At 66.3% G+C, this 55,576-nt stretch carries 55 protein-coding genes; 25 read left to right on the plus strand and 30 right to left on the minus strand.

What is annotated here, in order from left to right:
• A partial coding sequence (locus U4Y88_RS11205) for an FAD-binding protein (RefSeq protein ID WP_321783909.1) occupies positions 1-988 on the plus strand: 988 nt, incomplete at its 5' end.
• 30 nt (positions 989-1,018) lie between these two features.
• Positions 1,019-1,720, plus strand: a complete 702-nt coding sequence (locus U4Y88_RS11210) for a succinate dehydrogenase iron-sulfur subunit (RefSeq protein ID WP_205997583.1) — start codon at positions 1,019-1,021, stop codon at positions 1,718-1,720.
• 72 nt (positions 1,721-1,792) lie between these two features.
• On the opposite strand, the gene U4Y88_RS11215 is transcribed toward U4Y88_RS11210, so the two are convergent.
• Entirely contained in the window at positions 1,793-2,359 is a 567-nt protein-coding gene (locus U4Y88_RS11215) for a hypothetical protein (RefSeq protein ID WP_321783911.1), read from the minus strand.
• 247 nt (positions 2,360-2,606) lie between these two features.
• On the opposite strand from U4Y88_RS11215, the gene U4Y88_RS11220 reads away from it, so the two are divergent.
• From U4Y88_RS11220 to U4Y88_RS11245, 6 genes are all read left to right on the plus strand, one after another.
• Complete coding sequence (locus U4Y88_RS11220; RefSeq protein WP_321783913.1) at positions 2,607-2,807, plus strand: lactate utilisation protein LutB domain-containing protein; 201 nt, start codon at positions 2,607-2,609, stop codon at positions 2,805-2,807.
• Positions 2,808-2,889: 82 nt separating this feature from the next.
• Positions 2,890-5,079 carry an FUSC family protein gene (locus U4Y88_RS11225; RefSeq protein WP_321783915.1) on the plus strand — a complete coding sequence of 730 codons (2,190 nt, stop codon included), beginning with the start codon at positions 2,890-2,892 and terminating at the stop codon, positions 5,077-5,079.
• Between the two features lie 388 nt (positions 5,080-5,467).
• Complete coding sequence (locus U4Y88_RS11230; protein ID WP_321783917.1) at positions 5,468-6,568, plus strand: sugar ABC transporter substrate-binding protein; 1,101 nt, start codon at positions 5,468-5,470, stop codon at positions 6,566-6,568.
• Positions 6,565-8,247, plus strand: coding sequence for a sugar ABC transporter ATP-binding protein (locus U4Y88_RS11235; protein WP_321783919.1), 1,683 nt, complete (start codon positions 6,565-6,567; stop codon positions 8,245-8,247). Before U4Y88_RS11230 ends, U4Y88_RS11235 begins: the two co-directional genes overlap by 4 nt.
• Positions 8,244-9,317, plus strand: a complete 1,074-nt coding sequence (locus tag U4Y88_RS11240) for an ABC transporter permease (protein ID WP_321783921.1) — start codon at positions 8,244-8,246, stop codon at positions 9,315-9,317. The genes U4Y88_RS11235 and U4Y88_RS11240 overlap by 4 nt, the downstream gene beginning before the upstream one ends.
• On the plus strand, positions 9,310-10,269 hold the full coding sequence (locus U4Y88_RS11245) for an ABC transporter permease (protein ID WP_321783923.1): 960 nt from the start codon (positions 9,310-9,312) through the stop codon (positions 10,267-10,269). The genes U4Y88_RS11240 and U4Y88_RS11245 overlap by 8 nt, the downstream gene beginning before the upstream one ends.
• Positions 10,270-10,278: 9 nt before the next feature.
• Here the strand turns inward: U4Y88_RS11245 and U4Y88_RS11250 are convergent, their stop codons facing one another.
• The 3 genes from U4Y88_RS11250 to U4Y88_RS11260 form a co-directional block, all read right to left on the minus strand.
• Positions 10,279-10,866, minus strand: coding sequence for an isochorismatase family cysteine hydrolase (locus U4Y88_RS11250; RefSeq protein ID WP_321783925.1), 588 nt, complete (start codon positions 10,864-10,866; stop codon positions 10,279-10,281).
• A gap of 90 nt (positions 10,867-10,956) precedes the next feature.
• Positions 10,957-12,039: a tartrate dehydrogenase gene (locus U4Y88_RS11255; RefSeq protein ID WP_224013273.1), complete on the minus strand. Its 1,083-nt coding sequence runs from the start codon at positions 12,037-12,039 to the stop codon at positions 10,957-10,959.
• An 8-nt stretch (positions 12,040-12,047) separates the two neighbouring features.
• Positions 12,048-12,323 carry a hypothetical protein gene (locus tag U4Y88_RS11260; RefSeq protein ID WP_321783927.1) on the minus strand — a complete coding sequence of 92 codons (276 nt, stop codon included), beginning with the start codon at positions 12,321-12,323 and terminating at the stop codon, positions 12,048-12,050.
• Positions 12,324-12,342: 19 nt separating this feature from the next.
• Between U4Y88_RS11260 and U4Y88_RS11265 the strand changes: the two genes are divergently transcribed.
• Positions 12,343-13,722, plus strand: a complete 1,380-nt coding sequence (locus U4Y88_RS11265; RefSeq protein ID WP_321783929.1) for an aspartate aminotransferase family protein — start codon at positions 12,343-12,345, stop codon at positions 13,720-13,722.
• Between the two features lie 100 nt (positions 13,723-13,822).
• Positions 13,823-14,326 carry an Lrp/AsnC family transcriptional regulator gene (locus U4Y88_RS11270; protein WP_224013275.1) on the plus strand — a complete coding sequence of 168 codons (504 nt, stop codon included), beginning with the start codon at positions 13,823-13,825 and terminating at the stop codon, positions 14,324-14,326.
• Between the two features lie 12 nt (positions 14,327-14,338).
• On the opposite strand, the gene U4Y88_RS11275 is transcribed toward U4Y88_RS11270, so the two are convergent.
• From U4Y88_RS11275 to U4Y88_RS11325, 11 genes are all read right to left on the minus strand, one after another.
• The gene (locus U4Y88_RS11275; protein WP_321783931.1) at positions 14,339-14,770 is read right to left on the minus strand and encodes an AraC family transcriptional regulator; all 432 of its coding nucleotides are present in this window, start codon (positions 14,768-14,770) and stop codon (positions 14,339-14,341) included.
• 23 nt (positions 14,771-14,793) lie between these two features.
• Positions 14,794-15,975, minus strand: coding sequence for an FAD-binding oxidoreductase (locus U4Y88_RS11280; protein WP_310633219.1), 1,182 nt, complete (start codon positions 15,973-15,975; stop codon positions 14,794-14,796).
• Positions 15,972-17,348, minus strand: a complete 1,377-nt coding sequence (locus U4Y88_RS11285) for an FAD/NAD(P)-binding oxidoreductase (protein ID WP_321783933.1) — start codon at positions 17,346-17,348, stop codon at positions 15,972-15,974. The genes U4Y88_RS11280 and U4Y88_RS11285 overlap by 4 nt, the downstream gene beginning before the upstream one ends.
• On the minus strand, positions 17,327-17,638 hold the full coding sequence (locus U4Y88_RS11290) for a (2Fe-2S)-binding protein (RefSeq protein WP_321783935.1): 312 nt from the start codon (positions 17,636-17,638) through the stop codon (positions 17,327-17,329). The genes U4Y88_RS11285 and U4Y88_RS11290 overlap by 22 nt, the downstream gene beginning before the upstream one ends.
• Positions 17,635-18,411 (minus strand): amino acid ABC transporter ATP-binding protein, encoded by a 777-nt coding sequence (locus U4Y88_RS11295; protein ID WP_224013280.1) that lies wholly within the window; start codon positions 18,409-18,411, stop codon positions 17,635-17,637. The genes U4Y88_RS11290 and U4Y88_RS11295 overlap by 4 nt, the downstream gene beginning before the upstream one ends.
• A 7-nt stretch (positions 18,412-18,418) precedes the next feature.
• Entirely contained in the window at positions 18,419-19,078 is a 660-nt protein-coding gene (locus U4Y88_RS11300; protein WP_224013281.1) for an amino acid ABC transporter permease, read from the minus strand.
• 136 nt (positions 19,079-19,214) lie between these two features.
• The gene (locus U4Y88_RS11305; RefSeq protein WP_224013282.1) at positions 19,215-19,976 is read right to left on the minus strand and encodes a transporter substrate-binding domain-containing protein; all 762 of its coding nucleotides are present in this window, start codon (positions 19,974-19,976) and stop codon (positions 19,215-19,217) included.
• Positions 19,977-20,047: 71 nt separating this feature from the next.
• Complete coding sequence (locus U4Y88_RS11310) at positions 20,048-21,325, minus strand: FAD-binding oxidoreductase (RefSeq protein WP_321783937.1); 1,278 nt, start codon at positions 21,323-21,325, stop codon at positions 20,048-20,050.
• Positions 21,326-21,387: 62 nt separating this feature from the next.
• Positions 21,388-22,056, minus strand: a complete 669-nt coding sequence (locus U4Y88_RS11315; RefSeq protein WP_224013575.1) for a haloacid dehalogenase type II — start codon at positions 22,054-22,056, stop codon at positions 21,388-21,390.
• 224 nt (positions 22,057-22,280) lie between these two features.
• Positions 22,281-23,774, minus strand: coding sequence for an aldehyde dehydrogenase family protein (locus U4Y88_RS11320; RefSeq protein ID WP_310633213.1), 1,494 nt, complete (start codon positions 23,772-23,774; stop codon positions 22,281-22,283).
• 494 nt (positions 23,775-24,268) lie between these two features.
• Positions 24,269-24,880 carry a helix-turn-helix domain-containing protein gene (locus U4Y88_RS11325; RefSeq protein ID WP_310633212.1) on the minus strand — a complete coding sequence of 204 codons (612 nt, stop codon included), beginning with the start codon at positions 24,878-24,880 and terminating at the stop codon, positions 24,269-24,271.
• Positions 24,881-25,172: 292 nt separating this feature from the next.
• Between U4Y88_RS11325 and U4Y88_RS11330 the strand changes: the two genes are divergently transcribed.
• The 5 genes from U4Y88_RS11330 to U4Y88_RS11350 are packed head-to-tail and all read left to right on the plus strand — an operon-like array spanning position 25,173 to position 29,839.
• Complete coding sequence (locus U4Y88_RS11330; protein ID WP_321783940.1) at positions 25,173-26,060, plus strand: GNAT family N-acetyltransferase; 888 nt, start codon at positions 25,173-25,175, stop codon at positions 26,058-26,060.
• A 6-nt stretch (positions 26,061-26,066) separates the two neighbouring features.
• The gene (locus U4Y88_RS11335) at positions 26,067-26,990 is read left to right on the plus strand and encodes a glyoxylate/hydroxypyruvate reductase A (RefSeq protein WP_321783942.1); all 924 of its coding nucleotides are present in this window, start codon (positions 26,067-26,069) and stop codon (positions 26,988-26,990) included.
• A gap of 34 nt (positions 26,991-27,024) precedes the next feature.
• Entirely contained in the window at positions 27,025-28,503 is a 1,479-nt protein-coding gene (locus U4Y88_RS11340) for an NAD-dependent succinate-semialdehyde dehydrogenase (protein WP_321783944.1), read from the plus strand.
• A gap of 2 nt (positions 28,504-28,505) precedes the next feature.
• Positions 28,506-29,498 (plus strand): M14 family metallopeptidase, encoded by a 993-nt coding sequence (locus U4Y88_RS11345; RefSeq protein WP_321784508.1) that lies wholly within the window; start codon positions 28,506-28,508, stop codon positions 29,496-29,498.
• Entirely contained in the window at positions 29,495-29,839 is a 345-nt protein-coding gene (locus tag U4Y88_RS11350; protein WP_224013288.1) for a cupin domain-containing protein, read from the plus strand. Before U4Y88_RS11345 ends, U4Y88_RS11350 begins: the two co-directional genes overlap by 4 nt.
• Before the next feature lie 48 nt (positions 29,840-29,887).
• Here the strand turns inward: U4Y88_RS11350 and U4Y88_RS11355 are convergent, their stop codons facing one another.
• Genes U4Y88_RS11355 through U4Y88_RS11370 form a run of 4 tightly spaced genes read right to left on the minus strand, consistent with a single transcriptional unit; the run spans position 29,888 to position 33,126 of the window.
• A complete protein-coding gene (locus U4Y88_RS11355) occupies positions 29,888-31,105 on the minus strand; it encodes a pyridoxal phosphate-dependent aminotransferase (protein ID WP_321783946.1) in 1,218 nt (405 codons plus the stop codon).
• Complete coding sequence (locus U4Y88_RS11360; RefSeq protein WP_321783947.1) at positions 31,105-31,752, minus strand: dimethylmenaquinone methyltransferase; 648 nt, start codon at positions 31,750-31,752, stop codon at positions 31,105-31,107. The genes U4Y88_RS11355 and U4Y88_RS11360 overlap by 1 nt, the downstream gene beginning before the upstream one ends.
• Positions 31,749-32,429, minus strand: coding sequence for an RraA family protein (locus U4Y88_RS11365; RefSeq protein ID WP_321783949.1), 681 nt, complete (start codon positions 32,427-32,429; stop codon positions 31,749-31,751). The genes U4Y88_RS11360 and U4Y88_RS11365 overlap by 4 nt, the downstream gene beginning before the upstream one ends.
• A 25-nt stretch (positions 32,430-32,454) precedes the next feature.
• Entirely contained in the window at positions 32,455-33,126 is a 672-nt protein-coding gene (locus U4Y88_RS11370; RefSeq protein ID WP_321783951.1) for an RraA family protein, read from the minus strand.
• A 166-nt stretch (positions 33,127-33,292) separates the two neighbouring features.
• Between U4Y88_RS11370 and U4Y88_RS11375 the strand changes: the two genes are divergently transcribed.
• Positions 33,293-34,213, plus strand: coding sequence for a LysR substrate-binding domain-containing protein (locus U4Y88_RS11375; RefSeq protein WP_224013293.1), 921 nt, complete (start codon positions 33,293-33,295; stop codon positions 34,211-34,213).
• Between the two features lie 18 nt (positions 34,214-34,231).
• On the opposite strand, the gene U4Y88_RS11380 is transcribed toward U4Y88_RS11375, so the two are convergent.
• A complete protein-coding gene (locus tag U4Y88_RS11380; RefSeq protein ID WP_321783953.1) occupies positions 34,232-35,044 on the minus strand; it encodes an alpha/beta hydrolase in 813 nt (270 codons plus the stop codon).
• 199 nt (positions 35,045-35,243) lie between these two features.
• Here U4Y88_RS11380 and U4Y88_RS11385 point away from each other — a divergent pair, with 199 nt between their 5' ends.
• Complete coding sequence (locus tag U4Y88_RS11385) at positions 35,244-36,314, plus strand: catalase family peroxidase (protein ID WP_321783955.1); 1,071 nt, start codon at positions 35,244-35,246, stop codon at positions 36,312-36,314.
• A complete protein-coding gene (locus U4Y88_RS11390; RefSeq protein WP_310633201.1) occupies positions 36,311-36,844 on the plus strand; it encodes a cytochrome b in 534 nt (177 codons plus the stop codon). Before U4Y88_RS11385 ends, U4Y88_RS11390 begins: the two co-directional genes overlap by 4 nt.
• A gap of 24 nt (positions 36,845-36,868) precedes the next feature.
• Here the strand turns inward: U4Y88_RS11390 and U4Y88_RS11395 are convergent, their stop codons facing one another.
• Positions 36,869-38,008, minus strand: coding sequence for a peptidyl-alpha-hydroxyglycine alpha-amidating lyase family protein (locus U4Y88_RS11395; RefSeq protein WP_415774423.1), 1,140 nt, complete (start codon positions 38,006-38,008; stop codon positions 36,869-36,871).
• A gap of 208 nt (positions 38,009-38,216) precedes the next feature.
• Between U4Y88_RS11395 and U4Y88_RS11400 the strand changes: the two genes are divergently transcribed.
• Together U4Y88_RS11400 and U4Y88_RS11405 are read left to right on the plus strand one after the other, a co-directional pair.
• The gene (locus U4Y88_RS11400) at positions 38,217-39,170 is read left to right on the plus strand and encodes a 3-hydroxyacyl-CoA dehydrogenase family protein (protein WP_321783957.1); all 954 of its coding nucleotides are present in this window, start codon (positions 38,217-38,219) and stop codon (positions 39,168-39,170) included.
• Between the two features lie 271 nt (positions 39,171-39,441).
• Positions 39,442-40,728 (plus strand): ATP-binding protein, encoded by a 1,287-nt coding sequence (locus tag U4Y88_RS11405; RefSeq protein WP_321783958.1) that lies wholly within the window; start codon positions 39,442-39,444, stop codon positions 40,726-40,728.
• Between the two features lie 105 nt (positions 40,729-40,833).
• On the opposite strand, the gene U4Y88_RS11410 is transcribed toward U4Y88_RS11405, so the two are convergent.
• Together U4Y88_RS11410 and U4Y88_RS11415 are read right to left on the minus strand one after the other, a co-directional pair.
• A complete protein-coding gene (locus U4Y88_RS11410; protein ID WP_321783959.1) occupies positions 40,834-41,778 on the minus strand; it encodes a glyoxylate/hydroxypyruvate reductase A in 945 nt (314 codons plus the stop codon).
• Entirely contained in the window at positions 41,775-42,188 is a 414-nt protein-coding gene (locus tag U4Y88_RS11415) for a VOC family protein (RefSeq protein ID WP_224013301.1), read from the minus strand. Before U4Y88_RS11415 ends, U4Y88_RS11410 begins: the two co-directional genes overlap by 4 nt.
• Positions 42,189-42,304: 116 nt before the next feature.
• Here U4Y88_RS11415 and U4Y88_RS11420 point away from each other — a divergent pair, with 116 nt between their 5' ends.
• From U4Y88_RS11420 to U4Y88_RS11435, 4 genes are all read left to right on the plus strand, one after another.
• Positions 42,305-43,162, plus strand: a complete 858-nt coding sequence (locus U4Y88_RS11420) for a LysR family transcriptional regulator (RefSeq protein WP_321783960.1) — start codon at positions 42,305-42,307, stop codon at positions 43,160-43,162.
• Positions 43,163-43,390: 228 nt separating this feature from the next.
• Positions 43,391-44,284: an ABC transporter substrate-binding protein gene (locus tag U4Y88_RS11425; protein ID WP_321783962.1), complete on the plus strand. Its 894-nt coding sequence runs from the start codon at positions 43,391-43,393 to the stop codon at positions 44,282-44,284.
• Between the two features lie 205 nt (positions 44,285-44,489).
• Positions 44,490-45,653 carry a porin gene (locus U4Y88_RS11430; RefSeq protein ID WP_415774424.1) on the plus strand — a complete coding sequence of 388 codons (1,164 nt, stop codon included), beginning with the start codon at positions 44,490-44,492 and terminating at the stop codon, positions 45,651-45,653.
• 71 nt (positions 45,654-45,724) lie between these two features.
• Positions 45,725-46,717 (plus strand): threonine/serine dehydratase, encoded by a 993-nt coding sequence (locus U4Y88_RS11435; protein WP_310633194.1) that lies wholly within the window; start codon positions 45,725-45,727, stop codon positions 46,715-46,717.
• Positions 46,718-46,796: 79 nt separating this feature from the next.
• Here U4Y88_RS11435 and U4Y88_RS11440 read toward each other — a convergent pair whose 3' ends face one another.
• The 7 genes from U4Y88_RS11440 to U4Y88_RS11470 are packed head-to-tail and all read right to left on the minus strand — an operon-like array spanning position 46,797 to position 54,380.
• Positions 46,797-48,062 carry a glutamine amidotransferase-related protein gene (locus tag U4Y88_RS11440; RefSeq protein ID WP_321783966.1) on the minus strand — a complete coding sequence of 422 codons (1,266 nt, stop codon included), beginning with the start codon at positions 48,060-48,062 and terminating at the stop codon, positions 46,797-46,799.
• 37 nt (positions 48,063-48,099) lie between these two features.
• Positions 48,100-49,329 carry a pyridoxal phosphate-dependent aminotransferase gene (locus tag U4Y88_RS11445; protein WP_224013307.1) on the minus strand — a complete coding sequence of 410 codons (1,230 nt, stop codon included), beginning with the start codon at positions 49,327-49,329 and terminating at the stop codon, positions 48,100-48,102.
• A 46-nt stretch (positions 49,330-49,375) separates the two neighbouring features.
• Positions 49,376-50,551: a Xaa-Pro peptidase family protein gene (locus tag U4Y88_RS11450; RefSeq protein WP_321783968.1), complete on the minus strand. Its 1,176-nt coding sequence runs from the start codon at positions 50,549-50,551 to the stop codon at positions 49,376-49,378.
• A 20-nt stretch (positions 50,552-50,571) separates the two neighbouring features.
• On the minus strand, positions 50,572-51,687 hold the full coding sequence (locus U4Y88_RS11455; protein WP_321783970.1) for a mandelate racemase/muconate lactonizing enzyme family protein: 1,116 nt from the start codon (positions 51,685-51,687) through the stop codon (positions 50,572-50,574).
• Positions 51,684-52,883, minus strand: a complete 1,200-nt coding sequence (locus U4Y88_RS11460; protein ID WP_224013310.1) for a M20 family metallopeptidase — start codon at positions 52,881-52,883, stop codon at positions 51,684-51,686. Before U4Y88_RS11460 ends, U4Y88_RS11455 begins: the two co-directional genes overlap by 4 nt.
• A gap of 14 nt (positions 52,884-52,897) precedes the next feature.
• Positions 52,898-53,647, minus strand: a complete 750-nt coding sequence (locus U4Y88_RS11465; RefSeq protein WP_310633188.1) for an amino acid ABC transporter ATP-binding protein — start codon at positions 53,645-53,647, stop codon at positions 52,898-52,900.
• A gap of 10 nt (positions 53,648-53,657) precedes the next feature.
• Positions 53,658-54,380: an amino acid ABC transporter permease gene (locus tag U4Y88_RS11470; RefSeq protein ID WP_321783972.1), complete on the minus strand. Its 723-nt coding sequence runs from the start codon at positions 54,378-54,380 to the stop codon at positions 53,658-53,660.
• 195 nt (positions 54,381-54,575) lie between these two features.
• Between U4Y88_RS11470 and U4Y88_RS11475 the strand changes: the two genes are divergently transcribed.
• Entirely contained in the window at positions 54,576-55,541 is a 966-nt protein-coding gene (locus U4Y88_RS11475) for a GntR family transcriptional regulator (RefSeq protein ID WP_224013313.1), read from the plus strand.
• Positions 55,542-55,576: the final 35 nt, after the last annotated feature.

Consider the following 55,576-nt stretch of genomic DNA (forward strand, 5'->3'; position numbering starts at 1 on the left):
CGGTGAAGGCGGCATTCTGCGGAACTCGAACGGCGAGCGTTTCATGGAACGTTACGCGCCGACGCTGAAGGATCTCGCGCCGCGTGACTTTGTTTCGCGTTCGATGGGACAAGAAATTATCGAAGGCCGCGGCGTGGGTCCGAAGCAGGATCACATTCTGCTCGACCTCTCGCATATTGGCGCGGATACGATCATGAAGCGTCTGCCTTCGATTCGCGAGATCGCCATTCGTTTTGCGAACGTCGATCCGATCAGGGAGCCGATTCCGGTCGTGCCCACCATCCATTATCAAATGGGTGGCATTCCCACCAACGTTCATGGCCAGGTCGTGGGCACGTCGAAGGGCTTCAAGGACCCGATCAACGGTTTCTACGCCGTGGGCGAATGTTCGTGCGTCTCGGTGCACGGCGCGAATCGTCTGGGCACGAATTCACTGCTCGATCTCGTGGTGTTCGGCCGTGCAGCGGGCAATCACATCATCAATCATGTGAAGGAAATTCGCAGCCACAAGCCGCTGCCCGCCGATGCGGCCGACTTCGCGCTCTCGCGTTTGAACAAGCTGGAAAAATCGACGTCGGGCGAACCGACTCAAAACGTGGCGCGTGACATCCGCTCGACCATGCAGAACCATGCGGGCGTGTTCCGCACCGAAAGACTCATGGCTGAAGGCGTGAAAATGATCGGCGACGTGGCGCAACGCGTCGGCGACCTGCATCTGAAAGACAAGTCGAAGGTGTTCAACACGGCGCGCGTGGAAGCGCTCGAAGTGGCGAACATGATCGAAGTGGCGCGCGCGACGATGGTCTCGGCGGAAGCGCGCAAGGAAAGCCGCGGCGCGCACGCGCCGAGCGAGCACAAGGAACGCGACGATCAAAACTGGCTGCGCCATACGCTGTGGTACAGCGAGGGCGACCGCCTCGACTACAAGCCGGTGCAGATGCAGCCGATGAGCGTCGCGTCCGTGCCGCCGAAGCCGCGTACGTTCTGATCGCGCACGCCTGTCACAAGGAACTGGAAAATGGCTAAACGCATTTTTGAAGTCTATCGCTACGATCCCGACAAGGACGCCGCGCCGCGCATGCAAACCTACGAGCTGGACCTCACGCACGAGCGCATGCTGCTCGACGCGCTGGTCAAGCTCAAGGAAGTGGACGAGACGCTGTCGTTCCGCCGCTCGTGCCGCGAAGGCGTCTGCGGTTCGGACGCCATGAACATCAATGGCAAGAACGGTCTCGCGTGTCTGACGAACCTGAACGATCTGCCGCAGAAAATCGTGCTGCGCCCGTTGCCGGGACTGCCGGTCGTGCGCGACATGATCGTCGACATGACGCACTTCTTTAATCAGTATCACTCGATCAAACCGTATCTGATCAACGATACGCCGCCGCCCGAAAAAGAGCGTCTGCAAACGCCCGATCAACGCGACGAACTCGACGGCGTGTACGAGTGCATTCTGTGCGCGAGCTGCTCGACGTCATGCCCGAGCTTCTGGTGGAACCCGGATAAATTCGTCGGCCCGGCGGGCTTGTTGCAGGCGTATCGTTTTATCGCGGACAGCCGCGACGAAGCGACTGGCGAACGTCTCGACAATCTCGAAGATCCGTATCGCCTGTTCCGCTGCCACACGATCATGAATTGCGTCGACGTGTGTCCGAAGGGTTTGAATCCGACCAAGGCGATCGGCAAAATCAAGGAATTGATGGTGCGCCGCGCGGTTTAACGAAGCGGTCCATCAAGCCAAACGCCCCGGCAAGTTGAAACTGCCGGGGCGTTTTTTATAGAGAAAGAAAACTCAATCAGCGATTTCGAAAACGGGAATTACCGATCGGTCGCCGTCCATCAAAAAGTTCAGCAAATGCGCGCACGACGATTCGTAACGATGCGCGGGCAGCGTCTGAAGCTGCCAGTCATGCAGGCTCAACACCGTTTTTAGCGCCTCGATTTCCGCGTCGTTCAAATGCCATGCGCCCTGATCTTCCGCGCGGCCGCTGCATCGGGTCAATGCGGCCTCGGCTTCCTGAAACACGTCGATCTCGCTGCTCTGCTCGCTGATGTCGCTCATCAAATACGTCAGGTAGACCGCGCGAAACAGAAACGTCACGTGCAGGCTCGCGCCGTGACGGCTGCGCAGCGCTTCGAGCGCGAGATGGTTTTGCAGCGACGTGGCCTGCACCATCGCAGCGGAAAGCGGCAACAGCTTGCTGCGGGTGACGCCCGGGCGACCGGCTTGGTTGAATTTGGCGTGACCCATGCGTTGACTCCGTAACTCTAAACTGATCTTTAACTGAGCCTGTATTGTAGAGAAACGGCCTTTTATCAATGCCATCGGGTTTTGAAAGGTGAATCTCAAATCGCTCAACGATCTTCGCGCGGATTGCGTACGCCACCAATTCATGAAATGACATCACATGCCGCGTTACGAATGTAATCCGCGTGCGGCCAGTCGATGGGCAATAGCGGTTGCGAAAAGCAGGCCGCCGCCACCGAAACTCTAGTCGAGTTCATTCACGACGTGCTTCAGGTGCACGAGTTTCCGTGGGCGTCGTTTCCCCGCAAGATCGGCGTGCACCATAGCTCCGGCACGCTGCGCACCGCCAGCATAGACGATGAAAGCCGCCGGTCAGGTGCTCGCGCATCCGAAGCGCTATCGCGCGGCCATCAAGGGCGCGGGCAAAGCGGTTGCGACATGGCCGCGCGCGGTGCTCTACAATCCGCTCAACGCCTGGGGCAAGCAGCGCGAGCTACCCGAAGCGCCGAAGCAGACCTTCCGCGACGGGTATCGGAAACACAACAAGAGGAACAAGTGATGAGTAGCCGCGACGCCATTCTTTCCCGTCTGCGCGAAGTCGGCCGCGCCGCGCGCCGCCAGCTAGTTCGACGAGGACGCGCATGATCTTTTCGATGGCCGGGCGCGCCGCGCTCCTGCGTTCCCTCTCGCATGGCCGCCACCGGCTGCCGTTTTCCGAATCGGTGCGCGGCGGTCTGATCTGCGCCGCGCCCGCCGTGCTCGCGGCGGCGTGGCACGCACCACTGCTGTGCTGGTCGGCGATCGCGGCCTTCTGGACCTGCCTCTGCGACGACTCCGGCACGCGGCCACGCGAGCGCATCGAACAAGGCTTGTTGTTCGCCGTGCTCGGCGCGCTCGCGGCGGGCTGCGCGATTGCGGCGGGCGCGGTGCCCGGCCTCGCCATCGTGCTCGCGGGCGTGAGCGCATGGCTCGGCGCGCTGGTGCGCTGCCGGGGCGCGCTGCCCGGCCTGCGCGGCCTGCTCGTGGCGACGGCCTTCGCGGTCTGCGCGGCCTTCCCGGTGCATGGCCTGCAAGACGCGCGCGATTACACGCTCTACTTCGTCGCAGGCGGCGTCTGGGCCACCGCCTGCAATCTCGCACTCTGGCAATACAGCGCCGATACGCGCGTGCGTTCCGCGACCTTCGCGTGGCTCTACGCGCTCGGCTCCTACGTCGGCAAACTCGCGCAAGCGCCCGACAGCCGCCACGGCGCCGCCGCGAGCCGCGCCGAACTGCGCACCACGCTCGACACGATGAGCGCCGCGATCTCCGCTGCGTCCGGCGCGGTCGCGCCCGCCTGCCGCCGCTGGCTCGCCGATGCCGAACAGGCAATGGCGCTGCTCGCGGGCATCGAAAGCCTGTTGCACAGCCGCCGCCGCGCGCCGCAAGCCGACGCCGAAGCGGCCACGCTCGAACTGATCCGCGCGGTGCTCGAACGCCTCGCGGAAGCCATCGACGCCTGCGCGGCCGACCTGCGCCGCGCCGCCAAACCGGACGCCGCCCTGACCGCCGAGCGTCTGCGCCCGTTCGCCGAGCACGCGGAATTCGCGCGCGAATCCGCCGATGCCGAAGCGCCGTCGATCGACGCCCGCGCGTGGCGCGAGTCGTTCATGACGCTGTGTGCGCGCCTCGCCACGCTGGCCGCCGACGCCGATCCCGACAGCGGAACGCGCAACGCCGCCCGCGCCGCCGATGCGGCCGCGTCACACGCGAGCCAGCCGTGGCGCGACGCGCTGCGCGCCGTGGTCGCGCAAGTCCGCACGCATGGCGTGTTCGCGCGCTACGCGGCACGCCTCGCGGTCGCGGCGATGATCGCCGTATCTCTCGCACGCTGGCGCAGCGGCGAGCAAGGCTACTGGCTCGCGCTGACGACCATGTTCATCGTGCAGCCCACGTTTTCGCAGACGGTGCGCGTGTCGAGCCTGCGCATCGGCGGCACCATGCTCGGCGCGGTGCTCGCTTCGGCGCTCGCGCTGGCGATCCACAGCCCGATCCTGCTCGCGCTGGCGATCCTGCCGCTCGCAACCGGCACGCTCGCGGCGCGCGCGGTCAGCTACGTCTCGTACATCCTGTTCCTCACCTCGCATTTCGTGCTGGTCGCGCATCTGGGCACGCCCGTGGGCGAGCCGTGGGATCTCGCGGTCTCGCGCGTGCTCAACAGTCTCGCGGGCGTGGCGGTGGGCGTCGCGGCGAGTTTTCTCGCGTGGCCCGAATGGGAGCAGCACAAGCTCGGCCCGGCCGCCGCGCACGCGCTCAAATGCGTGAGCGAGTATGTGCAGGCGGTGTTGCGCGGACACGCATCGGCAAGCGAGAGTGAAAGCGCGAACTCTGCCGATGCCGCGCAACGCGAAGCGCAAGCCGAACGCAATGCCCGCGATATCGCCGCGCTGCGCCGCCAGGCGTGCCTCGCCGTCGATGCGCTCGAATCGGTGATCTCGGCCACGCGGCTCGAATCGCTGAGTTCGAATCACCGCGCGGCGCATGCGAGCGTGCTGATGCTGCGGCTGCGCAAGCTCGTGGGCGTGGTGTCGCCGCTCGAAGGCGCCGATGCGGCGCTCGACCACGCGGACCGCGCGCGCCTCGCCGCGCTCGCGCAATCGGTGGGCGCGTTGCTGCGCGCCACGCGCGAACAGCGCGCCGGTTTGCGCGCGCAACTCCAGGCCGCCGACGACGCGGAACCGGCCACGCAGACGCGCTCGTTCTTCGCGCGCCATATCGAACATGAGGTGATCGACGGCGCGCTGGCCGTCTCGATGGTGGTGCCCGATGTGCTCGATGTGCTCGATGCTTGAGCGATACCTCAGCGCATCGAGCATGTCGATGCAGCGTTAAAGCGTGCCGCTCCAGCCCGTCGCGTTCATGATTTTCTCGACCATCACCGCGAACACATAACCCGCGCCGGCCGCTGGACTGCGGCCCCGAGCGGACCACCGTCGCCCGTTTACGGGAGCGCGGTTATGGGCGGGTTTCGGGTGGGTTTCGGGCGGCCAAGCGGCGGATGACACATGCAATCCGTGCGCCTGCCATCGCGGTTTAAACCGCTGCAAAAGCATTCCACGCCCGCGCAACTATCCTTAGCTCGATTCGATACTTCGCATCGCGGTCCGTGCCGCTTAGATTCGTAGCGCAACGCCTCCCCGCCCGCCCGGGCGGCCGCCAGAACAACGAATCGACGACGACATGAACCGCGAGACAACCCGACCCTTCGCCCTCAAACGCGCCGCCACGGCGTTCGCCCTCGCGCTCGGCGCGTTCGCCGCGACGACGGCGATCAGCCCCGCCGCGCTGGCGCAAGGCGAGGCCCAACCGAGTGCACAATCGAATGCACCGGCGAATGCGCTTTCAACCCCGCAAGCCAACGCCGACGTTCCGTCGCTCAAGGGCAAGCGCATCGGCATCACGGCGGCCGGGACCGATCACTACTGGGATTTGAAGGCGTATCAGGGTGCGATCGACGAAGTGAAGCGCCTCGGCGGCACGCCCATCGCGCTCGACGCGGGCCGCAACGACAACCGCCAGATCGCGCAGATCCAGACGCTGATCGCGCAAAAGCCCGACGCCATCATCGAGCAGCTCGGCACCGCGACCGTGCTGGAGCCGTGGTTGCAGAAAATCCGCCAGGCGGGCATCCCGCTGTTCACGATCGACACGGCCTCGCCGTCGAGCATCAACGACACCACCTCGGATAACTTCTTCATCGGCGAGCAACTGGCGCTCAAGCTCGTCAACGACATTCACGGCGAGGGCAATATCCTCGTGTTCAACGGTTTTTACGGCGTGCCCGTGTGCGCGATCCGCTACGACCAGTTGAAGGCCGTGCTCAAGTACTACCCGAAGGTGCATATCATTCAGCCCGAGTTGCGCGACGTGATTCCGAACACCGTGCAGAGTGCCTATGCACAGGTCAGCCAGTTGCTCGCCAAGTATCCGAAGGGGCAGATTGCGGCGATCTGGTCGGCGTGGGACGTGCCGCAAGTCGGCGCAACCCAGGCGGTCGACGCGGCGCATCGCAACGAGATCCGCACCTATGCCGTCGACGGCAGCCCGGACGTCGTCACGCTCGTGAAGGACCCGAAATCGAGCGCCGCCGCCGTGGTCGCGCAACAGCCCGCGCTGATCGGCAAGACCGCCGTGGACAACGTCGCGCGCTATCTGGCCGGCCAGCGCGATCTGCCGCCGTACACCTACGTGCCGTCGATTCTCGCGACCAAGGAAAACGCCGCCGAGGTGCAGAAGGCGCTCGGTCAAAGCGCGCAAACCGGCCAGCTCGCGGCGAAATGAGCACGCTCATCGACGACGCGCACGCGGAATCGCCGACGCCTCCAGCGACGTCTGCCGATACGCAAGAAGCGCAGGCCACCTCCGCGCCCGCGCTCGAACTGCGCGGGCTCGTCAAGCAGTATGGCGGCGTGCAGGCGCTGCGCGGCGCGTCGTTGAGCGCGGCGCGCGGCACCGTGCATGGGCTGATCGGCCAGAACGGCGCGGGCAAATCCACGCTCATCAAGATCCTCGCGGGACTGGAGCGCGCGGACGCAGGCGAGATTCACGTCGATGGCGTGAAGCTCGACGGCGGCGCGCCTGGCGAGATCGCGTTCATTCATCAGGAGCGTCTGCTTTCGCCGACGTTTACCGTGGCCGAAGCGCTGGCGCTCGGCGATGAAGCGACGGTGCCGCGTGGCGCGTTGCCAGGCTTCCGTGGATTGGGTGGCTTACGTGCATTACGTTCGCTGCTGCCGCTCGATCTGCGCCGCATGCGCCGCCGCGCGAGCGACGCGCTCGCCGCCCATTTCGATATCGCGCTGCCGCCCGATAAATTGATCGGCGAACTGAGCGTGGCGGAACAGCAGATCGTGCAGATCACGCGCGCGCTCATGCGTGCGCCGCGCATTCTCGTCTTCGACGAACCGACCGCCGCGCTCGTGAGCCGCGAAGTCGAACGCCTGTTGCAGATCATCGACCGACTGCGTGCGCGCGGGCTGACGATTCTGTACGTCTCGCACTATCTGAACGAAATCGCCTCGCTGTGCGACCGCGTGACGGTCTTGCGCGACGGCGTCGACGTGGCGCAGGTCGAGGCGCGCACGACGCCCGTCGAAACGCTCGTCGAAGCGATGATCGGCACGCCGCCCGCTGCACGCGCGCGACGCGCACCGAACACCTCACCGGAAACACAAGGCGCGGTGCTCGAAGCCCGCAATCTGCACGCGCCGGGCCGCTTCGGCCCGCTCTCGTTCACGCTGCGTCGCGGCGAGGTGCTGGGCGTGACCGGGCTGGTCGGCTCAGGCGGCAAGCCGCTCGTGCGCAGCCTGTTCGGCCTGGAGCGCGGCGTGCTCGGCGAATTGCGCGTGCACGGCAAGACTGTGCGCCTGCGCCGTCCCGCCGACGCCGTGCGCCGCGGCATCGCCTTCGTGCCCGAAGACCGCCGCCGCCAGGGCGTCGCGACCGCGCTGCCCGTGCGCGAGAATCTTTCGCTCGCGAGTCTCGCGCGCTTCAGCCGCTTCGGCCTCGTCGATACGCGCCGCGAGACGGCGGCCGCGCGTGCGCTCATCGACACGCTCGGCGTGCGCACGCCCGGCCCGCATGCGCCCGTGCGGCATCTCTCGGGCGGCAATCAGCAGAAGGTCGCGCTCGGCAAATGGCTGGGCCGCGCGCAAGGCGGCGGCATCTACATCCTCGACGAACCGACCGTGGGCGTCGACGTGGGCGCAAAAGCCGATATCTACCGCCTCATCGATCGGCTCGTGGCGCAAGGCGCATCGGTGCTGATCTTTTCGAGCGATCTGCATGAACTGCTCGACGTGACCGATCGCGTGCTCGTGCTCGCGCGCGGCGCGATCGTGCAGGACGTGGCATCGCACGACGCCAGCACGCAGGATCTGCTCGCGTGGGCGACGCTCGCGCGCGGCGGCGCGCACGCCGCGCCAAACGACGCCGCGCCAACCCAGGAGAACGCCGCATGACCGGCAAGGTGATCGAGCGCCTCGACGCGCTGCGCGACAACCACGACGAAGCCGAAATCGAAGCCGATATCGAAGCCGCCGCCCCGCTGCGCGGCCACGCTCCAGGCGCGCAATTCTGGCTGCGCGGCGGCGCGGTGTTCGCATTCGCACTGGTTTTCGCGGTATTCGCGCTGACGTCGCCGCTGTTTCTCTCGGTGGCGAATCTCGCCAACATCGTGCAGCAATCGGCGGTGGTCGGCGTGCTCGGACTCGGGCTCACGGCCGTGCTGATCGGCGGCGGCGCGGACCCGATCAAGGGCGGCCTCGACCTCTCCATCGCGGCGAACCTGGGCCTGTGCGCCGCCGTCTATGCCGTGACGCTGCGCGCGGGCGCAACAAGCGCGCAAGCCGTGGGCCTCACACTCGCGGCGGGCGTGGCCGTGGGCGCGCTCAACGCCTTCGCCGTGCTCGGCCTGCGCATTCTGCCGCTGCTCGCGACGCTCACGACGATGAATCTCTGCGCGGGCCTCGAACTCGTGCTCACGCAAAACACGTCGGTGCCCGCGTCCTCGCCGCTGCTCGGCTGGCTGATCGACGAAGGCGCGTTCGGCATTCCGCATCTGGCGACGGCGCTCGTCGCGGTCGCGGCGCTGTTCACGCTCGTGGTCCACTACACGCCGTTCGGGCTGCGACTGCGCGCGAGCGGCGAACACGCGCAGGCCGCGCGCGCGGCGGGCCTGAACGTGCGCGCCTACGTGGCCGCGAGCTATCTGCTCGGCGGCCTCGCGGCGGGGATTGCCGCGCTCGCCTCGTCGGCGCTCTTGAGCGGCAGCTCGCCTGGCGCGGGCGAAAACCTGCTGGCCGTGGTGGCATCCGCGCTGCTCGGCGTGGTGTTTTCGCGCCGCATGGTGCCGACGATGCCCGGCACGCTGCTCGCGGTGCTGTTCATCGGCGTGGTCAGCAACGGCTTTCAGCTCGACAACGTCTCCAGCTACTGGGTCAACGGCGTGGAAGGCGCGCTGATCCTGTTCGTGGTCGCCACGACGGCGCTGCTGCGCCGCCGTCATCTCGGAACCCATGCTCATGACTGACTGGATCGCGCGCGTTCAGCGCTTTTCGCTGCCGGGCGCGCTGGTCGCCGTCAGCGTGTTTTTCGCCGTGTGCTCGCCGGGCTTCGCACGTCCCGCCAATCTTGCGGACGTACTCCTGAATAATTTCGCACTGCTGGCGATTGCCTCGCTCGGCATGACGCTCGCGCTTTCGATTGGCGCGGTCGATCTCTCGCTCGGCACCGCCGTCGACGTGGGCAGCCTCGTGTTCGTGCTGCTCAGCGCGCATCACGTGGGCGTGCCGCTGGCCGCGTTCGCGGGACTCGGCGCGGCCTTGCTGGTCGGCGCATTCAACGGCGTGCTGGTGGCAGGACTCGGCATCGCGCCGTTTCTCGCGACGCTCGGCACGCTGTTCATCGGCCAGACCTTGCAGCAACTGGCAACCGACGGCGGGCAGCCCATCTATCTGCTCGGCATGAGCCTGCCGCCGCTGTTCGGCGCGCTCGCGCACGGCACGTTCGCGGACGTGCCGGTGCCCTTGTGGATCGTCGCGGCGCTCGCGCTGGCCGTGCACGTTGCGCTCGCGCATTCGGTGTTCGGACGCTACAGCGCCGCGCTCGGCTCGCAGCCCGGCGTCGCGCGTTATTCGGGCTTGCCGGTCGGCGCCGTGGTGGTCGCGACCTTCGTCGCGGGCGCGCTGATCTACGGCGTGGTCGGCCTGCTGCTCTCGTCGATGGTGAAAGCCTACGTGCCGCAAGCGGGCAACGGCTATCTGCTCAACGCGATTGGCGCGACGTTCATCGGCACCACGCTCTCTCGCGCGCGACGGCCCAACGTGCCGGGCACGCTGCTGGGCGTGCTGCTGCTGAGTCTCGTCGCGAATGGCTTATTGCTGATCGGCTGGAACTTCTACTGGCAGCAGGTCGCCACCGGCGTGCTGATTTTCGCGGTGCTCGCGCTGAGTTTCGCCTCGCGGCGCGCGGAATTCGCGTGATGCCGTTGCTTACGCGAGCAGGCGCAGCGCTTCGTCGAGTGACAGCACGGTGCTGCGCGTCTCGAATGCCGTGGCAAACAGATGCTCGTGCACGACCTCATCCGGGTCGTAGCAACAGTCCTTGACTGTATAAAGGCGGAAATCCGCATCGCTCGCGTGGGAAAGCGACGAGAGCACCACGCCCGTCGATGCAATCCCCACCATGATCAGCGAGTCCACGCCGTGCGCCGCGAGCCGCGCCTGCAAATCGGTGCCGGTGAACACACTCGCGCGATGCGCGGCGATCAGCGGTTCGTCGGGCCGTTGCGCCAATTCCGGCGCGGTCTGGTCGTCGATAAACAAACCCAGACTTTTAATGCCCTGCCCGTTCTTGTTCAACGCGCTGACTTCCTGATAATCCGCACTGAAACGCAGATTGGCGAACATCACGCGCACGCCTTTCGCGCGCGCCGCATCGCATAACGCGCGCGTATTCGCGAGCAAACCCGGCGCGACCGCCGGAAAGAGCCCGAGAATATCGGTTTGATAATGCATGACGAGCAGCGCGGTACGCGCGGGCTCGAAGGCGGCAAACGGTGAATTCGCGTGAGCGCTCATGACGTCTCCGTGAGGAATCGGACTGCCACACGGTAACGCGGCTGTCCGATCCCATCAAGCGCTGCCATCGAGCGCCAGGCGCGCCTGCGCTTATTGCAACGCAGCAAGCACCGCCGCGCCCACGTCCGCCGTCTTCGACGTGCCGCCCATATCGGGCGTGCGCGGACCTTCCACGAGCACCTTCTCGATCGCCTGCATGATGGCGTCGTGCGCGGCCTTGAACTGGGCGTCGCCGTTGCCGAGGAAGTCGAGCATCATCGCGCCCGACCAGATCATCGCGACCGGATTCGCAATCTGCTTGCCGAAAATATCGGGCGCGGAACCGTGCACCGGTTCGAACAGCGACGGAAACTTGCGCTCGGGATTCAGATTCGCCGATGCCGCGAGGCCGATCGTACCCGTGCAGGCAGGACCGAGATCGGAAAGAATATCGCCGAACAGATTCGAGGCCACCACCACGTCGAAACGATCGGGCTGCAACACGAAACGCGCGCACAGAATGTCGATGTGCTGCTTGTCCCATTGCACTTGCGGATACTGCTGCGCCATCTCCGCAACGCGTTCGTCCCAATACGGCATGCTGATCGAAATGCCATTCGATTTGGTGGCCGCCGTGAGTTTCTTGCGGCCGCGCTGATTCGCGAGTTCGAATGCGTATTTGAGAATGCGATCCACGCCATGACGCGTGAACACCGATTCCTGCAACACGAATTCGCGCTCGGTGCCTTCGAACATCTTGCCGCCCACCGAGCTATATTCGCCTTCGGTGTTTTCGCGCACGACGAAGAAGTCGATGTCGCCGGGCTTGCGGTTCGCGAGCGGACACGGCACGCCCGGCAGCAGACGCACGGGACGCAGATTCACATACTGGTCGAATTCGCGGCGGAATTTGAGCAGCGAACCCCACAGCGAAATATGGTCGGGCACCTTGTCGGGCCAACCCACCGCGCCGAAGTAAATCGCATCGAAGCCCTTGAGCGTGGCGAACCAGTCGTCGGGCATCATCTTGCCGTGCTGCAGGTAGTAGTCGCAGCTGGCCCAGTCGAAATGCGTGAATTCGATCGAGAGGCCGAATTGCTTCGCGGCCGCTTCCACCACGCGCACGCCCTCGGGCATCACTTCCTGGCCAATACCGTCGCCGGCAATGGCCGCGATCCTGTATGTCTTGCTCATTGTGTCGGTTACCTGTTCGTGTGTGAAGAATTCATTGGGCCGGAATCGCGAGTGTTCATCCGGCCACGCCACAAAACCGCATCGAATATCGCCGCATTGTAGACGCGAAACGGCGAACAGCGAAGCGCTTCGAAGCACGCGGCATGCGCTGTCAAAGCCCCGGCATAAAATGCCGAATGGCCCGCAAAAAGAGCATGGCGCTGCTGTTTGCGCCGTTTTTTCCCTGCGCGGCGAAGCGCGCGCGGCGCTACCATCGAGCGGTCTTCACTGTCATTCACCGCCATTCAACGGGGCCGTCACGCCATGTCCAACTCGCCGCTCATCGAAGCCGACCGTAAGCATCTGATTCATCCTGTCATCAATTACCGCGCGCACGAAGCGCGTGGGACGACCGTGCTCGAATCGGGTCACGGCGCGTATCTGCGCGATATCGACGGCAATGAATTGCTCGATGCGTTTTCCGGTCTCTGGTGCGTGAACGTCGGTTACGGCCAGCAGAGCATCGTCGAAGCCGCCACGCGCCAGATGACGCGTCTGCCCTACGCGACCACGTATTTTCATTTTTCGTCGGAACCGGCAATCGAACTCGCGCAGAAGCTCGTCGAACTGACGCCTGCTTCGCTTCAGCATGTGTATTTCACGCTCGGCGGCTCCGATGCGGTCGATTCGGCCATCCGCTTCATCACGCATTATTTCAATGCCACGGGCCGCCCGTCGAAGAAGCAGATGATCGCGCTGGAACGCGGTTATCACGGTTCGTCGTCGGTGGGCGCGGGTCTCACGGCACTGCCCGCATTCCATCGCAACTTCGATCTGCCGCTGCCGAACCAGCATCATCTGCCCTCGCCCTATGCGTATCGCCGCGAGGACGGCGCCGACGACGCCGCGCTGATCGCCGCCTCGGTCGCATCGCTCGAAGCGAAGGTCGCGCAACTCGGCGCGGACAATGTGGCCGCGTTCTTCTGCGAGCCGATTCAAGGCTCGGGCGGCGTGATCGTGCCGCCGCGCGGCTGGCTCAAGGCGATGCGCGATGCGTGCCGCCGTCTCGACATTCTGTTCGTGGCCGACGAAGTCATTACGGGCTTCGGCCGCACCGGCCCGCTGTTCGCCTGCGAAGCCGAAGACGTCGAACCCGACCTGATGACGGTCGCAAAGGGCCTCACCTCGGGTTATGCGCCGATGGGCGCGGTGCTCATGTCCGACGCCGTTTATCAGGGCATCGCCGGCGACAAGAACGACACGGCGATCGTGGGCCACGGCCAAACCTATTCCGCGCATCCGGTGAGCGCCGCCATCGGCCTCGAAGTGCTGCGCCTCTATCACGAAGGCGGTCTGCTCGCGAACGCACAAACGCTCGCGCCGCGTTTCGCCGCCGGGCTCGACGGCCTGCTCGATCATCCGCTCGTGGGCGATTCGCGTCATCGCGGGCTGCTCGGCGCGCTCGAACTCGTCGCAAACAAATCGACGCGCGCGCGTTTCGATGCGTCGCTGAAGCTCTCCGATCGTATCGCGGCGGCGGCTTATCGTCATCGTCTGGTGTTCCGCGCATTCGGGGACAACATTCTCGGCTTCGCGCCCGCGCTCTGCTATGGCGAAGCCGAATTCGAGCAGTTGTTCACGCGCCTGAAGCACACGCTCGACGACGTGCTCGAAGACCGCGACGTGCGCGCCGCCCTTTCCTGAAACTCGCACGCTTTTAAAAAAGCGCGCGTGCTAACATCGCTTAGCTTCCTGCCGCGAGATTCGCCCTGGATCTCACGGCTTTTTTATGGGCGAAACGATCATGATGCTTCACGGCGACAGCAAACTCGACCGCATCGACTTGCGCATTCTTTCGCAATTGCAAAAGAAGGGGCGCATGACGAACGTCGAGCTGGCCGAAGCCGTCGGGCTCTCGCCGAGTCCGTGTCTCACGCGCGTGAAAAGGCTGGAAAAAGCGGGGTATATCGCCGGTTATGGCGCGCAGATCCAGATCGAGAAACTCGGCGACGTGCAGATCGTCTTTACCGAAGTCACGCTGGCCGACCATCGGCGCGAGGACTTTGCGAAATTCGAGGCGGCGATTCGCCCCGTCGATGAAATCGTCGAATGCCATCTCGCAAGCGGCGGCTACGACTATTTGCTCAAATTCGTCACGCGCAGCGTGCACCATTACCAGAGCGTGATCGAGGGCCTGCTCGAACGCGATATTGGTATCGAGCGCTATTTCAGCTACGTAATCATGCGCACGCCGTTCGTGAAGAACGGCTGGCCGCTCGAAGCGCTGTTTAATTCAAAAGCGGATTGATATTCGTACGATTCACGCGTTCGGACTAAACGGCGCGCCCGCGTTGAGCCATTCCATCGGCGTGCGTCCGAGCACGCGCTTGAAATGGCGGCACAAATGGCTTTGATCGAAGAAGCCCACTTCGGCGGCCACCAGCGAAGGCGACACGCCACGGCGCAGCAAACGCTGCGCGTGGCGCACGCGCACGATGCGCACGTATTGCTGCGGCGAGACGCCCATTTCGCCGCTAAAACGCGCCGCGAAACGCGAAACGCTCAATCCCGCCACGTCCGCAAGTTCGGTCAAACTGATCGGCTCGGCGAAACAGGTGTCGATGAAATCGAGCGCGCGTTGGACGGCGCGCGTCGTTTCCGTGGCGGGTGCGTCCGCTGAACAATCCGCGGAGCGCGTTTCGCCGCTGCGCCGCGAAATAAGCGCGGTCTGCAAAGTCGATGCAATCAACATGGCATGCCTGCGTATCCGTTGAATCAGGTCGCAGGAACCGATTGCGGCGCAGCCTGTGGCCCGCCCTCGGGAGGCTGAAACGCGGCGAAGCGGCGAATATCGAACGGCTCGATTGGCGTGGTGGTCGCGCCCGTGTCGATCAGTTCGGCCATCGTGTCGCCCACGCCCGGCCCGAGTTGAAAGCCGTGGCCGCAGAAACCGAATGCGTAGAACAGGCCACTCGTGGTGCCGCTCGCGCCCATGATCGGACGGTCGTCGGGCATATAGCCTTCCACGCCGCTCCAGACGCGAATGATATTGAGCCGCTTGAGCGCGGGCGCCACGCGCTGCGCCTGACGAAATTGCAGCAAGGTGCTTTGCGGCAGCACTTTCGCGCGACGCGCATCGAGAAACGCGGGGCCGCGCGCGCAGCCGCCAATCACGATATTGCCGCGCGCGACCTGGCGGAAATACACGACCTCGGCGATCTGCGGCGACGACACGCCCACGGCCGGCGCGATGCTATACGGCACCGGCTCGGTCACGGCCATTTGCGGACCGTGCACGGCAATCGGCACCGGCTCGCCGAATTGCTCGCTCAGCGTGCTGCCCCACGCGCCCGCCGTAATCAGCAACACGGGCGCATGAAACGTGCGGCCGTCGGCACTGGTGGCGCGAAATTCGTTGCCCTCTTTTTCGACCGAGACGATATCGGTATTTTCAAAAATTTGCGCACCGAGTTTCGCGGCGGCACGTCCGAATGCGGGCGCGGCAAGACGCGGATTCGCATGGCCGTCGATCGGCGCATACGAACCGGCCAGCACTTCAGGGCCGATAAACGGAAAGCGCTTGCGCAAAGCATCGCCGTGCAGCATTTCCAGATCGAGGTTGTAATGTTTCGCGTCGCGCGCGTAGGTCTCGAACATGTCGGCCTGCTCCGAGCGATAGCAGACGCGCAAATGCCCCGACATCAGAAACTCCGCATCGTGACCGATCAATTCGGGCATGCGCAGCCAGATTTCGCGCGAGCGATTCGCGAGCGGCAATTGCGCGAGCAAACGCCCTTGACGGCGCACGTTGCCGAAATTGGTGCCGCTCGCCTGCTGGCCGATCAACTGGCGTTCGAGCAGAATCACCGACTTGCCGCGGCGACGCAGGAAAAACGCGGTGGCGGCGCCCATGAAGCCGCCTCCCACGATCAATACATCGGCTTGCGCGCGCTTCACTCGGTATCCTCCACAGTCGCGATCGCCAGCGGCTTCACGGGCGCCTGCCCGCGCAAGCGACCGACTTGCTCGAGCGGCACGCGCGCGGCGTCCGCGATGATTTCCGCCGCCGCATGGCCGCAATAACGGCCCTGGCAACGGCCCATGCCCACACGGCTCAGCGCCTTCGCGCGGTTCGCTTCCTGCGCGCCCTCGTCGCGGATCACGCGGCGCAATTCGCCCGCCGTGATGCCTTCGCAGCGGCACACAATGGTTTCGTCGGGCAGCTTCGCCGCCTGCTGCGCGGGCCACACGAAGGCTTGCGCCAGCCCTTCGCGAAAGCGGTCCATGCGGCGTTGCTCGCGCTTGAGCGCATCGAGCGCGCTGGCTTGCGCGCCGCGGCCCAGATCGATCAGCGCGGCATGCGCGGCGAGACGCCCCGCGTTTTCCGCGCCGTCCGCGCCCAGCACGCGCACGCCGTCGCCCGCGAGATACACGCCGGGTTCACTGCTGCGTCCGAGTTCGTCGATTTGCGGCAGCCATTGGCGCGTGAGCGTATCGAAGCGGAACGCACAGCGCGCGAGATCGGCGAGCTGCGTTTCGGGGCGCAGGTGATAGCCCATGCCGATGGCGTCGCAATCGATCTGTTCGATCTTGCCGCTCGCAGTGAGAAAGCGCACGGCGCTCACGCCTTCATTCGGTGTCCCGATGATTTCAACCGGCTCGATGCCGTTGTGAATCTGCACGCCCGCGCGCTTGAGCGACGCCACGAGCGCGCTGCCCTTGCGCAAGACATCGAAGCGCGCGAGCAGCTTCGGCAAGGCGCGAATGCGTGCGCTCGCCGCCGACGTATCGAGCACGGCGGCCACCTTCGCACCCGCCTGCACATACTGGCTCGCAACCAGATACAGCAGCGGCCCCGTGCCCATGAACACCACGCGCTGCCCGATCGAACAGGCCTGCGATTTCAGCGCAATCTGCGCCGCACCGAGGCTATAGGTGCCCGCGAACTGCCAGCCCTTCACGGGCATCAGACGATCGGTGGCGCCCGGACACAGAATCAGCGCATCGTAATCGAGCGCGCTCGCATGGCCGTCGCGCACGATATGCAGTTTGCGGTCCCAGATATTCCACGCGAGCGTTTGCGGACGGTAATCGATCTGCGGGCGCAAACGCGCAAAAGTCTCGTGCAGATCCTGCGCACGCAGCGCCTCCGTGCCGTAGAGCTTCGCATACGGCCGCGTAAAGCCTTCAGGTTGACGCCGATAAATCTGCCCGCCGTCGCGGCGGCCTTCGTCGATCAGCGTGGGGCGAATGCCCGCGGCCAGCAGCGTCTGCGCGCAGCGCACGCCCGCAGGGCCCGCGCCGACGATCACAATGCGAGGTTCGCCCATTGCGCCTCCGGTTGAGTGGTCACGAGACGCATGCCCGCCTCGACGACGGTCGTGCAGGCGCGCAGACGTTCGCCCGCATCGGTCCAGACCCAGCAGTCCTGGCACGCGCCCATCAGGCAATAACCGGCGCGCTTCTCTTCGCCGAATTCCGACTGGCGCACGTGGCGCACGCTGCACAGCATGGCCGTGAGCAGCGTGTCGCCTTCGAGCGCTTCCACGTTGTTTCCGTCGATCACGATCGACACCTTGGCGCGCGCGGTTTCGCCGAGCCGCACGAATCGTCCGTTCATGCCGCCGCTCCCGCCGCGCCTTCGGGCGCGCTCTGCGCTTCGCCGCGATTGCCCAGCACGTGGCGCAGGAATTCGCGCGTGCGGGCTTCGCGCGGCGCGCACAACACCTGCTGCGCGCTGCCTTGTTCGATGATATGGCCGCCGTGCAGGAAGCACACGCGGTCCGCGACTTCGCGCGCAAAACCCATTTCGTGCGTGACGACCAGCATCGTCATGCCTTCCTTCGCGAGCGTGCGCATCACGTTGAGCACCTCGCCGACGAGTTCGGGATCGAGCGCCGAAGTCGGCTCGTCGAACAGAATCGCCTTCGGCTTCATCGCGAGCGAACGCGCAATCGCCACGCGCTGCTGCTGACCGCCCGAAAGCTGATGCGGATAATAGTGAAGCTTGTGGCCCAGCCCAACCTTGTTGAGCAATTCCTCGGCGTCGCGCTTCGCCACGTGCAGCGGTTCTTTCTTCACATGCACCGGCCCTTCCATCACGTTTTCGAGCGCGGTGCGATGCGGAAACAGATTGAAGCGCTGAAACACCATGCCCACTTGCGTGCGCAGATGATTGATATGACGCGAGCGCTGTTCGACACGCTGATCGAGCAATTTAATCTCGCCCGCGTCATACGATTCGAGCGCGTTGATACAGCGCAGCAGCGTCGATTTGCCGGAGCCGGACGCGCCGATCAGGCACACCACTTCGCCCTGTTCGATCTTCAGCGAAATGCCGTTGAGCACGGGCGTGGCGCCGAAGCTCTTGTGGACATCGGTAATTTCGATCATCGCAACCTCACTTCTTCGCCTTGTGCTTGCCGAAACGGCGCTCGAGATGCCGCGTCATGCTCATGAGCGGCAGGCTCATCAGCAGATAACCGATCGCCACGAGCGTATAGACGGTGATGTTCTGGAACGTCGATGCCGCGATCAACTGGCCTTGCCGCGTCATTTCCGCCACCGTGATGGTGGACGCGAGCGACGAGTCCTTGAGCATCATCACCAGCGTATTGCTGTACGGCGGCAGCGCGACCTTCACCGCTTGCGGCAGGATCACGCGCACCATCGTTTTCACGCGACCCATGCCGAGCGATTGCGCCGCTTCATACTGGCCCGGATCGACGGCCTCGATACCCGAGCGGATGATCTCCGCCACGTAGGTCGAATAACCGAAACTCAAGCCGATAATGCTCGCCTGCAATGCCGAGACTTCAATATGAAAGTCCGGCAAGACGAAATAAATATAGAACAGCAGGACGATCATCGGCAGGCCGCGCACCACGTTGATCATCGCGCTCACGGCCGTCACCACCGCCGGATAGCGCGACATCTTGAGCAGCGCCCACACGAGACCCAGCGCGGTGCTCAGCAGCAGGCAGCCAATCGTGATGATGATGCTCATCACCGCGCCTTGCAGCAGGATCGGGACAAAATCGACTATGTCGTTCCAACGCATGGTGTGCCTTATGCTTTCGTTCGCGAACGGGGGAATGCCCGCGAGTCATACGCCGCGCCGCAAAGGCGGGCCGGGCCGGAACACGGCGGCGGTCGAACCTTCGGGCCGCGCCGCATTCCGGTCATTCAGTCGCGGATCAGCCCGCCAGGTGCCACTTCTTCAGGATCTTGTCGAGCGTGCCGTCGGCCTTCATCTTCGTGAGCGCGTCGTTCACTTTCGCGAGCAGCGCCGTGTTGCCCTTCTTCACGCCCACGGCGATATCGAACTTCTCCATCGGCACGTAATCGTCGTCCACGCGCGTGCCGGCCATCGCGCCCGCGGCTTCCTGCGCCTTGAGAATCGGATAGTCGTTGAAGCCCGCCACGATACGGCCGATCGCAACGTCACGCGTCATGTCGGCGGGGCTGTCGTACATCTTCACTTCCTTGAAGATGCCGAGCTTGACGAGCTGGTCGCCGTAATCGGTGCCCGTGGGCGCGCCCACCGACATACCCTTCATGTCCTGCACCGACTTGTAGTTGGTCTTGTTCGACTCCTTCACGATAATGCCTTCGCCGAACGCCGTGACCGGCTGCGAGAAGTCCACCACTTCGGCGCGCTTGGGCGTGGGCGTCATGCCCGCGACGATGATGTCGATCTTGCCCGAGACCACGGCCGGAATCAGCGCCGAGAACGGCACGGCCTGATACGACACGTCGAAGCCCTCGCGCTTGCCGATCTCGCGCACGACGTCGGGCATGATGCCTTCGATCTTCTGCGTCTTGACGTCGAGGAAGGTGGTCGGCGCGCTCGACGGCGGCGAGCCGGCGGTCACCGTCGGGGCATCGGCATGGGCCGCGCTGCAGAACAGCGAGAACGCGACGGAAGCGGCGGCGAATGCAAGGGTGGTACGCGACATGGTCTGGTTTCCTTGTGGAGAGTCTTGACTATTTGCGCTGCGCCGTGAAAGTGTCGGCGCTTGGCATCGGCTCAATGAAGCACATCCTGCAACCGGTAATACGCGCCGACGAGCGGCAGAAACCACGCGCGCCCGAAATGTCCGGGAATCGCAGGCCATTCGAGCGCTCGCCACGGGTTGCGCGTGGCGGCGCCGAACATCACATCGGCCATCACGCGGCCCATGTGCACCGACATCTGCACACCGTGGCCGCTGTAGCCCATCGAATAGAACAAACCTTCGTGCTCGCCCGCGCGCGGCAGCCGGTCGGCCGTCATGTCGACGAGACCGCCCCAGCAGTAATCGAGGCGCACGTCGGCGAGCTGCGGAAAATACTGGAGCATGCCGTCACGCAAGATGCGGCCGCTCTTTTCGTCGGAGCGCGGATTCGACATCGCGAAGCGCGCGCGGCCGCCGAACAGCAAACGGTCGTCGTGCGTCGGACGAAAATAGTTGCCGATCTGGCGCGTCGTCACATACGAACGGCGCGTGGGCAGCAGCGCGTCGAGCCGTTCCTTGCCCAGCGGCTCGGTCACGACGATGAAGCTGCCGACCGGCGCGATGCGGCGGCGGAACCATTGCAGCGGCCCGCTTTGCGAAGCGCCCGTGGCGAGCAGCACGCGGTCGGCGCGCAGCGTGCCGCGCTCGCATTGCACTTCGTAGGCGTGGCCGCCGAGCGGCTTGAGGCCGACCATCGGCGTGTCCTCGAAGATCTGTGCGCCGTGACGCACCGCCGCTTCGGCCAGACCCACGCCGAACTTGCCCATATGCAGCTGCATGCCGTTGTGCTGCACGAGGCCGCCGTAAAAGCCGTCCGATGCGATCTCGTCGCGGATTCGCTCGCGCGAAATCAGTTCGACATCCTGATCGACATCGCGCTTGAGCGCTTCGAACGTCTTCGCCAGCGACGCATAGTGATGCGGCTTCGCGGCGAGCTTGATCTTGCCGCTCTTGCGCAGATCGCAGTCGATCTGTTCTTCCTCGACGATCTGCGCGACCGACTTCACGGCTTCGGCGTAAGCGCGATAGAACAGCGACGCGCGCTCCTTGCCGAGCTTCGCGGACAGCGCCGCATAGTCCTGCGCGACGCCCGTGTTGCAATGCCCGCCGTTGCGGCCCGACGCCTGGCCCGCGATGCGGCCCGCCTCCAGCACGGCCACCGAGTGCCCGCGCTTCGCGAGCGCCAGCGCCGCCGACAGCCCCGTAAAACCGCCGCCCACCACGACCACGTCCACGCAGCCGGCAAGCGGCCCCTGGGCGGGCTTCGTCAAGCGCGGCGCGGTATCGAGCCAGTACGAATCGAGCTTCATCGTGTTGCGTTCCTGATGACCGACGGTGAGTGCAAGGAGTTGGCTGGGCGGACAGACCGCGATTACAGGCCGAGCTGTTCCGCGAGATGCGGCAGGCTCTTGACTTCGTTGACCTGGTAATACGGCGTGAGCGGCTCGTGGCCGCGATTCACGAAGGCCTTGTGCTTGATGCCCATGTCGTAGGCCGTCATGAGGTCGTAACGGAAGCTCGACGACACGTGCAGCACGTCTTCCGGGTTGCAGTCGAGCTGGTCGAACATGTATTCGAAGGCCTTGCGCAGCGGCTTGTACGCCTGCGCCTGCTGGGCCGTGTAGACCTTGTGGAACGGCGCGCCGAGCTTGGCGACGTTGCTGTCGATCTGCTCGTCGGCGGCATTCGAAAGAATCACGAGCTTGTATTTCGACGCGAGACGCGAGAGACCTTCCGGCGCGTCCGGGTGCGGGCCCCACGTGGGCACCGCGTCGTAGATCTTCAGCGCGGTCGCTTCCTCGAACGGCACGCCCGTGCGCTCGCAGGTACGGCGAATCGAATTCACCACCACGTCGCGATACGGCTTCCATGCGCCGAGCACTTCGTCCAGACGATAGCCGCGGAAAAACTCCACGAACTCGTTCATCTTGGCGGCATCGAGCTTGTCGCCGTAGAGCTGGCGCGCGGTCTCGCCCATCTGGAAGTTGGTCAGCGTGCCGTAGCAGTCGAAGGTGATGTACTTCGGCTCGAAATCGATCATGGTCTGCATCCTGTCGTCGTGGCGAACCTGTTTTTCAGGCTCAATTCAAGTGAGAACGGCGAGCTGCGCATGAATGCCAACTAATCAGTCATGCTGACGAAATCGGCGCGGCCCGGGGTGTCGAAGTTTCCTGTGAAGCGCTGCGCGCAATCCGTGTTCACTGAAATGAACGCTGCACGGATCGTGCGCCCCTACGGCGAAGTTGAAACGAAAACTCGCGCAGATCAGGCGGTGTCGAAGTCGATCAGCACGCTCTTGTGACGCATGCTGGCCTCGAGCGCCTGGCGGCCGAGATCCTTGCCGATGCCCGACTGCTTGAAGCCGCCGGTCGGAATGATCATGTCGCCGCTGCGGCCATAGCGATTGATCCAGACCGTGCCCGCCGCGATGCGGCGCATCGCGCGCATGGCCTGACCGATGTCGCTCGTATGCACGCCCGCCGCGAGACCGTAGGTCGGGTGCGCCGCCATGGCGATGCCTTCCTCTTCGTCCTCGAAGGTCTGCACCGTGAGCACCGGGCCGAACAATTCCTCGCGCACCGCGGGGGTGTCGTCGGTGACGTTTGCGAGCAGCGTCGGGCGATGAAACCAGCCGTCGTCCGTGCCTTCGAAAAAGCCGCCGCCGCACAGCACTTCCGCGCCCTGCGCGCGGCTTTCGTCGATCAGCGTGGCGATGCGTTGCGCCTGCGCGGCGCTGATGATCGGCGAATAGCGCGTGGCGCTCGACCACATCGCGCCCGGCGCGATGCCTGCGAGTTCGCGCTGCACGGCGTCGATCAGCGGCTCGGCAATCTGCTTGTGGACGATCAGGCGCGTGCCCGCCACACAGGCCTGGCCGCCGTTCGCGGTGAAGCCGCGCGCCACGCAGCGCGCCGTGTGCGCGAGGTCCGGCACTTGCGCGAACACGAGTTGCGGGCTCTTGCCGCCGAGTTCGAGCGTGACCGGCTTGGTGCCGTGAAAAGCGGCTTCGCTCATGATCGCCGCGCCGGTGCGCGTCGAGCCGGTGAAACTCACCTTCGAAATATCGGGGTGACGCGTGATGGCCGAACCGGTGGTTGCACCGCGTCCGTTCACGACATTGAAAATGCCGGGCGGCATGCCCGCTTCGATCGCGAGTTCCGCGAGACGCAGCGTGGAAAACGGCGTCATTTCCGAGGCTTTCAGCACGACGGCGTTGCCAGCCGCGAGCGCGGGACCGCATTTCCACGAGCACATCGAGAGCGGGAAATTCCACGGCGTGATCGCGCCGATCACACCATAGGGCTCCGATGCAACGAAGCCGAGACTGCTTTGACGCGTCGCCGCGATGTCGCCGCCGAGCTTGTCCGCGAGTTCCGCGAAGAAGCGGATCGCTTCCGCCGTGAACGGCACGTCAGACGCATACGCCTCCGCGACCGGACGCGTGGAGCTGACCGCTTCGAGCTGCGCCAGCGCGACCACGTTCTCGTCGATCAGTTGCGCCCAGCGCGTGAGCACACGGGCGCGTTCGCGCGGCGAGCGCGTGCCCCAGCCGCTCGTCTTCCAGGCCTGCAACGCGTTCGACACCGCGTAATCGACGGTCTGCGCCGACGCATCCGGCACGTAACCGAGCAGACGGCCATCCGAGGGACGATGCACGGCGATCGGCGTTTCATCGGTCTGGTAATACGCGCCGCCAATGAAATGACCTTGCGGCAGCGCGATTGCGGACGGATCGAAATCCAGCGACGGAGTAGTCATGCTCAGCCTGTTCGAAAACCGGTTAGCCCGGCGATGGCGCGCTCGCGAGTCGTTGCGTGCGCGGCGTCGCCGCTTCAGCAAGTGGTGGTTCGCTGCCTCAGCGGCAAAATGAACAACCACGCATTGAAGTTCATTATAGTGAACAGACGAGGCTTGGCTAGTGATCAAAAATAATTCTGCGAAAAGCATGCTCATGCGCTTTGCTTACGCGAGAATCGGGCCAGGGCTAACCCGTAGCGGCGATTCGACTCAACTCGATTCATGCGCGCTTAGCAGGTTAGACACCGGCAATCGACAGAGGAATGAAAAACGATAGCGCGCGCGTTCAGCCGCTTAAAGGAGGCAGCAATCGAGCGGCAAAGAGAATGAACGGACTGAAGATCGCGCAGCGCGTGTACAGGAGCGCGTTCAGGAAGGGGAAACGAAGGGGAAAAAGAAAGAACTGCTGAGACGCGGCGCCGATACAAGCGATAAGCGGCGCCGCCAGAGAAGGCTTAAAGATGAATGACCGGCGGGCGCGTGTTCATGATCCACAACAGCCGCGCCGTCTTGCTGCTTTCATTGCGCACGCTATGCGGGACCGTGCTCTTGAACTGGAAGCTGTCGCCCGCACGCAATTCCGCGCGCTGATCGCCCACGTTCAGGATCACCGTGCCTTCCATCACAAGGCCGCATTTCTCGCCGACGCCCACGAGCACTTCCTCCGACCCCGAGCCCGCCGGCAGCATGATGACCATCATCTGCAGATCGTGCTCGCCGTGCGGCGAAAGCAGTTCCTTCTGCATGCCGTTCTTGCCGACCTCGAACAGCGGACGCTCCGCCGAGCGGCGCACGAAATCGCCCGTGAGCGGATCGGACGGTGCATCGTCTTCTTCCAGTAGCGCGCTCAAGGGCACATCGAGCGCCTGGCGCAGACGCTCCAGAATACGCACGGACGGATTGGCCTTGTTGCGCTCGACCTGGCTCACCGTGCCGACCGAGACGCCCGCGCGCAGCGCGAGTTCATTGACGGACAGGCCGCGCGCGTTGCGCAGCGCGCGCAGCCGGGCGCCGACATCGGCGTGGCTAGGCAACACCGCAACTTTCTTGCTGGACTGGGTTCGCATGAGTTTCCTGTTGAATTCGGTGCCGGACGCGCAAAACCGGTTCGTTCCCCAACGCCGGCGCACGGTTTCGGTGCATCGCAGCGACACGACAAGCACGCTGCGTGATAGTGAAAGCACGCACAATGTCACTCATTATATTGAAACTTTCTTGAATGCGATGAACAATAAAAAAGTCGCGCGCTGTCGCCGCTTGCGCACGCTCAAGTCAGGAAGATCATCCTATGAAGCCCGCGAGCCGCATGCGACAGTCGAATCTGAACAGGCCGTCCGCGCCGTTATACAGGAGTCCGCTGTGTCCGAATCCGCCGTCAAGCCCGACCTTCACTACCGCCGTTTCAGCGCCGACGACATCGACGCCGCCCACGGTCTCTCCGTGGCCGTGCGCTGGCCGCATCGTCCCGAAGACTGGCGCTTCGCCTACGAGGCGGGCACCGGCTTCGTCGCCGTCGATAACGACGTCGTGATCGGGACGGCGCTGTGCTGGAAGTTCGGCGCCGACCGCGCGACGCTCGGCATGGTGATCGTCTCGCCCGATCAGCAGGGACGCGGCATCGGCCGCAAGCTGATGGAACTCGTGCTCGAAGAACTCGGCGAGCGCGTGACCTTCCTGCACGCCACGCCCGCCGGTCAGCCGCTCTACGAGAAGCTCGGCTTCGCGGCGTGCGGCGGCCTCACGCAACATCAAGGCACCGTCGAGCAGGCGCCCGCCGTCGTGCTGCCGCAAGGCGAAACGCTGCGTGCCGTCACGCCCGCCGATCTGCCGACGCTCGTCGATCTCGCCTCGCGCGGCTGCGGCCTCGACCGCAGCGCCACGCTGCCCGCCCTGCTCGCGGTCGCGCAAGGCGGTGTCGTGCTCGAACGCGACGGCGCGATTACGGGCTTCGCGCTCGCGCGCCGCTTCGGCCGCGGTTACGCCATCGGCCCGGTGGTCGCTGCGCCTTCGGACAACGACGTGCGCGCCAAGGCGCTCGTTTCGCACTGGCTCACGCAACATGTGGGCGGTTTCGTGCGCATCGACGTCCCGGCCGGCGCGGGCATCGAAAGCTGGCTGCCGACGGTCGGCCTCGTGCCGGTGGATTCGGTCGTCAAGATGGTGCGCAACGCGAGCGCCGCGCAGCACAGCGGCGAGCCGGACGCGGCCTGGCGCGCCTACGGCATCATCAATCAGGCGATGGCCTGACGCGCCATGACGGTGCTCTACAAGGCCGATCCGGTGCGCGGCGCGCAGTGGGCGGCGCTGTTCGCGCAGCGTGCGCCCGACTTGCCGTTTCGCGTCTGGCCCGACATCGGCGATCCGGCTGCGGTCCGCTATCTGGTCGCGTGGAATCCCGGCGATCTCGCGCGCACGCTGCCCAATCTCGAAGCGGTGTTTTCGGTGGGCGCGGGCGTCGATCAACTCGATCTCGCGAGCGTGCCCGCGCATCTGCCGGTCGTGCGCATGATCGAGCCGGGCATCGTCGAAGGCATGGTCGAGTACGTGACCGAAGCCGTGCTGGCGATTCACCGCGATCTGTTCGATTACGCACTCGCGCAGCGCGCGCGTGAATGGAAACCGCTGCCGCTCACGCCCGCGCGCGAGCGCCGTGTGGGCGTGCTCGGTCTCGGCATGCTCGGCGTGGCCGTGCTCGAACGGCTGCGGCTGTTCGGTTTCGATTGCGCGGGCTGGAGCCGCTCCGCGCATACGCTCGACGGCGTGCGCTGCTACGCGGGCGCGGACGAATTCGACGCGTTTCTCGCACGCACCGACGTGCTCGTCTGCCTGCTGCCGCTCACCGACGCCACGCGCGGCCTGCTCTCGCGCCGCGTGTTCGACGCGCTGCCCGCCGGGGCGTCGCTCGTGCATGTGGGGCGCGGTCCGCAACTGATCGCCGACGATCTGCTCGATGCGCTCGCGCGCGGCCAGTTGCGCAACGCCGTCCTCGACGTGACCGACCCCGAACCGCTGCCGCCCGAACATCCGCTCTGGACCCAGCCGCGCGTGCGCATCACGCCGCATATCGCCAGCGCCACGCGGCCCGACACGGCCGTGGACAGCCTGCTCGACAACCTGCGCCGCCTGCGCGCGGGCGAGCCGATGATCGGCCTGATCGATCGCCAGCTAGGTTACTAGGCATCCTAAGTATTTTCAAAACGGAAACACGCGCATGAGTCTCGATCTCGAAGCGTCCGCCCGCGCGTTGATTCGCACGGACAATTTCATCGGCGGCCAATGGCTGGCCGCGCAAGGCGGCGAGCGTTTCGCCGTCACCGATCCCGCCACGGGCCGCACGATTGCCGAGGTCGCGCAAAGCAGCGCCGCCGACGCGCGCGCAGCCGCCGACGCCGCCTCGCTCGCCTTCCCCGCGTGGCGCGCGACGCTGCCGAAAGAGCGCGCCGCGATCCTGCGCCGCTGGCACGCCGCCATCGTCGCGAACGAAGCGGCGCTCGCCGCGCTGATCTCGCTCGAACAAGGCAAGCCGCTCGCCGAAGCACGCGGCGAAGTCGCTTACGGCGCGTCGTATGTCGCGTGGTTCGCCGACGAAGCCACGCGCATCTATGGCGACGTGATTCCCATGCAGCAGCGCGGCAAACGCATGAGCGCCGTGAAAGAACCCGTGGGCGTGGTCGCCGCGATCACGCCGTGGAATTTCCCGCTCGCGATGATCGCCCGCAAGATCGCACCCGCGCTCGCCGCCGGCTGCACCGTGGTCGGCAAGCCTGCGGAAGATACGCCGCTCACCGCGCTCGCGCTCGTGCAACTCGCGCATGACGCGGGCGTGCCGCCCGGCGTGCTCAATCTCGTGACGGCGTCGCGCGCCGAGACGCCGAACACCGTCGACGCCTGGCTCGCCGACTCGCGCGTGCGCAAGATCACCTTCACCGGTTCGACGCCCGTGGGCAAGCATCTCGCGCGCGAATCGGCGGGCACGCTCAAGAAGCTCTCGCTCGAACTCGGCGGCAACGCGCCCTTCATCGTGTTCGACGACGCCGATCTCGACGCCGCCGTGGAAGGCCTGCTCGCCGCCAAGTTCCGCAACGGCGGCCAGACCTGCGTGTGTCCGAACCGCGTCTACGTGCAGCGCGGCGTCTACGACGCGTTCGCCGCGCGATTGTGCGCGCGCGTCGCCGAATTGCGCGTGGGACCGGCAAGCGATCCGGCTTCGCAGATCGGTCCGATGATCAACGCGCGCGCCGTCGACAAGATCGCGCGTCACGTAGACGACGCCGTCGAACACGGCGCGAGCGTCCTCGTGGGCGGCAAGCGCCTCGATGCGCTCGGCCCGCACTACTACGCGCCCACCGTGCTCGGCCTCGCCACGCACGCGATGGCGCTGTGCGGCGAGGAAACCTTTGGTCCGGTCGTGCCGCTGTTCGCATTCGATCAGGAAAGCGAAGCAATCGAATCCGCCAACGACACGCCGTTCGGTCTCGCCGCTTATTTCTACAGCCAGGACCTGCGCCGCATCGAACGCGTGAGCGGCGCGCTCGAAGCGGGCATCGTCGGCATCAACGAAGGCGCGCTGGCGTCCGAGGCCGCGCCGTTCGGCGGCGTGAAGGAATCGGGCTATGGCCGCGAAGGCTCGAAATACGGTCTCGACGATTATCTGTCGATCAAATATCTCTGCCAGGGAGGTCTCGCATGAGCATGGACGCCTATCCGATCGAAGTCGCGTTCCCCGACATCGCGGCGCACGCCGAGAGCAACACCGGCATCGCCTACGTGCATACGTTCGACTCCGGCGTGCCCGGTCCGCATGTGATGGTGAACGCGCTCACGCACGGCAACGAAGTGTGCGGCGCGATCGTCGTCGATGCGTTGTTGCGCGCGCAGCTACGCCCGCGCCGTGGCCGTCTCACGCTGGCGTTCGCGAATGTCGACGCCTACGCGAGCTTCGATCCCGCGCAGCCCGACAAGGCGCGTTTCGTCGATCAGGACTTCAACCGCGTCTGGACTTCCGCCACGCTCGACGACACCGCGCGCCGCTCGTCCGAACTCGATCGCGCGCGCGCGATGCGCCCGGTGATCGACAGCGTCGATCTGCTGCTCGATCTGCATTCGATGCACGAAAAGAGCGCGCCGCTGATCGTCGCCGGACCGCTCGACAAGGGCATCGCGCTGGCCGCGCAACTCGGCGTGCCCGCCACCGTGATCTGCGACGAAGGCCATCCCGAAGGCCGCCGCATGCGCGATTACGAAGGCTTCGGCGATCCGCTCAGCGCGAAGAACGCGCTGCTGATCGAGTGCGGACAGCATTGGGAAAAGCGCGCCGTCGATGTCGCGCGCGACAGCACCGCGCGCTTTCTGCTGCACGCGGGCGTGATCGACGCGAGCGATCTGCCCGATGGCTGGCTCATGCCGCTGGCCACACAGATGACCGTCGTGCGCGTGACCGAACCGGTGGTGGCGAGCAGCATGGATTTTCGTTTCGCCGGGCCTTATACGGGCCTCGAAACCTTCGATACGGCGGGCACGATCATCGGCTGGTCGAACGGCGAACCGGTTCGCACGCCTTACGATGACTGCATGCTCGTCATGCCTTCGCTGCGCCAGTTGCGGCCCGGCGTGACCGTCGTGCGGCTCGGCCGCATCGAACAACGTCTCGATCACACTTCACGTCAACAGGAATTCATTCAGTGAAAGTTCAGCAGATCCAGCAAGCCGCGCAGGTCGCGGAACTCGAAGATTGGGGCACGGCCGGCCTGCCCGGCACGGAGCCCGCGCGCGTCACGGGCCGTCAGGTGGTGATTCCCGGCGCGGAAGCCGTCGATACCGGCGTGTTCGAATGCTCGCCCGGTACGTACCGGCGTTCGGTGAAAGAAGCGGAAGTCATGCATTTTCTTTCGGGCTCGGGCAGCTTCACGCCCGATGGCGAAACAACCCTGCATTTCAAGGGCGGCGACACGATGTTCTTCGAAGCCAATACGGAAGGTCTTTGGCAAATCGATGAAACGCTGCGCAAGATCTACGTGATTTTCTAACGTGGCATGGGGACGTGCGCGATGCTCCGCCGCACGCCCCGCTTTCCTTCACGGCGAAAGCGAATCGCAGAACCGCTCGATCGCATCGCACGCGCGCGTGAGCATGGCATCGTCGAGCGCATACGCGATGCGGATATACGGCCCGAGCCCGAACGCGCTGCCGTGCACGGCGGCCACGCCCGCTTCGTCCAGCAGCGCATTCACCACGTCCTCATCCGAGGCGAGACGCCTTCCGCCAGCCGTCGTCTTGCCGATCAACGCCTCGCACGACGCGAACGCATAAAACGCGCCTTGCGGCACCTCGCAGCGCAACCCGCGTGTGCGATTCAAACGCTCGACCAGCAGATCGCGTCGGCGCTGAAACACCGCGCGCGATTCGCGGACGAAATCCTGCGTGCCCGTGAGCGCGGCAAGCGCCGCATATTGCGAAATCGTCGACGCGCCCGAGGTCTGCTGGCCCTGCAATTTCTCCATCGCGTCGATCAGCCAATCGGGTCCCGCGCCGAAGCCGATCCGCCAGCCCGTCATCGCATACGCCTTCGACACGCCGTTCATCGTCAGCACGCGTTCGCGCAGGCGCGGTTCGACCTGCGCCATCGTGAAGAACGGTTGGCCGTCGAAAATCAGGTGCTCATAGATATCGTCCGATAGCACCATCACGTGCGGATGCGCGAGCAGCACCCCGGCCAGCGCCTGCAGTTCCGCGCGGCTGTACACCGCGCCGGTCGGGTTCGACGGCGAGTTGAGTATCACCCAGCGCGTGCGCGGGCCGATGGCCTGATCGAGTTGCGCGGGCGTGAGTTTGAAGCCGCTTTGCACGCCGCATTCGACGATCACCGGCCGGCCGCCGCACACTTGCACCATCTCCGGGTAGCTCACCCAATACGGCGCGGGCACGATCACTTCGTCGCCTTCGTTGAGCGTTGCGGCGAGCGCGTTGAAGATCACCTGCTTGCCGCCCGTGCAGACGAGCGTCTGCCGCCAGTCATAGTCGATCCCGTTCTCGCGCCGGAACTTGTCGGCCACGGCTTCGCGCAGCGCGCGCAGACCGGCGACCTGCGTATAGCGCGTCTGCCCGCAGCGGATCGCCGTCACGCCCGCCTCGCGGATAGGCGCGGGCGTGTCGAAATCGGGCTCGCCCGCGCTCAGCGAGATGATGCTCTTGCCCTCGGCGCGGCGCGCGGCCACGCGATCCATCACGCGATAGGTGGCCGACGGTTTCGCCTCGGCCAGAAAGCGGTTCAGCGTGGCGTTGATGGCTTGCATCAGGCTTGCCTCCATTGCGTGAGCCCGAGCAGATCGAGCGTGGTCGCGCCTTGCGCGAGCGCGGCCATCATGTGCGTTTCCTTGTCGGCGCGCGCCTGGCCGTTCGCGAGCGCCGCTGCCGCGTGGGCGGCGGGTATCACGATCACGCCGTCGTCGTCGGCGACGACGAGATCGCCTGGCGCGACCGGCGTGCCCGCGAGATGCATCGGCAAGCCGACCGAAGGCGCGCTGTCCTTGCGCGTGCCGCGCACCGAGATGCCGCGCGCGAACACCGGAAAGCGCCGCGCCGCGAGCGCCGCGATATCGCGCACGCCGCCGTCGATCACGAGCCCGGCCACGCCCGCCGCCTGCGCCGCGACCGTGAGCACTTCGCCCCAATAGCCCGCGACGAAGCCCGCCGCCGACACCACGAGCACGCAGCCGCGCGGCGCTCGCTCCATCGCGATGTGGATGGCGAGGTTGTCGCCGGGCGCGCATTCGAGCGGATACGCGGCGCCCGCCACCGCAGCGCCCGTCCAGACCGTGCGGATCGCGGGATCGACCGACGCGGTCGCGATACCCGACGCCTCGAAGAGCGTCGACGTGCCGAGCCGCCGCGCCTGTTCGAGCGCGGCGTGATCGTATGGCGTGCTGGCGTTCGTCATCATGCCTTCCGTTGCAGGGTGTGATAGCCGAGTTCGGCGCGCGCTTCGCGTATCGTCGCGCCTTGCGCGATGCGTTCGCGGATACGGCTCTCGACGGCTTCGATCTGCCGCGCGGTGTCCGCGACTTCGCGCGCGCGCTCGCGCGGCACCACGACCACGCCGTTGGCATCGGCGATCACGATATCGCGCGACGCCACGCGCACCGTGCCGACTGAGACCGTGGCGTTCACCGCCTCCACCTGCACGCGGTCCTTGCCGGTGCGCATGAAGCGGCCCGCCGTGAACAGCGGATAGCCGTCGCCGAGCGCCTTGTTGACGTCGCGGCACACGCCGTCGATCACCGTGCCCGCGATCCCGCGCAAGCCCGCGTACTGCGTGAGGATGTCGCCCCAGACGGTGCAATCGGTGCGGCCGTCGTTGTCGATCACGACGACATCGCCCTCTGCCACATCGTCGATGAAATCGCCCACGGTTCCCGCGGGCACCGTGGCAGGCACGTACTTGACCGTGAATGCGGGGCCGACGACCGGCTTCGCGTAGTCGGCGAGCGGCGCAATGCCGAGCGCCTGGCCGTGCAGGCCGAGCTTGTCCATGGCGTCGGAGACGCCGGGCGTGTCGAGACCGTCGAACAGGGCGACCAGCGCCTGGTCTTCGGCGCGGGCTTCGCGGGGATTTTTCATGTTTGCGATCCTGGGTGAGGGTGATTCAGCGAGCGCGAATGGCTTCGAATTCCTTGTCGTGCATGACGTCCGCGACCGAACGGCCCGCGCGCACGGCGGCGACCATGCCGTCCTGGCGGCGCGCGATGCGCTCGCCGAGATCGAGCACGGCGTCGATCTGCGCGGCGGGCACGAACACCGTGCCGCAGCGGTCGGCGATCACGTAGTCGTCCTCGTGGACCGTCACGCCCGCGATCTCCACCGGCGTGCCGGACGCGATCTGCACCACGCGATTGCGCGCGCTGATCATCGTCACGCCGCGCCCGAACACCGGATAGCCGACGGCCTCGCTGCCCTCGATATCGCGGCTCACGCCGTCGATGATCGAGCCGCGAATGCGCTTCGCGACGGCCGCATTCGCGAGAATGTCGCCCCAGCACGAAATGCCCGGCAGGCCGCCGCCGATCACCAGCACGCGGTCGTCGGTGCGGATGGCGTCGACGACCGGCGTGATCAGGTGCACGGTGGGCGCGGCGTCGGTTTTCGGGCCCAGTTGAATGGTGCTCGCGCGGCCCACGATCTTCGGGCAGTCCCACAGCGGACGCAGACCGAATGTCGCGCCCGGCAGTTCGAGAAAATCGAGCGCGTCGGAAACCGTGTTGGAATCGAGCGAGGCGAGGCGGTCGAGCGTGGTAGTCGGCGTGCTGGTCGGCTTCATGGCGAGATTCATCGTTGGGAGCAATGCCGCCATCGTCGCGTCGTCGTGTTGATCTGTAAATTCGCGATCCGGTATGGCTGTGATACGTTTGTCGAATTAGCCGGCGCCACGCGAACGTGGTCTATTGCCGGCCTGTCGATGAACGCGGAACCACGAGAGGCAACGCATGAGCACGATCGATTTCCGGCTGATCCGCCAGCTCTGGATGTTTCTGGCCGTCGCCGAAGAAAAGCATTTCGGCCGCGCGGCGCAGCGGCTGAACATGTCGCAGCCGCCCTTGACCGAGCAGATCAAGGTGCTGGAACAGTCGCTGAAAATGACCTTGTTCGAGCGTTCGCGGCGCGGCACGCAGCTGAGCCCGGCGGGCGCGGCCATCCTGCCCGCCGTGCGCCAGTTCGCCGATCAGGTCGAGCGGCTGGAGCGCGCGGTGCGCGAAGTGGCGTCGGGGCAGTCGGGCGTCTTGCAGATCGGCGCGATCACGTCGGCGATGCTGGATACGGTGCCCGCGCTGCAAGGCGCACTCAGGCGCGACTATCCGCATCTGAGCGTGTTCGTGCGCGAGATCGACAGCGCGGAGGCGATTCCCGCGCTCGAAAACGGCGAACTCGACGTGGCCTTCGTGCGGCTCGACGGCCCGGTCGGTCAAGGCATCGAGAGCCTGCCGCTGGCCGAGGACCGGCTCGCCGTCGCGGTGCCGCGCGGACATGCGCTCGCGGATCAGGCGCGCGTGCGTCTGCGCTCGCTCGCGGGCGAGCCGCTCGTGATGTCGTCGCGTCAGGTGAGTCCGGCCTACTTCGATCTGCTGACCGCGATTTGCCGCTCGAACGGTTTCAGCCCGCGCGTGATGCACGAAGTGCGTTCGGTGACGTCGCAGATCGCCTATGTGGGCTGCGGGCAAGGCGTGGCGCTCGTGCCCGCGTCGATGCGCAAGCTCGCCTCGGAGAACGTGGTGTTCCGCCCGCTCAAGGAGCGCGTGATGGTGGTGACGGCGGCGCTCGCGTGGAACGCCAGGCGGCATCATCCGATGGTGGACGCCGTGGTCGAATGGGCGCGTGGCGTGGGCACGCGCAAGAGTTCGCGCGGCTGAACGGCCGCGCCTGGTCGCTCAATCCGCGCCGATGAACGCGGCGATCTCGTCCCACATCTGCACGGGGTTCGAATACATCGGGAAGTGGCCGGAGCGCGCGATGCGCGCCAGCGTCACGCCCGCCGCCTCCAGCTGCGGCAGATAGGAAAGGTGCGCGTTCTGCTCGCCGAGCATGAACATCTTCCTGCACGGCAGACCGAGGAAGCGCGCCATCAGGCCGCCGTGATCGGAGAGTTCGACCATCGACGTGAAGATGCCGCGCACCGCCTCCGCGCGCACCTTGTGCTTCAGACTCGCGGCGTAAAGCGAACTCGAATATTCCGGCGACTGGCGCGCTCGTTCGATGAAATCGGCGAAGAACGCGTGCGGGTCGTCGCCCGGATGCGTGTAGATCTGGCGGCTCAGAAAGCAGTCTTCCGGCGCGACGTTGCCTTCGATATCGACGAAGCTCAGCACGCGGTGCGGCTCGGCGTCGGCGAGCATGAGCGCGGTGAGCCCGCCCATCGAATGACCGACGAGATGGAAGCGCTCGATGCCGTGACACGCAAGCACGGCGCGCGCCGTATCGACCAGCAGCGGAATATCGACTGACGAAAGATCGCTGCACGCGCTGGCTCCGCAGCCCGGCGCGTCCCAGGCCACGAACGGCCGCCCCGCAAACGCCGCGAGCCGCGCGACATCCGCGTAATCCTCCTTGGTCGAGCCGAAACCGTGCAGGAACACGATCGGCGCGCCCGTGCCGGTGCGCGAGATCGTCGAGAGACGAAGGTCGACATCGTGGACGCGGAGTTCGATCGTTGCGTCGATCGTTTCGTTTTTCACGGGGCTCATGGCAGTGACTCGGATGGCGGACGGCGGAAGAAGATCGCGCCATCTTGGGACCGCTGCGGGAGGCTGTCTATTCTGGATTGCGTATCAGGGTGATACGCGATGCACGCATAAAAAGGGCTTCATCACGCGCGACAGCGGACGCCCACGTTTTTTTGTCACCTGCTAGATTGCACGAACGCTCAGCTAAGGAGACCGTGCAATGGCTGGCAATAACTCCACCCCACCCTCGAATCCGCCTCCCCTCGGCGCGCTGGCGCTGATCGCCGTCGTGGTGCTGGCGCTGGCCGCCGCATTTGCGTGGACGGCCGGCTGGCTGTCGCCGCATCGGCTCACGCCCGCGAAGCTGGTCGACCGCTTCGCGCCGCCCGGCGGCCCCGCGCTCGGATTCCGCCGCAATCACGCCAAGGGCATCTGCTTCACGGGGCGCTTCGAATCGAACGGCGCGGGCGCGCAACTGTCGAGCGCGCCGATGCTCGCCGCCGGCACCTTCGCCGCGACGGGCCGCTTCAACCTCGCGACCGCCGATCCGCACGCGCCCGACCCGAGCGTTCACGTGCGCGGCCTCGGCTTGCGCATCGGCACGCCCGGCCGCAGCGAGTGGCGCTCGGCGATGATCGACGCGCCCTTCTTCGCCGTCGCCACCCCGCAGGCGTTCTATGAACTGCTCGGCGCGGCGGGCAACAAGCGCGATCCCGACGCGATGAAACACTTCATCGCCGCCCATCCCGAGTTCGCGGCCTTCGGCGCGTGGGCGTCGCAGACGCCGCTGACCGCGTCGTTCGCGCAGGACCGCTACAACAGCCTGAACAGCTTCATCTTCACGAACGAGGCGGGCGAGTCGCATGCCGTGCGCTGGTCCTTCGTGCCCGCAGCGGCGCCGCAAACGCTGTCCGCCGCCGACGCCGGACAGCTCGCGCCCAACTTCCTCGAAACCGATATCGTCGAGCGCGTGAAGGCCGCGCCGCAACGCTGGACGCTGCGCATCACGGTCGCCAATCCCGGCGATCCGACCGCCGATCCGAGCCAGGCGTGGCCCGCCGACCGGCGCACCGTGGACGCGGGCACGCTCATCGTGACCGCCATCGAGCCCGAAGCGGACGGCCCCTGCCGCGACCTCAACTTCGACCCGACGGTGCTGCCCTCGGGCATGCACGTCTCGGACGATCCGTTCCCGGCCGCGCGCTCGGCGGCCTACTCGGTGTCGTTCAACCGCCGCACCGCCGAAGACAAGGACTACCCGCGCGGCAGCGCGCAAGGAGTCGCGCCATGACCGCCGCACACGACCGCTTCAGTCCCGCACAGCGCGCCCTGCATTGGCTCATGGCGATCTGCATCCTCGCGATGCTGTTTATCGGCGTGGGCATGGTGTCGACGGTGCGCCCCGACTACCTCACGCTCGTCTCGATCCACAAGCCGCTCGGCATCGCGATCCTGGTGCTCGCGCTGATCCGCCTCGTGCTGCGGCTCGTGCGCGGCGCGCCGCCGCTGCCCGCCGCCATGCCCGAACCGATGAAGCTCGCCGCCCGTCTCTCGCACGTCGTGCTGTACGCGCTGATGATCGCGCTGCCGCTGATCGGCTGGGGCATGCTCTCGGCCGCCGATTATCCGGTGATGATCCTCGGCGTGCGCCTGCCCGCGTTCCTGCCGCACAGCAACGCGCTGCATTCGGCGCTCTGGAACGCGCATCGCTTTCTCGCGCTGTGCTTCTTCGCGCTGATCCTGCTGCATCTCGCGGCGGCGCTCCTGCATGCGCTGGTGCGCCGCGACGGCGTGTTCGAGTCGATGGCGTCGTGGCGCTGACACACGCCCAGGCGCCTTTCGCCCTCACGCGCGCAGAACCAGCTTCTGCACGCGCCAGTTCAGCAGCTCGGCCACGTAAAGCACGTTCTCGGCGGGACACGCCATCTGGTGAATCCAGCCGAACTGCTTGAGCTGCTTGCCCGACTGCCCGAGCACGCCGAGCAGTTGCCCGTCGAGCGTGAGCTTGTAGATGCGGCCCGGCCACGCATCGGCGCTATAGAGCACGGGATTCGGCCCCGGCGAAATGCAGATCGCCCACGGCGAGCCCGGCGCGAAGGTGCCCGCCGCCAGCGCCGCTTCGTCGGGAATATTGCCGATCGCGGGACGCGCGCCCGGCGGCACCGGCACGTCGATGGTGAACTGGCGCAGGAACTGGCCGTCGGTGTCGAAGACCTGAATGCGCCGGTTGCTGCGGTCCGCCACATAGACGCGATTCTGCGCATCGACGGCGATGCTGTGCGGCGTATGGAACTGCCCCGGTCCCGTGCCGCGATCGCCCCACGACTTCAGCCAGTTGCCGTCCTTGTCCACCTTCGCGACGCGCGAGTTGATATAGCCGTCGCTGATATAGGCGTTGTCGTCGCTGTCCCAGGCGACGTCGGTGACCTGGCGGAAACGCCCCGGCTCGGCGGGCAGCGGCGGATTCGGATGCTTGAGCGGCGCGGTCTCCTCGTCGGCGGCTTCCTGCTTGCGGCCGAACACCATCTCCACGCGTCCTTGCGGCGTGAACTTGATCACCATGTCCGAGCCTTTATCGGTGACCCAGATATGGTCGTGACGGTCGATCTTGACCGTATGCGCGAACGACCACGCATAGAGATGCTGGCCGATCTCGCGCACGAAGCGTCCGTCCGGCGCGAATTCGAACAGTTGCGCGGCGGCTGCGCCATAGGCCGGGCCGCTGGTGTTGCCGCGCGAGAGCACGAACACGTGGCCGTGCGAGTTGACGGCCACGCCCGAGCATTCGCCGAAGTATTGATCGACGGGCAGGCGCACCGGATCGGGCACGGACTCATAGGCAATCGACGGCACGTTCGCGGCGCTGCTTTGCGCATGCGCGAGCGCGGGCATGGCGGCCCACGCCGCGGCGGCGGCGAGAAAACGGCGGCGCGGCCAGGCGCCGCTACAGCACGGGCACTGCAGATCATGTTGTTGCGGACTCACGTGATTTTCCCCCTCGACATGGAACATGGATGAAGGCGGCAGACATCGCTCGAAGCGAAAACGTGGCAGGCCGGGCGCGCATGAGCGTGAGGCTCGCGCAACCGTGGAGCGACTGAACCAGTCTAGGCGAAAGAATCCTGTACCCTTGCCGGCTCGGCACATTTCTCGTGCACATCATTCGGCATTTCAGGCCCGGAGGGCGATTGGCATGAACCAGGCAGTGGCAGCATCAGTGGCTTCACAGCAGGCAGCGGTAACAACGGCGGGCGTGGTCGGCTCGGGCCTGATGGGCGTGGGCATCGCGACGCAATGCGCGCTGCACGGCCTGCGCACCATCGTCCACGATGTCGATCCCGCGCGCCTCACGGGCGTGACGGCGAAAGCCGAAGCCGTGCTCGACGAACTGATCGACGCGGGCCGCATCGACGCCACGCAGCGCGCCGCCGCCCTCTCTCGCATCGAAACGAGCGCGTCACTCGACGTCATGGCGCAAGCGCAATTCGTCTTCGAGGCCGTGCCCGAAGTGCTCGAACTCAAGCACGCGCTATACGCGCGGCTCGGCGCGGTGCTCGCGCCCGAGGCGATCCTCGCGAGCAACACCAGCGGCTTCGAGCCCGATCTGCTCGCCCGCGCGCTGCCCGCGCCCGAGCGCTTCGTGATCGCGCATTTCTGGAATCCGCCGCACATGATCCCGCTCGTCGAAGTGGTGCCCGGCAGCGCCACGCTCGCCGACGTCACGGCGCGCACCGAGTCGCTGATGAGCGCCATCGGCATGGAGCCGGTCGTGCTTGCGAAGTCGATTCCCGGCTTCGTCGGCAACCGCCTGCAATTCGCGGTGCTGCGCGAGGCGCTCAATATCGTGCGTTCGGGCGCGGCGAGCCCCGAGGTGGTCGACCGCGTGATGAAGGCGTCGCTGGGCCGGCGCTGGGGGATCGTCGGCCCGTTCGAGGGCGCGGACATGGGCGGGCTCGACACCTTCGTCGATATCTCCTCGCATCTGATGCCCGAACTCGCCAAGGACGAAGGCGTGATCGACGTGCTGCGCGAGCAGGTGGCCGCCGGGCGCGTGGGCGTGCGCAGCGGCGCGGGCTTCTACGACTGGGACGAGGCGCGGCTCGCGCGCGTGAAGGCCGCACGGCGCAAGCTGATCGCGGGCGGATAACGGACGATCGAGGCGATCGAGGCGAACAAGGCGATCAAGCGGCTGACGTTCAGCTTACGATGGCCGTTCAATCGCCTCGCCGGAACCTCACGAACGCGTTCATCCGCGTACCTCGGCATCGAAAACGACCCGAATTACCGCGCTTTTCGTCGGATTTAAATCATCGCGCATCGCGGACAATACCCGTCATAGCCCAAAAAGCGGCTACTTCAGGGCGGCGCCTCACCGCGTCGACCCGAAGTTCGATGTCAATAAAAAAGGGGTGACCGCCGTGTTCGTTCGGATCGTGCTGCTATCGATTGCGTCGCTGATGCTGGTGCAGGTCGGCTTGCGCCAGTTCGATGCGGGCGCGCCGTTCATGTCCGGCGACGCCGCCTTCGATCACGCATCCAGCGCGTCCGCCGCCTGGCAGGACGACCTCGGCGCCGATCTTTCCGCCTCCGCCGAATCCACGGGCATCGCGCCGCGCGTGTCGATCCGTCCGCATATCGTCGATTTGCGCGCGAGCGTGAAGCCGCGTCTGCGCGACGCCGTGTGGGAAGCCGACGCCGCCCTCGCCGCGGCCAGCCGCGACGCGACCGCGCATTGCACCACGGCCCTCTCGTGCATGCAGGCGTTCGCGCGCTCGATCGACGCGCGCCTCAACGCGGACTTCGCCGCGCGCTTCGCGGCGCTTGCGCTGGCCGTCGGCGCGTGTCTGTTCGCGCTGCGCGCCTGGTGGCTGCGCCGCATCCGCGACGATCTGCGCGAATTGACGGCGGCCTTGCGCGCGTCGACGTGCTGCGCGGCGTCCGTCACTTCCACGACTTCATCGGCGTCCGCGCCTTCGGCCCCGCCCGCGTTCGACAGCCTGCGCGAACTGCACGGCCTGGCCCGCGCGCTCGGCGATCTGCTGTGCCGCCGCAGCGGCGCCGCTCAGGATCGCTCCACGACCTTCCCCGCCTTTCTGCGCCAGATCGAAACGCACGCGGCGCGGCTGCGCGCCTATGCGATGAACGGGGCGCGCTGGAATCTGCGTGTCGCGCTCGTCGAGGACATCGATCTCTTTCAGGACCTCGCGCGCCAGTTCGCCGATACGGCGGGCGGCGGCGCGAATCATGCGCCCGTGGGCGTCGAAGCCTATTTGAAGGACCGCTTCATCTACGGCGCGAACGCCAGCGATGCGCGCATCGTGCTGCATCTCGAAGCGGGCGACGCGTTCGAATTGCCGCGCACGGCGCTCGTGCGTCTCGTCGATAACCTCGTGGGCAACGCGCTCGCGCACGGCGCGCCGCCGGTCGAAATCTGCACGGCGCGCGGCCCGCGCTCGTGGACCTTGAGCGTGCGCGATCACGGCACGGGCGTCGGCGCGAATCTGCCCGACGAGGGCGCGCTGGCCGCGCCGTCGCTCGCCGCGCGCGCCGCGAGTCTCGGCCTCGGCAAGCACTGGGGCATGGGCATCTCGATCGTGCGCCGCCTCGCGCGCCTGTGCAACGCGAAGCTCAAGATCGGCGATCACCCGGAAGGCGGTTTGTGGGTGCGCGTGATCGTGCCGATGGACAAGGCGCAGCGCGCGTAAAAGAACAATGCAAACACAGCGGGCCGGTCGAAGCATCAAGCTCGACCGGCCCGCTGCGCATTGCGCGAACGTTCAGCGAACGCCCAGTTAACGCTCAGTTAGCGTTCAATACCCGCGCGCCGCATCCACGCAAGGCGGAATCGCCCCGCTTTCGCGATACGCCGCGATATTGGCCGCCACGATGCGCGAGGCCGTCGAGCGGTCGGTCGGCGCGGAGATATGCGGCAGCACCGTCACGCGCGGATGCGCCCAGTGCCAGCTTTCAGCGGGCAGCGGCTCGGTGGCGAACACATCGAGCACCGCATGCGTGAGCGCCTCGCGATCGAGCGCCGCGCGCAAGGCCGTATCGTCGACGATCGGGCCGCGCGCGAAGTTGATCAGCGACGCGTGTGCGGGCAATTGCGCCAGCCGTTTCGCATCGACGATCCCCGCCGTCTGCGGCGTCAGCGGCAGCAGGCACACGAGGATATCGGTCTCTCCGAGCATCGCCGCCAGTTCGTCCTCGCCCGCATGACACTGCACGCCGTCGATCGCCTTGCGCGTGCGGCTCCAGCCGCGCACCTTGAAACCCGCCGCGAGCAGACGCCGCGCCGCCGCCTCGCCCAGCGCGCCCAATCCCAATAGCGACACCGTCTTGTCCTGCGCCCGCACGTAATCCTGCGCGCGCCACGTGCGCGCCGCCTGCTGCGCCGCGTAGCGCGGCATGTCGCGATGCAGATAGTAGGTCCACGCGAGCACGGCTTCGGCCATCGTGTCCGCGAGTTGCGGATCGACGAGGCGCACGATCTGCAACTGCATGTCGGCGAGATCGGCGACGAGGCGCTCGACGCCCGCCCACACGCTATGCACCCAGCGCAGATTCGGCAGCCGACGCAAGTCCTCGGGACGCGGATTCGCGACGATCGCGACCGTGCATTGCGCGCGCTCGGCCTCGCTCATGTCGTCGAGCGCGACGAGCGTTTCCTGCGGCATCGCCGCCTGCAACGCGGCCCGCCACTGCGCCGTGAACGCGTAATCGGGATGCGTGATGAACGGCAGCACGCGCCTCATTTCGCGTACACCTTGCCGAGATTCGCGAAGCCCTTCACCTCGATGGGATTGCCGCACGGATCGAGAAAGAACATCGTGGCCTGCTCGCCGGGCTGGCCTTCGAAACGCATCGTCGGCTCGATTACGAATTCGAGTCCGCTCGCGCTCAGGCGGTCGGCGAGCGCGCGCCAGTCGGGCATGTCCATCACGAGGCCGAGATGGGGCATCGGCACCCAGCGGTCGCCGACGCGCCCCGTGTTCGTGACCGGAAACGGCTCGCCCAGATGCAGCGAAATCTGATGGCCGAAGAAGTCGAAATCGACCCACGTGTCGGTGCTGCGGCCTTCCTGGCAGCCGAGCAGATCGCCGTAGAAGGCGCGCGAGGCGTCGAGATCGCGGACGTGATAAGCGAGGTGAAAAGCGGTGTGCATGAGCGTTCCAGTAGCAGAAGGAAGCGGGACGAAAGCGGGAAAGAATGGAAGCGAGCGTAGCAGCGCGACTTCAAAAGAGATAGCATGGATTTTTTTATGCATCGAAAGGAAAACTTTTGGAAACGCGCTATCTCAAGAGCCTGATCGCCATCGTCGATTGCGGGTCGATCGCCGACGCGGCGCGCACCGAGCACGTCACGGCGGCCGCGATGGGCCAGCGCGTGCAGGCGCTCGAACGCGAACTCGGTTTTGCGCTGCTGTCGCGGCGCGGCCACACGGCGCAGCCCACGCCCGCGTGTCTCGCGCTGCTGCCGCGCGCGCGCCGTCTGGTGCGCGACGCGGCCCTGCTCGGCGGCGACGCCGATCGCGACGGCCTGAGCGGCACGCTGCGGGTCGGCGCGATTTCCACGGCGCTCACCGGCATGCTGCCCGCCGCGCTGCGCGCGCTCACACGCGACGCGCCGAAGGCCCGGCTCGCCATCGCGCCCGGCACCTCGCAGAGCCTGTTCCAGCAGTTGCAGGCGGGCCAGATCGATGCGGCCATCACGGTCGCGCCGCCGTTCGACTTGCCGAAAACGCTGCGCGCCACCGCGCTGCGCCGCGAACCGCTCGTCATGCTCGCGCCCAAGAAAGCGCGCGGCACGCCGCTCGCACTGCTGGCCGAGCGGCCCTATATCCGCTACGACCCGAACGCGTGGGGCGGCCGCTTCGCCACGCGCTGGCTCGCCGATCAGGGTGCGGAACCGGCCGTGCTCTGCGACCTCGACGCGCTCGAAGCCATCGCGATGCTGGTCGCGGACGGCATGGGCGTCGGGCTCGTGCCGCGCTGGTCGGGCATCGAGCGTTTCGCGGGCGATTGCCGCGTGATCGCGCTGCCGGGCGCGGCCTATGAGCGCGAGATCGTGCTGCTCGCCGACGCCGATCCCGAGCGTCCGAACCTGCTCGCCGCGCTGGCCAAAACGCTCGCGCAGTAGCCGGCGCAGCGTGTGTGCGCCTGCACGCGATTGTTCTTTTCTGCGGCCCGCTATGTACAACTGTGCGATAAAAATACAAACCACCGCGCGCGCTTCGCATAAAAAATTCATGTGATTTCAAGGCCACACGAGGACGGGTTTTTAAATTCTCGCTTGACGTGCATTTTTCACGTTTGTATAAATTTGTACAACTCAAGCAAAACACGATTCCCGCCAACAGGACCCGCCATGAACGCACGCTTGCCCTTTTTCTCTTTTTCCGCCCTTTCCGCTGTCCGCGCCGTTCCCGTTCTTCCGGCCCTCGTGGCCTCCGCCGCGCTGTGCTGCGCGCTCGCCGCGCCCGCCGCGTCGGCGGCCGACGCTGTCAAAACGCTCGATTCGGGCAAGCTGACCTACGGCGTCGCGGCCACCTTCGCGCCGTTCGAATTCACGCGCAGCGGCGCGCTGACCGGCTTCGACATCGACCTCGCGCAAGCCGTCGCCAAGGAGATGAAGCTCGAACCCGCGCCGCAGAACATGCAGTTCAGCGGCCTGATTCCGGCGCTGCAAGGCGGCCGCATCGACCTGATCAATTCGGCGATGTACATCACGCCCGCCCGCAGCGCGCAGGTCGATTTCGTGCCCTATCTGCGCGTGGGCGACCGCATCATCGTGCAGCAGAGCAATCCCGCGAAGATCACGGGCCGCGACGACTCGCTGTGCGGCAAGAACGTGGCCGTCACGCTCGGCGGCATCGAGGAAACCTACGCGCGCGCCGACGCCAAACGCTGCACGGCGGAAGGCAAGACCGCGCCGAACGTCATGACGCTGCCGACCGCGCAGGACGCCGCGCTGAGCCTGCGCCAGGGCCGCGCCGACGCGATCTACAACTCCACGCCCGGCACCGTGCAATTGCTCGCCGAAGTGCCCGACACGTACAAGGCCGTCGGCCCCGAATTCGAGCAGACCACCACGATCGGCTTCGCCGTCGCGAAGGGCAACACGGCGATGGCGGGCGCGCTCAAGGACGCGCTCGCGAAAGTGGTCGCGCAAGGCACCTATCGTCAGTTGATCGCGAAGTGGAAGCTGCCTGCTTCCGTGTCGATTTTCGACGGTGCGAGCAACGTCGCAAAGGCCGACTGACCGACGCGCCTCGCGCGCGCTGCGTCTCCTTTCTGTTTCGTTTCGCTGGTTTGCGTTGACGGTTCCGGGGCGGCCTCGCCGCTCCGGCGGGCGCGCTCGCGCCTGCTCGCCCTGACACCTCGACGTTCGCTTTATCGCTTCTCTCGCTTTTATCCGCCGCACGCTTCTCGCTCACGACCTCAATCACAATTATTTCGTACAACAGATGAACCTCATGAAAGCACGACTCGCACTCACCGGCGCGGTACTCGCCGGCGCCAGCATCGGCAGCGCACACGCGCAAAGCAGCATCACGCTCTACGGCATCGTCGATGCGGGCATCAGCTATCTCAAGACGAACAACGGCAACCGCTTCAGCCTGCTGAGCGGCGGCCTCTCGGGCAATCGCTGGGGTCTCAAGGGCAGCGAAGATCTCGGCGGCGGTCTGAAGGCGATCTTCCAGCTCGAATCGGGCTTCGCGATCGGCACCGGCAAGTCGCTGCAAGGCAGCCGCGAATTCGGCCGTCAATCGTTCGTGGGGCTCTCGGGCGACCGTTGGGGCTCGCTCGTCGCGGGCCGCATGTACGATCCGATCGTCGATCTCGTGCAGCCGCTCACCGCCGACGGCGCAGGCGGCAGCGTGCCCTTCGCCACGCCCGGCGACGTCGACAACAACGACTTCAGCGCGCGCGTCTCGAACGCCGTGAAGTACACCTCGCCGAACTTCGGCGGGCTTCAGTTCGAAGCGCTCGCCGCGCCCGGCGGCGTGGCCGGTTCGCTCGGCCAGGGCTACACGCTCAGCGCCGCCGCGCTCTACGCGAACGGCCCGCTCAAGCTCGCGGCGGGCTACTTCCAAGCGGCCAACGCGAATGCGTCGACGGGCGCGCGCACCGGCTGGACCAGCGCCACCACCGACGCCCTCTTCGAAGGCGGCTCGATCAACACCGCCTACCAGAGCGCCCACGTGCTCGGCATCGCCCAGGCGGCGGCGCAGTACCAGCTCGGCGCCTTCCTGCTCGGCGCGGGCTACAGCAACGCGCGCTACACCGCCGACGGCGAATCGACCTTCGCGCACACGCAGCACTACAACACCGGCCGCGTGTACGCGTTCTACCGCGTCTCGCCCGCGCTGCGCTTCGGCCTCGGCTACATCTTCACCGACGCGAGCGGCGACGCCTCCGCGCGCTACAACCAGGTGAGCACGGGCGCGTTCTACACGCTCTCCAAATCCACCGACGTCTACGCCACCGCCGCCTTCCAGCACGCGAGCGGCGAGCAGCGCACGAGTTCGGGCGCGCTCCAGGACGCGCGCGCGACGATCTCGTCGTATGGCGTGGACGGCACCAGCACGCAGGCGATCGTGACGGTCGGCCTGCGGCATCGTTTCTGATCCGGTTCACGCCGGATCGCCTGGCGCGGCGGACCGCACGCGTTCGCCGCGCGTTCATCGAGGATCGCAACATGTTGTCTTTTCAGACCCCCGCCGCCCGCGACGTGCTCGACGCCGCCGCGCGCCTGCACAACGTCGCCGTCGACACGCCGCTCGTGCGGTCGGATCTGCTCGACGCGCTCACGGGCGCGCGCGTGGTCGTCAAGCTCGAATCGCTGCAACACACGGGCGCGTTCAAGTTTCGCGGCGCCTATAACTGCCTCTCGCGGCTCGACCGCGCGCTCTGTCCCGACGGCGTGGTCGCCTACTCGACCGGCAATCACGGCCAGGCGATCGCCACGGTCGGGCGCATGCTCGGCCTGCCGACCACCGTCGTGATGCCGTCGAATGCGCCTGAAAACAAGGTCGAAAAAGCGCGGCTCGCGGGCGCGCGCATCGTGCGCTACGACCGCGAGCGGCAAAGCCGCGAAGAAGTGGCCGCCGAACTCGCGCGCGAAGGCCGCTATACGGTCGTGCCGCCCGGCGATCATCATCATGTGATCGCGGGCCAGGGCACGGTCGCGCTCGAATCGCTGGAGCGCCTGGGCGCGGCGGAAGTCGATGCGATCGTCGTGCCCTGCGGCGGCGGCGGACTCGCGGCGGGCACCTGTCTCGCCGTCGAGGCGGCGGGCTCGCACGCCGAAGTCTGGGCCGCCGAACCGGCGAGCTTCGACGACACGCGCCGCTCGCTCGCCTCGGGCGCGCGCGAAACGAATCCGGCCGGACGCGTGTCGATCTGCGACGCGCTGCTCGCGCCCGTGCCCGCCGAACTGCCGTTCTCGATCAACCGTTCGCGCCTCGCGGGCGCGCTCGTCGCCGACGACGAGGCCGTGCGCCGCGCGATGGCGTTCTGTTTCGAAGCGTTCCGCGTGGTGGTGGAACCTGGCGGCGCAACGGCGCTCGCCGCGATGATGGCCGATCCGGCCGCGTCGGCGCTGCGCGGCAAGCGCGTGCTGGTGGTCGCGTCGGGCGGCAATGTGGACGCGGAATTGTTTGCGTCGGCGCTTGCATCGCAGGTCGCGTAAGCGCTGAGTCGTCGCGGAATGTGAAAACGGCGCGCCGACATGGCGCGCCGTTTGTGCGTGCGCGATAAATGCAATACGTTCAGCGCTCGCGCGCCGCCTTCAACCACGCAAGCAGCAACGGATGCGCCGCGCCCTCGCGCGACGACAATTCCGGGTGCCCCTGCATGCCCGCGAAGAACGGATGATCGCGCGCCTCGATCGCATCGGCGATTTCGCCACTCGCATCGCGCGCGGCAATCGTCACGCCGACACGCGCCAATGGCGCCTCCAGCGAACCTTCAAGCCGATAGCGATGATTGCAGCGAATCGCCGCTTGCGTGCCACCGAGCCAATGCGCGAGCAGCGAATCGTGTGTAAGCGCGATGGTCTGCACGCCCGCGCGATGCACGAGTACGCCGTCGCTGGATTCGCGGATCGGCACGAAGCTCGCCACGCGCGCATGCGGTTCGGCTTCGCGCATGCCGATGTCGTCGCGTTCGAGCGCCACGCGGGCGAGCGCCGTCGCCATCGACTGCATGCCGAGACAGAGCCCGACGATCGGCACGCGCGCGGCCCACGCAAAGCGCGCCGCCGCGATCTGCCCGGCGACGCGCGACATGTCCGCGCCGCCCGGCAGCAAGACGGCGTGCGCGCCGCGCAAGTGCTCCGCCACATTCGACGCATCGAGCGACTGCGCCGCGACGAAACGAACATCGATGTCGAGCGCGAGCGCATCGGCGGCGTCGCCGAGCGCGGCGAGTGTTGCCGGATATTGCTCGCGTTGCTCGCTTTCGCTGCCGATCAACGCGATCAAAAGCGAAGCACCCGCCTCGCTCGAAGGCGCTTGCGCTTGCATATCGGCATCGGCGTCGCGCCATCGGCCGAAGCGGTCTTGCATGGCGGCATCGTGCAGCGTCTGATACTGATCGATCACGCACGCAACGGACGACGCGCGCGCGACCGCATAGCGCATCAACGCCACGCCTTCGCGTTCGGCGCGCGTCGCGAACGCCTCGCGCAATGCCGCAAACTCGCCGTTCGCCGGATGCACGGGCACGACCACGTCGCCGTGCCGCGCGCGCGTCACGATCTCATCGATATCGAGTTCGCCCTGCACGCCGCCGGGACACGCGCGGTCGCGCCAGAGCAAGCCGCTCGCGACCAGCGCGCCCTGCGTGCAGACGTGCTGCACGGCGTCGGGAAAACGCGCGGTATCGAAACGCGCGGGCAGATGCGCGAACCCCACCTCGCGCGCCGCCGAACCCGCGCCTGCGGTCAGCCGCTCCGCGAGTTGAGTCGCCAGCCGCGCCGCGAGCGCGCCATACTGCGCGGGCTCGCTCGCGGCGTCCTCGATCAGATGCAGCATCGTGCGCCGCCTGAAGTCGCGTGGTGACGGCGCGCGCTCATGCGCCCGCTTCCAGCGGCGCGAGCGTGAGCGTCGCGCACGCGGCTTCGATCCGGCGGCACGCTTCCTTCAGCGTCTCGACCGGCACCGCATACGCGATGCGCACGTGGTCCTCCACGCCGAACGCGCTACCGTGCACCACGCCCACATGCGCCGATTCGAGCAGCCACGTCGCCACCGCGAGATCGTCGCGCAGGATCGTGCCGTCGGGCGTGGTCGCGCCGATCAGGCCCGCGCAGTTCACGAACGCATAGAACGCGCCGTCGGCGGGTTCGCAATGCAGCCCCGCGCAGCGCGCGATGGTCGCGTTCACGAGATCGCGATTCGCGCGCAACTCCACGAGCCAGTCGTCGAGAAAGCTCAAGCCGCCGCGCAACGCCGCGACAGTCGCCGCCTGCGAAATCGTGCTCGGATTCGAGGTGCTTTGCGATTGCAGGATCTGCATCGCGCGCACGAGCCACGCGGGGCCGCCCGCGTAACCGATGCGCCAGCCCGTCATCGAATAGCCCTTCGAGACGCCGTTCACCGTGAGCGTGCGCTCGCGCAGACGCGGCTCGACTTCGGCCGGCGTGCTGAACGGGCCGCTGAAACGCACGTGCTCGTAGATGTCGTCGGCCATCAGCAGCACGTGCTCGTGATCGAGCAGCACGTCGGCGAGCGCACGCAACTCCTCGCGCGTGTAGACCGCGCCCGTGGGATTGTTCGGCGAGTTCAGGATCAGCCAGCGCGTTTTCGGCGTGATGGCCGCGCGCAGCGTCTGCGCGTCGAGCTTCCAGCCATTCGCGGGGTCGCCGCTCAGCACGCGCGCGCGGCCTTCGGCGAGCGCCACCATGTCCGGATACGACACCCAGTACGGCGCGCAGATCAGCACCTCGTCGCCGGGCGCGAGCGTCGCGAGCAGCGCGTTGAAGATCAACTGCTTCGCGCCCGTGCCCGCGATCACCTCATCCATGCCGTAACGCACGCCGTTCTCGCGCGCGAACTTCTCGACGATGGCCGCGAGCAGTTCGCTCGTGCCCGCCACGGCGGTGTATTTCGTGTCGCCGCGCTCGATCGCTTCAATGCCCGCGCGCTTGATATGCGCGGGCGTGTCGAAGTGCAATTCGCCTTCGCCGAGATTGATGACGGATTGCCCGGCGGCGAGCAGCTCCCGCACCTTGTCGGAGATCGCGGCCGTGGGCGAGGGACGCACGCGGCTCATGCGCGGCGCCAGTTGGGAAAAAGACATAGACACCTCTTGATACTTTGGACTGCGCACTAAACCGCGCGCGTAATCAGGCCGCGACGCGCAACAGCGGGCGCGCGATATTGCCGAGCGCGCGATAACCGGTCTCGGTCACCACCACGGTTTCGCTCACGCCCACGGTGAACTCGCCGTAGATGCGCAGCGCGGGCGGAATATGGAACGTCATGCCGGGGCGCAGCGACGTGGTCACGCCCGTGTAGAGACTCAGGATCGAGCCTTCGCCCCAGTCCGGTGCGAACGAAATGCCGACCGAGTAGCCGGTGCGCTTCTTGAAGTTGTCGGTGTAGCCCGCGCGGTCGATCACGGCCTGGCACGCGAGGTGCGGCGCTTCGCACGGCGCGCCCGGCACGATGGCGTCGAGCGCCGCCTGCAAGGCTTCCTGGCAGACCTTTTCCATGTCGAGCGCTTCGGGGCGCACTTCGCCGATCCACGCCGAACGCATCAGCGCCGCGTGATAGCGGTCGTGGCACGCGGCCATTTCGAGGAACGCGGGCGCGTTCGCTTCGAGCGCGCGGCGACGCCACGTGCCGTGCGGCACGCCGGTACGCGGACCGGCCGACACCAGCGGCTCCATGCCCACGTATTCCGAACCGGCCGCGATGGCCGCGCCCATCATCGCCGCGACCAGAGTGTTTTCGGTGTTGCCCACATGCACCGCGTCGAGGCCCGCGCGCATGCCCGCATCGACATAACTCGCGGCTTTTTCGAGCTTCGCGATTTCAGCGGGCGACTTCACCGCGCGCAACTGTTCGACCACGCCCGCCGCGTCCGCGATCGTGCCGAGCTTCGCGCCCAGCGCCTCGTAGACCGCAATCGGCAGGAACCAGCCGCGCTTGTCGATCGCCACGCGCTTGCCCGCGAGACCCTTCTGCTGGATCACGCGCACCAGCACGTCGACGGGATTGTCGCCATCGCCATACACCTGGGCATCCGAAATAAATGTGTTGGCGATGAAGTTGAAATATTCGAGCTGGCGAATCACGAACACGGGATCGCCCTCGACCGGCAGCACGAGCGCCTGAAACGTGTAGTAACCCGGCGTCTGCTGGCCCGTGAGATAGAAGATGTTTTCGGGGCCGGTCACGACCATCGCGTCGATCTGGTTGCTCGCGAGCAGCTCGCGAGCGCGCGCGACGCGATGCGCGTATTCGGCGGCCGTGAAGGCCGATTCGCTGCCCTGTGCGGGGCCCTGGTTGGCTTGCATGCTGTGTGTCCTTGTGTCGTTCAAAGTGTCGTGGTGAGGGCGGCGTCGAAGCTCACGCCCAGTCCGTGCGGGTCGGTGACGTTCACGCCGCCGTCGCGGTAGACGATGCCGCGCGCGGGGTCGTCGAGCAGGCCGTCCGCGCCGTAGAGTTCCGCCCAGCGCGGGCCGCATGCGCTGCACGCCTGGAGCGCGGCGGCCGTGGCGAGCGCGCCTTCGTTCATCTGGCCGATCATGAGCGCCACGCCTGCCGCCTGGAGCTTGCGCGCCGCGGCCACCGTCGCCGCGATGCCGCCGAGCTTGAGCAACTTCAGATGCGCGGCGACCGGCAAGCCCGCGAGCGCGCAAAGCGCGTCGATATCGGCGGACGATTGCAGGCTCTCGTCGAGCATCAGCGTGATCGGGCTCGCCCGCGCGACGTCGCGCAGCGCGTCCCAGTCGCCGGCCGCGATGGGCTGCTCGACGTACTCCACGCCGCGCGCGGCAAGCGCCGCGAAACGCGTCGCGCAATCTTCGGGCCGCCACTGCCCGTTCGCATCGACGGACAGCGTGATGCGTGCGCCGAAACGCGAATGCAGCAGGTCGATGCGGCGCAGGTCGTCGTCGAAATCCGCGACGCCCACGCGCAGCTTCAGTTCGCGAAAGCCGCGTTCGAGATACTGCGCGGCGCGTGCGAGCATGGCCTCGTCGCTGGACCAGAACAGCGTCTGGTTGCTGCGCCACGATGGCGCCTGCGCGCTCGCCGCCGCGCCATACAGCGCGGCCACGCTGATGCCGAGCTGACGCGCGCGCAAGTCGTGCAAGGCGCTGTCGATCAGCGTGCGGACCGGCGCGCTGTAAGGCGCGATCACTTCGCCGAGCGAAGCGAACAAGGCGTGCGCGCCGCGCGACCAGTCGATCTGCGCGAGCGCCGTACGCGCTTCGTCGACGATCTGCTCCGCCGTGTAACCGTTGAGATACGCGCAATTGATACGCACCTCGCCGGTGCCGAACCGCCCCGCTTCGTCGAGCCGCAGATAGAGCGCGTCGAGACTCGCCACGCTGCCCGACGACGCCGTATGTAGCACGAGCCCACCGCCGTAATGCAGCGCCGCGCGATGCAGGCTCGCGTGGATTGCGCCGAGCGCGGCGTCGCTCATTGCTCCGCCTTGAGCATGTCCAGCGCGACGTCGCGATAGATCAGGCTCGACGCGAGGAATTCGTCGATCGGCACGAACTCGTCGGGCTTGTGCGCGACTTCGAGCGTGCCCGGGCCGATCACCACGCCCGCCGCGCCCACGCTGCGGAAATGCACGAGATCGCAGCCGCCCTGGAAACCGAACGGACCCGGCTCGCTGTTGCCGTGCGCGCGGCATGCGGCGAGGCTCGCCTGCACGATGCGCGAATCGGCGGCGGTTTCGGTCGCGCCGCCCGTGGTCGGCTTGTATTCGAGCACTTCCGCGCGCACGCCGAAGCGCTCGCGCGCCGTTTCCAGCAGTTGCTCGATTTCGCGCTTGACGTCCTCTTCGAGTTCGCCGGGCACCATGCGGCGGTCGAGCAGCAGATCGCAGGCGCCGGGCACGACGTTATCGGCATGACCGCCGAACGCGCGCGTGACCGTGAGACTCGCGGAACCCACGAGCGGATGGCAGCGGCAACGCACTTCGTTTTCGTGATGACCTTCGACGAGCTTGAGCAGTTGCGCCGCGCGATAGATCGCGTTGTCGCCGAGATGCGGCGTGCCCGAATGCGCCGTCACGCCATGCACGCGCACGAGCGGACGCAGACTGCCCTTGTGCGCCGAGAACGTGGCGTTCGAAGTCGGTTCGCCGACCACGACGAAATCGACATGCGGACGGCTCGCCGCGTAGAACTTCGCGCCTTCGCTGGCGATTTCCTCGTCGGCGGTGAACACGCCGAGCAGCGTGCCCGACCAGCGCGAGCGGTCGGCGGCGAGCATGCGCATCGCTTCGAGCATGGCCGCGAGCGGGCCTTTCGCGTCGCACGAACCGCGTCCGTAGAGACGGCCATCGGCTTCGCGCAGCACGAACGGATCGGACTGCCAGCCCGTGCCGGCGGGCACCACGTCGAGGTGCGTGTTGAACGCGAAGGTCGGGCCCGGCCCGTTTTCGAGGCGCGCCATCACGTTGGCGCGGCCCGGCTTGTATTCGCTCAGCGAGAGATCGAAGCCCGCTTCCTCAAGCAGACGATGCACGAGTTGCGCGGCCTCGATCTCGCGCCCCGGCGGGTTCTCGGTATTGATGCCGACGAGCGCGGCGAGATCGCGCTTCATGCGCGCGAGATCGGGTTGTGTGGCGGATGTAGCGGAAGACGGCGTGGAAAGAATCGCGGACATGCAGGGGGCTCCGGTCAATGCAGGATCTGGTCGAGAAAGCGGCGCGCGCGCTCGTGCGTCGCGCCGCCGAAGAACTGTTCGCTGGACTCGGTGAGAATCACCTCGCCCGCTTCCATGAAAACGATGCGGTCCGCCGCGCGGCGCGCGAAACCCATCTCGTGCGTGACGACGAGACTCGTCATGCCTTCGGCGCTAAGCTCGGCCATCACCTCGGTGACTTCGCTCACCATCTCGGGATCGAGCGCCGACGTCGGCTCGTCGTAGAGCATGACCTTGGGCTTCATCGCCAGCGCTCGCGCGATCGCCACGCGCTGCTGCTGGCCGCCCGAAAGCTGGTCGGGATAGTGATCGGCGCGCTCGCGCAGATGCACCTTGTTGAGCAGCGCGAGCGCGAGATCGTGCGCGTCGAGCCGCGAGACGCCCGCCACCGACATCGGCGCGAGCATGATGTTTTCGATCGCCGAAAGATGCGAGAACAGTTCGAAGTTCTGGAACACCATGCCGATCTGCTGGCGCACCTGATGCACGCGCTTGAGTTCGCGCGTGAGGTCGCGGCCTTCGAACAGGATGTTGCCGGCGTCGACGGATTCGAGCAGGTTCACGCAGCGCAGCAGCGTGGATTTGCCCGAGCCCGACGGCCCGACGATCACGATGGTTTCCTTCGGTGCGACTTCGAGCGAGCAGCTTTTGAGCACCTGGGTGCCGCCATAGCTCTTGTCGATGCGGTGAATCTTGAGAAGCGGCGAAGCGGGTACGGTCGACATGAACAAGCCTTTAGCGGACGACGGGTTGCGAGACGCCGAGCAGACGTTCGGCGAAGGACGTGCGGCGCACGCTGGTCTTGCGGCGACGGTTCAGCGCGCGCTCCATCCAGCCTTGCAGCAGCATGAACAGCGTCGTGAACGCGAGGTAATAGATGCCGGCGGCGCTCAGCGCCTCCAGATAGCGGAAGTTCGCGCTGGCCGCCTGATTCGCGACGAGCAGCAGTTCCTGCACGGCGATCACCGAGACCAGCGCGCTCAGCTTGAGCATGCCGATCATCTGGTTGCCGATAGGCGGCAGCACCACGCGCAGCGCCTGCGGCAGCACGATATGGCGGAACACCTTCGCGCCGCTCATGCCGAGCGCGAAGCCCGCCGTGCGCTGGCCCTGCTTCACCGCGTGCAGGCCCGAGCGGAAGATCTCGGACATGAACGCGCCTTCGTTGAGCGAGAGCGCGAGCACGGCGCACACGAAGGCGCTGAAGCGGATGCCGAACGACGGCAGCACGTTGTAGATGAAGATGATCTGGAATAGCACCGGCGTGCCGCGGAACAGCCACAGATAGAGGAACGTGAAGGTCCGCGCGACGCGATTGCGCGTGCCTTGCAGCAGCGCCAGCACGAGGCCGATCAGCATTCCGCACAGCAGGGAAACGACGGTGATCGCCAGCGTCATGGCCGCGCCGCGCACGAAATCGGCCGAGATGAGGTAGTCGAACAACAGGGATAGAGACATTCGCAAACTCCGTTCTTTGCATCACGTTTGTTTCAATTGTCTCAATTTATACAAACGACAAAAACACGGGTCAAGCGATAAAAAAGCCCTCTTGCATGGTTTTTTTTGGCGAGCGAGGATGTTTGTGCCCTCTTTGTGGCACCCAGAATTTGTATTTTTTGTTATTCTTCCGCCATCGATTGGAGGAATGCGGAAATGATCAAGCGCCCGGGCAAAGCCGCCCATGTGCTGGCCAAACAGATCATCGACTTGATTCAGGAAGCGCACTTCGAGGTCGGGCATCATCTGCGCGAGCAACAGCTCGCGGATCTGCTCGGCGTCTCGCGCACGCCCGTGCGCGCGGCCATGGCGCTGCTCGAATCGTTTGGCGTGATCGAGTCGCGCGAGAACCGTGGTTTCTTTCTCGCGAAGCCCGCCGACGGGCTGCATCGCATCGAACTCGAACTGCCCACCTCGGGCGACGAAGACCTGTACAACCGCCTCGTCACCGACCGGCTCGCGGGCACGCTGCCCGCCTCGCTCACGCAGACCGACATCTGCCAGCGCTACGGCGTCGACCGCATGACGATGACGCGCGCGCTCTCGCGGCTATCCGAAGACGGCCTCATCGTGCGCAACAAGGGGCATGGCTGGAGCTTTCAGCCGTCGCTCGATACCGCGCTCACGCTCAAGAGCAGTTACGACTTCCGTCTCACGATGGAACCGGCGGGCCTGATGCTCGCCACCTTCTCCGCCGACCGCTCGGCGCTGGAGCGCTGCAAGCGCGAGCATCTGTTTCTGCTCTCGCAACTGGGCGGCGAGAACGTCACGCCGCGCCAGGTGTTCGACACCGACGCGAACTTTCACGAAATGCTCGCGGAGTACAGCGGCAACGTGTTCATGCATCAGTCGATGCAGCAGCAGAACCGCTTGCGCCGCCTGCTGGAATTTCAGGGCTATGTGAACCGCAAGCGCATTCGCGAGTGGTGCAACGAGCACATCGAGATCATCGACGCGATTCTCTCGGGCGATATGGAAGCCGCCGCGTCGCGCATGCACGAGCATCTGCGCCACGCGTATCACACAACGGGCGCGGCCGATGCGAACGTGAAGCCTGCAACGAAGGCGGCGGCCAAACCCGCGGCCAAGGCGGCGCGCGCGAAGAAACCCGTGACGGCCTGAGCACGCGCGCGGGCTTCAGGCGCCACGCGGGCAAT

The sequence above is a fragment of the Paraburkholderia sp. J94 genome (genome assembly GCF_905220285.1).
GTDB classification, from domain to species: Bacteria; Pseudomonadota; Gammaproteobacteria; order Burkholderiales; family Burkholderiaceae; genus Paraburkholderia; species Paraburkholderia tropica_A.

What these genes read in the sequence shown, in the direction of transcription:
- U4Y88_RS11210 (WP_205997583.1), top strand. Translation starts at nt 1,019, where the DNA reads ATGGCTAAACGCATTTTTGAAGTCTATCGCTACGATCCCGACAAGGAC.
- U4Y88_RS11220 (WP_321783913.1), top strand. Translation starts at nt 2,607, where the DNA reads ATGAAAGCCGCCGGTCAGGTGCTCGCGCATCCGAAGCGCTATCGCGCG.
- U4Y88_RS11225 (WP_321783915.1), top strand. Translation starts at nt 2,890, where the DNA reads ATGATCTTTTCGATGGCCGGGCGCGCCGCGCTCCTGCGTTCCCTCTCG.
- U4Y88_RS11230 (WP_321783917.1), top strand. Translation starts at nt 5,468, where the DNA reads ATGAACCGCGAGACAACCCGACCCTTCGCCCTCAAACGCGCCGCCACG.
- U4Y88_RS11235 (WP_321783919.1), top strand. Translation starts at nt 6,565, where the DNA reads ATGAGCACGCTCATCGACGACGCGCACGCGGAATCGCCGACGCCTCCA.
- U4Y88_RS11240 (WP_321783921.1), top strand. Translation starts at nt 8,244, where the DNA reads ATGACCGGCAAGGTGATCGAGCGCCTCGACGCGCTGCGCGACAACCAC.
- U4Y88_RS11245 (WP_321783923.1), top strand. Translation starts at nt 9,310, where the DNA reads ATGACTGACTGGATCGCGCGCGTTCAGCGCTTTTCGCTGCCGGGCGCG.
- U4Y88_RS11250 (WP_321783925.1), bottom strand. Translation starts at nt 10,866, where the DNA reads ATGAGCGCTCACGCGAATTCACCGTTTGCCGCCTTCGAGCCCGCGCGT.
- U4Y88_RS11255 (WP_224013273.1), bottom strand. Translation starts at nt 12,039, where the DNA reads ATGAGCAAGACATACAGGATCGCGGCCATTGCCGGCGACGGTATTGGC.
- U4Y88_RS11260 (WP_321783927.1), bottom strand. Translation starts at nt 12,323, where the DNA reads ATGGCGGTGAATGACAGTGAAGACCGCTCGATGGTAGCGCCGCGCGCG.
- U4Y88_RS11265 (WP_321783929.1), top strand. Translation starts at nt 12,343, where the DNA reads ATGTCCAACTCGCCGCTCATCGAAGCCGACCGTAAGCATCTGATTCAT.
- U4Y88_RS11270 (WP_224013275.1), top strand. Translation starts at nt 13,823, where the DNA reads ATGATGCTTCACGGCGACAGCAAACTCGACCGCATCGACTTGCGCATT.
- U4Y88_RS11275 (WP_321783931.1), bottom strand. Translation starts at nt 14,770, where the DNA reads ATGTTGATTGCATCGACTTTGCAGACCGCGCTTATTTCGCGGCGCAGC.
- U4Y88_RS11285 (WP_321783933.1), bottom strand. Translation starts at nt 17,348, where the DNA reads ATGGGCGAACCTCGCATTGTGATCGTCGGCGCGGGCCCTGCGGGCGTG.
- U4Y88_RS11290 (WP_321783935.1), bottom strand. Translation starts at nt 17,638, where the DNA reads ATGAACGGACGATTCGTGCGGCTCGGCGAAACCGCGCGCGCCAAGGTG.
- U4Y88_RS11295 (WP_224013280.1), bottom strand. Translation starts at nt 18,411, where the DNA reads ATGATCGAAATTACCGATGTCCACAAGAGCTTCGGCGCCACGCCCGTG.
- U4Y88_RS11300 (WP_224013281.1), bottom strand. Translation starts at nt 19,078, where the DNA reads ATGCGTTGGAACGACATAGTCGATTTTGTCCCGATCCTGCTGCAAGGC.
- U4Y88_RS11305 (WP_224013282.1), bottom strand. Translation starts at nt 19,976, where the DNA reads ATGTCGCGTACCACCCTTGCATTCGCCGCCGCTTCCGTCGCGTTCTCG.
- U4Y88_RS11310 (WP_321783937.1), bottom strand. Translation starts at nt 21,325, where the DNA reads ATGAAGCTCGATTCGTACTGGCTCGATACCGCGCCGCGCTTGACGAAG.
- U4Y88_RS11315 (WP_224013575.1), bottom strand. Translation starts at nt 22,056, where the DNA reads ATGATCGATTTCGAGCCGAAGTACATCACCTTCGACTGCTACGGCACG.
- U4Y88_RS11320 (WP_310633213.1), bottom strand. Translation starts at nt 23,774, where the DNA reads ATGACTACTCCGTCGCTGGATTTCGATCCGTCCGCAATCGCGCTGCCG.
- U4Y88_RS11325 (WP_310633212.1), bottom strand. Translation starts at nt 24,880, where the DNA reads ATGCGAACCCAGTCCAGCAAGAAAGTTGCGGTGTTGCCTAGCCACGCC.
- U4Y88_RS11335 (WP_321783942.1), top strand. Translation starts at nt 26,067, where the DNA reads ATGACGGTGCTCTACAAGGCCGATCCGGTGCGCGGCGCGCAGTGGGCG.
- U4Y88_RS11340 (WP_321783944.1), top strand. Translation starts at nt 27,025, where the DNA reads ATGAGTCTCGATCTCGAAGCGTCCGCCCGCGCGTTGATTCGCACGGAC.
- U4Y88_RS11345 (WP_321784508.1), top strand. Translation starts at nt 28,506, where the DNA reads ATGGACGCCTATCCGATCGAAGTCGCGTTCCCCGACATCGCGGCGCAC.
- U4Y88_RS11355 (WP_321783946.1), bottom strand. Translation starts at nt 31,105, where the DNA reads ATGCAAGCCATCAACGCCACGCTGAACCGCTTTCTGGCCGAGGCGAAA.
- U4Y88_RS11360 (WP_321783947.1), bottom strand. Translation starts at nt 31,752, where the DNA reads ATGATGACGAACGCCAGCACGCCATACGATCACGCCGCGCTCGAACAG.
- U4Y88_RS11365 (WP_321783949.1), bottom strand. Translation starts at nt 32,429, where the DNA reads ATGAAAAATCCCCGCGAAGCCCGCGCCGAAGACCAGGCGCTGGTCGCC.
- U4Y88_RS11370 (WP_321783951.1), bottom strand. Translation starts at nt 33,126, where the DNA reads ATGAAGCCGACCAGCACGCCGACTACCACGCTCGACCGCCTCGCCTCG.
- U4Y88_RS11375 (WP_224013293.1), top strand. Translation starts at nt 33,293, where the DNA reads ATGAGCACGATCGATTTCCGGCTGATCCGCCAGCTCTGGATGTTTCTG.
- U4Y88_RS11380 (WP_321783953.1), bottom strand. Translation starts at nt 35,044, where the DNA reads ATGAGCCCCGTGAAAAACGAAACGATCGACGCAACGATCGAACTCCGC.
- U4Y88_RS11385 (WP_321783955.1), top strand. Translation starts at nt 35,244, where the DNA reads ATGGCTGGCAATAACTCCACCCCACCCTCGAATCCGCCTCCCCTCGGC.
- U4Y88_RS11390 (WP_310633201.1), top strand. Translation starts at nt 36,311, where the DNA reads ATGACCGCCGCACACGACCGCTTCAGTCCCGCACAGCGCGCCCTGCAT.
- U4Y88_RS11400 (WP_321783957.1), top strand. Translation starts at nt 38,217, where the DNA reads ATGAACCAGGCAGTGGCAGCATCAGTGGCTTCACAGCAGGCAGCGGTA.
- U4Y88_RS11410 (WP_321783959.1), bottom strand. Translation starts at nt 41,778, where the DNA reads ATGAGGCGCGTGCTGCCGTTCATCACGCATCCCGATTACGCGTTCACG.
- U4Y88_RS11415 (WP_224013301.1), bottom strand. Translation starts at nt 42,188, where the DNA reads ATGCACACCGCTTTTCACCTCGCTTATCACGTCCGCGATCTCGACGCC.
- U4Y88_RS11425 (WP_321783962.1), top strand. Translation starts at nt 43,391, where the DNA reads ATGAACGCACGCTTGCCCTTTTTCTCTTTTTCCGCCCTTTCCGCTGTC.
- U4Y88_RS11430 (WP_415774424.1), top strand. Translation starts at nt 44,490, where the DNA reads ATGAACCTCATGAAAGCACGACTCGCACTCACCGGCGCGGTACTCGCC.
- U4Y88_RS11435 (WP_310633194.1), top strand. Translation starts at nt 45,725, where the DNA reads ATGTTGTCTTTTCAGACCCCCGCCGCCCGCGACGTGCTCGACGCCGCC.
- U4Y88_RS11440 (WP_321783966.1), bottom strand. Translation starts at nt 48,062, where the DNA reads ATGCTGCATCTGATCGAGGACGCCGCGAGCGAGCCCGCGCAGTATGGC.
- U4Y88_RS11445 (WP_224013307.1), bottom strand. Translation starts at nt 49,329, where the DNA reads ATGTCTTTTTCCCAACTGGCGCCGCGCATGAGCCGCGTGCGTCCCTCG.
- U4Y88_RS11450 (WP_321783968.1), bottom strand. Translation starts at nt 50,551, where the DNA reads ATGCAAGCCAACCAGGGCCCCGCACAGGGCAGCGAATCGGCCTTCACG.
- U4Y88_RS11455 (WP_321783970.1), bottom strand. Translation starts at nt 51,687, where the DNA reads ATGAGCGACGCCGCGCTCGGCGCAATCCACGCGAGCCTGCATCGCGCG.
- U4Y88_RS11460 (WP_224013310.1), bottom strand. Translation starts at nt 52,883, where the DNA reads ATGTCCGCGATTCTTTCCACGCCGTCTTCCGCTACATCCGCCACACAA.
- U4Y88_RS11465 (WP_310633188.1), bottom strand. Translation starts at nt 53,647, where the DNA reads ATGTCGACCGTACCCGCTTCGCCGCTTCTCAAGATTCACCGCATCGAC.
- U4Y88_RS11470 (WP_321783972.1), bottom strand. Translation starts at nt 54,380, where the DNA reads ATGTCTCTATCCCTGTTGTTCGACTACCTCATCTCGGCCGATTTCGTG.
- U4Y88_RS11475 (WP_224013313.1), top strand. Translation starts at nt 54,576, where the DNA reads ATGATCAAGCGCCCGGGCAAAGCCGCCCATGTGCTGGCCAAACAGATC.